The sequence below is a fragment of the Haloparvum alkalitolerans genome (genome assembly GCF_050122995.1).
In the GTDB taxonomy this organism is placed as follows: Archaea; Halobacteriota; Halobacteria; order Halobacteriales; family Haloferacaceae; genus Haloparvum; species Haloparvum alkalitolerans.
This window is the reverse complement of the sequence record NZ_JBNLIA010000005.1, coordinates 1-57671: the sequence shown is the minus strand read 5'-3', so window position 1 is coordinate 57671 and position 57671 is coordinate 1. Positions and strand designations below refer to the sequence as shown.

Sequence of the window (57671 nt, the reverse complement as noted above, 5' to 3'; positions counted from 1 at the left end):
TTTCAATATACACGAAAAAGTTATACGGGCGCTGGGCAATGCCTCTCGTAGACGACCTGTTACCATGCCACGAGAGACCATCTTCGAGGCGGCCGAGTACGAGCGTCGGGTCGCGCGGACGAAGGAGCGACTGCGCGAGGAGGACCTCGACGCGATCGTCGTCGCCGACCCGGCGAACATGAACTACCTGACGGGCTACGACGGCTGGTCCTTCTACGTCCATCAGGCGGTCGTCGTCACGCCCGACCGCGACGAGCCGGTGTGGATCGGGCGCGACATGGACGGCGGCGGGGCGCGCGCGACCACGCACCTCGACGACGACAGCATCCGCGCGTACAGCGACGACCACGTCCACTCCCCGTACGACCTCCACCCGATGGACTACGTGGCGGGCGTCCTCGACGAGTTGGGCGTCGCGGAGGGTCGCGTCGGCCTGGAGATGGACGCCGCCTACTTCACCGCGAAGTCGTACACGCGCCTCCAGGAAAACCTCCCGAACGCCGAGTTCGTCGACGCGACGCTGCTCGTCGGCTGGGTGCGGATCAAGAAGTCCGACCAGGAGATCGCGTACATGCGCGAGGCCGCTCGCATCTCGGAGAACGCGATGCAGGCCGGGCTGGACGTCATCGAGGAGGGCGTCCCGGAGTACGAGGCCGCGGCCGCGATCTACGACCGACTCATCAGGGGGACCGACGACTACGGCGGGGATTACCCCTCCATCGTCCCGCTGATGCCCTCCGGCGACCACACCGGAACCCCGCACCTGACGTGGACCGACCGCGAGTTCGAGGACGGCGACCCGGTTATCATCGAACTCTCCGGCTGTCGTCACCGCTACCACTCGCCGCTGGCCCGGACGACGTTCGTGGGTGACCCGCCGGCGAAACTGGAGGAGACCGCCGACATCGTCGTCGAGGGGCTGGAGGCCGCCCTCGACGCGGCCGAACCCGGCGTCACCTGCGAGGCGGTCGAGCGGGCGTGGCGCGAGACCATCGCGCAGTACGGCCTCGAGAAGGAGGACCGCATCGGCTACTCGATGGGGCTCGGCTACCCGCCGGACTGGGGCGAGCACACCGCCAGCATCCGGCCGGGCGACGAGACCGTCCTCGAGGAGGACATGACGTTCCACATGATCCCCGGCATCTGGACCGACGAGATCGGCATGGAGATCAGCGAGACGTTCCGCGTCACGAGCACGGGCGCGGAGACGCTGGCGGACTTCCCCCGCCGGCTGTTCACGACCTGAGAAACGCGACCGAGCCACACCGACCGACCAAGCCACACCGACCGAGCCACCCATACACAACCCATGAGCACGACACCCACAGTCGACGACCCCGGCACCGAGGAGGAGCCCGACTCGACGCTCGTCACCGCGCGCCGACAGCTCGAACGCGCCGCCGCCCACGTCGACGTCGACCCCGACGTCGTCGAGCGCCTCAAACACCCGACCCGGGTCCAGCAGGTCTCCGTCCCGCTCGAACGCGAGGACGGCTCCGTCGAGGTCTTCACCGGCTACCGCGCCCAGCACGACGACGTGCGCGGCCCGTACAAGGGCGGGCTCCGCTACCATCCCGAGGTCACCGCGGAGGAGTGCGTCGGCCTCTCGATGTGGATGACCTGGAAGTGCGCCGTGATGGACCTCCCCTTCGGCGGCGGGAAGGGTGGGGTCGCGGTCGACCCCAAGTCGCTGACCGACGACGAGACCGAGCGGCTCACGCGCCGGTTCGCGGAGGAGCTGCGCGACGTGGTCGGCCCGACGAAGGACGTGCCCGCGCCGGACATGGGCACCGACGCCCAGACGATGGCGTGGTTCATGGACGCCTACTCGATGCAGCAGGGCGAGACGACCCCCGGCGTCGTCACCGGCAAGCCGCCGATCGTCGGCGGCTCGTACGGCCGCGAGGAGGCCCCCGGCCGCTCGACGGCCATCGCCGCGCGGGAGGCGGTCGACTACGAGGGGCGCGACCTCGCGGAGACGACCGTCGCGGTGCAGGGGTTCGGCTCCGTCGGCGCGAACGCGGCGCGCCTGCTCGACGACTGGGGCGCGACCGTCGTCGCCGTCAGCGACGTGAACGGGGCGGTCTACGACCCTGACGGGCTCGACACGCGCGCGGTCCCGACCCACGAGGAGGAGCCGGAGGCGGTGCTGTCGCACGAGGCGCCCGAGACGCTCTCGAACGGCGAGATCCTCGAACTCGACGTTGACGTTGTGATCCCCGCCGCGGTCGGGAACGTCATCACCGCGGCCAACGCCGACGCGATCGCGGCCGACATCGTCGTGGAGGGAGCCAACGGCCCCACCACGTTCGCGGCCGACGCGATCCTCGAGGAGCGCGGCGTGACCGTGATCCCGGACATCCTCGCGAACGCCGGCGGCGTCACGGTGAGCTACTTCGAGTGGCTCCAGGACATCAACCGACGCACGTGGTCGCTCGAACGCGTCAACGAGGAACTGGAAGAACAGATGCTGGAGGCGTGGGACGCCGTCCGCGCCGAGGTCGAGTCGGCGGACCTGACCTGGCGCGACGCCGCTTACGTGGTCGCGCTCTCGCGTATCGCCGAGGCGAAGGACACGCGCGGGCTCTGGCCGTAGCCCCGATTTTTCACTCGACGGTCGCGGCGGCCAGCTTCTCGACCGGGTGCGGCGGCTCCGCGCCGCCCTCGCGCTCGGCCAGTTGCGCGCGACAGGAGGCGCCCGGCGCGACGACCGCGTCGCCGTCGCTGTCGTCGACCTGATCGAACAGGATCCGACCGATCGCGCGGCTCAGCGAGTAGTGCTCGGCCTCGTAGCCGAACGAGCCCGCCATGCCGCAACAGCCCGAGTCGAGGTCGTCGACCGCGTAGCCGGCGGACCGCAACACCGCGACTGCGTGGCCGTCCTTCTTGGTCGCCTTCTGGTGACAGTGACCGTGATACGTCAGCGTCTCGTCGGTCGCGTCCGTGGCGAGCGCCGCGGTCAGGTCGAACCGGTCGAGGTACTCCATCACCCCGTAGCTGTTCGCCGCGACGCGCTCGGCGTCCCGGCCGTCGAGTAAGTCGAGGTAATCGGACTGGAGCATGACGGCGTCGGAGGGTTCGACGAGGACCACGTCCCAGCCGTCCGCGACCCGCGGCGCCAGCGCCGCGACGTTCGTCCGCGCGCGTTCGCGAGCCGCGTCGAGGAACCCCTTCGAGTGCGCGGGTCGGCCGGTGGCGGTCACGTCGTCGGGGACCGCCACGTGGACGCCCGCGGCCTCCAGCACCTCGACGGCCGCCCGCCCCGCCTCGGGGTGGTTGTAGTTGGTGGCGGTGTCCGGGAACAGCAGGACCTTGCGCGTCGCCTCCTCGACCGGGACCCGCGCTCCGCCCCGCGCCGCGAACCACTCCTCGAAGCTCTCGGCGGCGAAGGCGGGCAGGTCGCGCTCGCGGGCGATACCGACCGTCTTCTCGGCGATCCAGCCGGCGCCCGGGAGCGAGGTCGCCCAGTTCGACACCGGCGCGAGCGCGGAGCCGACGGCGTTCAGCCGGTCGACGTTCGCGAACAGCCGGTCCCGGAGGGACGCGCCGTGTTCCTCGTGGGCGGCGTGTTCGACCTCCGCTTTGAGCTTCGCCATGTCCACCTCGCTCGGACAGTCGCGGGCACAGCCCTTGCAGCCGACACAGAGGTCCATCACCTCCGCGAGGAACTCGGGGTCGGTGCTGTCGGCGTCCAGCTCGCCGTTCATCGCGCCGCGGAGCATGTTCGCGCGGCCGCGGGTGCTGAGCTCCTCCTCCTCGGCCGCGCGGTAGGTCGGACACATCACGCCGCCGGTCGTCCCCTGATCCCCCCGGCAGCCGCCGCAGCCGTGACAGAGTTCGACCATCCCCTGCATGCCGTTGTCCACGTCCCACTCGAGGGCGGGCTCGAAGCCGGCGTCGAACTCGTAGCCCGGCGAGAACCGGAGGTGCTCGGTCATGTCGTGGTCGCCACAGACCGTGCCCGGGTTGAGCAGCCAGTCGGGGTCGAACGCCCGCTTCACGTCGCGGAACAGCTCCCAGACCTCGTCGCCGTACAGTTTTCTGTTCCACTGCGTGCGCGCGCGGCCGTCGCCGTGCTCGCCGGAGACGGAGCCGCCGTACTCCACGACGAGGTCGGTGACGGCGTCCGCCACCGCCTCGAACTGGTTCAGTCCGGCCGGGCTCTTGGTGTCGACGAGCGGCCGCATGTGCATGCAGCCGGGGCCGGCGTGTGCGTAGAAGCTCGCGAACGTGTCGTGCTCCGCGAGCACCTCGCGGAAGTCCGCGACGTAGTCGTCGAGGTGTTCGGTCGGAACGGCCGTGTCCTCGATGAAGGAGATGTGCTTGGCGTCGGAGGTCCGCGACAGCAGGATCGGCGCCGCGCTCTTGCGGAGCTTCCAGAGCTCCTCGCGGTCCTCGGGAGCGTACGCCTCCAGCGCGTCGAAGGCACAGAGCGACTCGTCGGCCAGCAGGTCGCCGATCCGGCTGCGTGCGTCGGCCTCGCTCTCGGCGTAACACTCCACGAGGAGCGCCGTCTCGGTCCCCGCCGGTAGGGTCTCCACGAGGCCGGCGAACTCCTCGGTATCGCGGGCCAACTCGAGCAGCACGTCGTCGATGGCCTCGATCGCCGCGGGGTCGTGTCGGCGGACGATGGCGTCCACGTCGCCCATCGCGTCGATCAGGTCGGTGTACGTCAGCAGCGCCACGCCGGTCGTCTCGGGGACCGGCTCGAGCGACACCGTCGCGGCCGTGACGACGCCGAGCGTCCCCTCGCTGCCGGCGAACAGTCGCGCGAGGTTGACGGTCGCGTCGGGGGCGGGCCGTTCGGTCGTGTCGATGGGCGCGGCGTCGTTCGCCCCGTCGTCAGCGTCCCGTTCCGCACCGTCGAACGCCTCCGGCTGGCCGTACGCCTCCGCGACCAGCCTGTCGAGGTTGTAGCCGGAGACGTTCCGTTTCAGTTGCGGGAAGGCCTCGGCGACCGCCCCGGCCTCCTCGTCCACGACGCGGCGCGCGACCTCGTAGATCCGCGCTCGCAGGTCGCCGTCCGGGTCCGCACCCGCGCGGAGGTCGGCGACCGTCACCTCGCCGAACTGCTCCACGCTCCCGTCCGCGAGCACGGCCTCGACTGACTCGACGTAGGCGTCGGTCTTGCCGTACTGCAGCGAGTGCGCGCCCGTCGAGTTGTTGCCGATCGCCCCCCCGACGGTGCTCCGGTTTCCCGCCGCCGGATCCGGAGCGAACTTCAGCCCGTGGGGCGCGAGGGCGTCGTTGAGGTCCGCAAGGACGGTCCCCGCCCCGACCCGAGCCCGCCGGTCCTCGGCCTCGATCTCCAGCACGTCGCCCATGTGGGCCGTCAGGTCGAGGACGACCGCCTCGTTGACGGCCTGCCCGGCGAGGCTCGTGCCGCCACCGCGGGGGAGTACCGGGATCCCCCGGTCGGCGCAGTAGTCGACGACCGCGGCCACGTCGGCGGTGGAAGACGGGAGGACGACCCCGACCGGCGTCACCTCGTACGCCGAGGCGTCCGTGGCGTAGAGCCGGCGGCTGTGCTCGTCGAAGCGCACCTCGCCGTCGACCCGGTCCGCGAGCGCCGACACGAGCGCCGGCCGGTCCACGCCGCCGCCGACGTAGTCGTAGTCGGCTCGCGGATCAGCGGCGGGGTCGTCGAACGCGTCGTCCCCCTCGGTCTCGGTCGCGGAGTCCTGTGCCGCCATGGCTCACCCGTCCGCGTCGGGGCGCACGACGGCGTTTTCCAGTTCGTCGCCGTCGTCGAGCGCGGCGACGTTGCTCGCCACGATGTCCGCGAGCCGGTCCCAGTGCTTCGGCGTGTGGCCGCCGGTGTGGGGCGTGATCAGGCAGTTCTCCAGCTCCCAGAGGACGTGGTCCGCGGGGAGCGGCTCCGGGTCGGTGACGTCGAGGGCGGCGCCGCGGATCCCCTCCGTCTGGAGCGCCGACACGAGCGCGTCCGTGTCGATAAGTCCGCCGCGGGCCGCGTTGACAACGACCGCGTTCGGCGGGAGCGTCGCCAGCTCCGCCTCGCCGACGATTCCTCGGGTCAGGTCGTTGAGCGGACACGCGAGCACGACGTAGTCGCTGCGCGCGAACGCCTCGTGAACGTCCGCGTCGTCGAACCCGAGCACCTCGTCGGTCGGGCCGCCCTTCTCGGGCGTGTACCGGATCCCGATCGTCTCGACCTCGAAGCCGTCGAGTCGCTGGACGACGGCCTGTCCGATCGACCCCAGTCCGACGACGGTGACCGTGCTGTCGGTGAACTCCCGCGACCCGAAGTGGCGCCACTCGCCGTTCGTCTTCCGCCGCCAGCCCTCGTGGAGGTTCCGCGCGAAGACGAGCATGTTGGCGACCGTCTGCTCGGCGATGCCGGGCGCGTGGATGCCGCCCGCGTTCGTCACCGCGACGCCGTGCTCGGCCAGCGCCTCGGTCGGCACGTGGTCGGTGCCCGCGAACGTGCACGCGAACAGGTCGAGCCGGTCGGCGCCGTCGAGCAGGTCTGGGTCGATGTCGATGCCGGTCACGACTCGCGCCCGGGGGACCAGCTCGCGCTCCTCGGCCGGCGTGCGCGCGTGCGCCACGGCGTGATCGGGCAGTCGCTCGCGGAGCGCGTCCGCGTACGACGCCATCGACAGTCCCTCGGTTCCCTCTCGTAGCACCACGACGTCCGGGTCGGCGTCCGATTGTGTGCTCATGTGGAGTGCTCGCGCCGGTGTGACGCGTTGAACGTGGATCGTCGGGGAGTCTCTTATCCTTTTTGTGTATATCTTGTCAACGACAATTGTGTATAGTTAAGGCCGTGGAGTGAGAGAGTGACTCGCATGACCGAACCGATCCGGGACCGGCTCGTCAGCCTGCGTCGGCGCTTCCACCGTCACCCCGAGCCAGCGTGGCGCGAGTTCCTCACCACCGCGCGGCTCGTGGAGGAGATCCGGGGGATCGGCGTCGACGAGCTGGCGGTCGGTCCGGACGCGTACGACCCCGCCGACCGCATGGCCGTCCCGGACGGGGACCTCGATCCGTGGATCGACCGCGCCCGCGAACGCGGCGTCGACGAGGACCTTCTCGACCGGATGGCCGGCGGCAACACCGGCGTCGTCGCGGAACTCGACCGCGGCGAGGGGCCGGCGATCGGCCTCCGGGTGGACATCGACGGCCTGTTCATCGAGGAGTCGACCGACCTCGACCACGACCCCGTCGACGAGGGGTTCCGCTCGGAGATCGACGGGACGATGCACGCCTGCGGCCACGACGCGCACATGACGTGGGGTCTCGCCGTCCTCGAGGCGATCGCCGAGAGCGACTTCTCGGGCCGGTTCGTCGTCTTCTTCCAGCCGGCCGAGGAGACCGGCGGCGGGGGCCACCCGATGGCGGAGAGCCGGTTCGCGGACGACCTCGACTACCTGCTGGCGGTCCACGTCGGCCTGGACCACCCGACCGGCGAGGTGGTCGCGGGGATCGAGAAGCCGCTGGCGATGTGTCACGTCGACGCGACGATCGAGGGCACCTCGGCGCACGCCGGCAAGGCCCCCAACGAGGGCGACAACGCGATGCAGGCGATGGGGAACGCCATCGTGAACGCCTACGGTATCCCGCGCCACAGCGACGGGATGACGCGCGTGAACGTCGGTCGAGCCGAGTCCGGCACCGCGAGCAACGTCATCGCCGAGCACGCTCACATGGAGATGGAGGCCCGCGGCGAGACGACCGCCGTGATGGAGGACGTGAAGCGCCGCCTCCGGCGCACCGTGCGCTCCGCCGCGACGATGCACGGCTGCCGCGCCACGGTCGACGTGGTGAGCGAGTCGCCGCGCGCCGATAGCGACCCCGAGCTCCAGGCGCTCGTGAGCGAGGTGGCCGACCGTGTCGCCGGGATCGACACCGTCCTCCCGGCGGCGGACTTCGGCGCGAGCGAGGACGCGACGTTCCTGATGGAGCGCGTGCAGAACGAGGGCGGGCTGGCGACGTACCTGATCGTGGGGACGGACCACCCGACGAGCCACCACACGCCCACGTTCGACGTGGACGAACGGAGCCTCCGGCACGGCGTCGACGTGCTGGTGGGGACGATCAGGGACCTCGAGCGGCGACATCCGGTCCCGCACGTCGAGGACGGGATCCACGCACGCGACCCGGTCGACACCGACGACGCGGCCGACGTCGGCGACGCGACCGACGACCACGCATGACCGAGGGACGCGACCGCGCGGGCGACGATGAGGACGCCCGCGGCGAGGCGGGCGATGGTGGCGACGCCCGCGGCGACGCGGGCGGCGAGAGCGACCCCGGGGACGGTCTCCCGGTCACGCTCGCGGACGTGCGGGCCGCCGAGCGGCGCCTCTCCGACGTGGTCCACCGGACGCCGCTCGACACCTCGCGGACGTTCGCCGAGATGAGCGGCGCGGCGTCGCTCGGCCTCAAACTGGAGCCGTTCCAGCGCACCGGCTCGTTCAAGATCCGCGGCGCCTACAACGCGATGGCGCAGCTCTCCCCGGCCGAGCGCGAGGCCGGCGTGGTCGCCGCCAGCGCCGGCAACCACGCGCAGGGCGTGGCGCTCGCGGGCGACCTGCTCGGGGTCGACACGACGATCGTCGTCCCCGAGGTGACGCCGGCGGCGAAGGTCGCGGCGACGAGCGGGTACGGCGCGACGGTGCTCGTGGAGGGGGACATCTACGAGCGCTCCTACGAGTTCGCCGTGGAGCGCGCCGACGAGACCGGCGAGACGTTCGTCCACCCCTTCGACGACGCGGCCGTCATCGCGGGACAGGGAACGATCGGGCTCGAACTGCTCGACCAGTACCCGGAGTTGGACACCGTCTTCGTGGCGATCGGCGGCGGCGGGCTTATCTCCGGGATCGGTACGGCGATGGCGGCGCTCGACCGCGAGGTGCGCGTGGTCGGCGTCCAGCCGGAGGGGGCCGCCCACGCGGGTCCCTCGCTGGAGGCGGGCGAGATCCGCGAGCGCGCCGACGTGGACACCGTGGCGGACGGGATCGCTGACACGCGCATGCTCGAGACGACGTTCCGGGTCGCCCGCGAGGTCGTCGACGAGGTGGTGACCGTCTCGGATCGCGAGATCGCGGCCGCGGTGACGCTTCTGGCCGAGCGGGAGAAGGTGGTCGCCGAGGGGGCGGGGGTCGCCCCGCTCGCGGCCGCGCTCGCGGACCGGGTCCGTCTCGACGGAGCCCACGCCGCCGTGGTCGTCTCGGGCGGGAACGCGGACCTCACTGACCACGCTGACCTCGTGCGCACGGGGCTCCACGAACTCGGCCGGTACGAGACGGTCCGGCTCGCGGTCGACGACTGGCCGACCGCGCTCTCCGCGGTCCTCGCGGCCGCCGAGGACGCCGGCGCCGAGGTGGACGCGCTCGAACGCGCCAGCCCGACCGCCGTCGACGACCCGAACCGGACGCCCGTGCGGGTCGGGCTGGGCGGGAGCGGACCGGCCCACCTCGACGAGGCACTGGCGGCGCTCGAGGCGGTCGAGGGGGTCAGCGTCGTGCGTCGCTCGGCGGAGAACGGATAGCGGACCCGGCACGACTCCGTCCAACTCGGTCGGACGCGGTCGGCGCGACGGACGCGGTCAGGCCACGGCCGTGCTCGCGCCCACCGCGTCGATCGCGTCGAGGAAGAGCCCGATCCCCAACTCGATCTCGCGCTCCGTCGAGTCCAGCGGGGGGAGCAGCCGGACCGTCTTCTTCCCGCAGCCGAGCGTGAGCAGGCCGCGGTCGAGCGCGGCCTCGACGACGGCCGAGCGCCGCTCGGGCGTGTCGAACTCCACCGCGAGCATCAGGCCCTTCCCGCGCACGTCCACGACGTGGTCGGGCGCGTCGTCGCGGAGGAGCTCCGTCGCCTGCCGACCGCGGCGGGTGGCGTTGTCCAGTAGGTCGTGCTCCTCGATCGCCTCCAGCGTGAACGCGCCCATCATCGACCCGAGGACGTCGCCGCCCCCGAAGGTCGAGCCGAGACGGTTCTTCTCGCTCGGGAACACGTCCGAGCGCGAGATCGTCGCGCCGACGCGCAACGCCTTCGCGCTCGCGATCACGTCCGGCTCGATGGCGTAGTGGTCCGAGGCCCAGATCTCCCCGGTCCGGCCGACGCCGGACTGGATCTCGTCGACGACCAGCGGGATGTCGTACTCCTCGGTGACGGCCGCGACCTCGTCCATGAACGCCTCGCTCGGGAACCGGTAGCCGCCGACGCCCTGGATCGGTTCGAGCGTGAGGAACGCGACCTCGTCGGGGTCGACGTGGCCGCCCTCGGGCGCGAGCATATTCCGGAGCCGGGAGCCGCCGCCGGCGAAGAACCCGCAGTCACAGGTCCCCGCGTCGCACCCGCGGTCGGCACAGAAGGGGACGGTCTCGACGCCGCTGATCTCGGGGTAGTGGCGCGTGTAGACGTCCTTCGACTTCGTCACCGAGAGGGTCCCGAGCGTGCGGCCGTGGAAGCTCCCGTCGAACGCGACGCCGTACTTCGCGGGCGCGCGGTGGTCGTGGGTGATCTTCATCGCGTTCTCCATCGCCTCCGCGCCGGAGTTCGAGAGGAACACCGTGTCCATCCCGTAGTGGCTCGTCGCCTCGACCAGCCGCTCCATGAGGTGGCTGGAACCGGGGACCTCCGACTCCTCGGGGGTCGCTCCGGCGCCGAAGTACATGTCCTGACCCGCGATCTTCATCGGCTCGACGAGGTCGAACGCCCGAAGCTTCGAGAGCACCTTCTCGTTGTTGTAGCCGAGCGGGGCGGCGCCGATGTGGCAGGTAAAATCGAGGAGGACGTTGCCGTCGACGTCGGTGACGAAGGGGCCGTCGGCCTCGCGGGTCACGTCCCAGACGAACTCGTGGGAGTACTCGCTGGGGGCGGCGTGCTGCTGGTGGAAGTCGACCCAGCGCTGCGCGTTCGGCCCCGGAAGCGCGTCCGCGTCGGGCTCCGCCGTGTCCCTATCCATACACAGTTTATGTGTATGTCTTACATTAAAACTTGTTATGGCACGCCCGCGAGGCGGGACGCGTGGTGTGATTGGCGACCGTGACCTCCTCCTCGGGGACGTACTGCCGTGGCGGCCGCGACCGGGACGCCCGGTGCCGACCGCGACCAGCACGTCCGGTGCCGGCCGCGCGACCGGTGGTGCGGTGTCAGTCGTCGTCGACTTCGGGCGATCCGGCGGAGCCGGACTGCGACTCCACCTTCTCGGCCGACCCGAACAGCACGGTCTCGTCCTGCAGGAGCACCTGGTCGTAGTGCTTGCTGAAGTCCCGTATCAGCGCCAGCATGGCGAGGAAGCAGACGAACGCGAACGGCGTTCCGGTGATGATCGCCGCTTGCTGGAGCGTGTTCGCGCTGCCGGTGCCGCCGAGGATCATCAGGATGGCCGCGGTCATGCCGAGCACGACGCCCCAGAAGATCCGGTTGACGTTCGACGGCTTGGCCTTCCCGCCGGTCGTCATCATCGAGACGGCCAGCGTCGAGGAGTCGGCGGACGTGACGAAGAACGTCGTCACGAGGATCATGAACAGGTAGATCAACACCGACCCGATCGGGACCGTCAGCGACGCGCCGCCGAGGCTCAGGGTGAAGTTCAGCGCCTCGAAGAGGATGAAGCCGGAGACCTCGGGCCCGGCCTCGCCGGCCAGCACCGCGCCGAAGTCGGCGATGCCGTTGTGCTGCGCCCACACGGCGGTGCCGCCGACGAACGTGAACCACGGGATGGTGGCGGCGGAGGTCGCCACGATCCCGGTGAACGCGACCTCGCGGACGGTCCGGCCCTTCGAGATGCGGGCGATGAACAGGCCCGCGAACGGCGACCACGAGAGCGCCCACGCCCAGTAGAAGACGGTCCAGGCGTTCATCCACCCCGTCGCGCTCGCGTCACCGCCGCCCATCGGTCCGGCGCCGGTGAAGAGGCTCATGGAGACGAACTCGCTGATCATGCCGCCGAACGCCTGCGTACCCAGCAGCACGAGGAACAGCGTCGGTCCCACGATGAACGTCGCGAACATGAGCACGACGAACAGGACCATGTTGAAGTTCGAGAGCCGGCGGATCCCCTTGTCGACTCCCAGCACCATCGAGGTCGTGAACAGCAGCGTCATCATGGTGACGACGAGGAGGATCCCCCAGTCCCCCATGCTGATCCCCCACTGGTAGTCGAGGCCGGTGACGAACTGGCTGCCGATGAAGCCGAGCGAGGTGGCGACGCCGCCGATGGTCGCGAAGACGGCGAGGATGTCGACGACCTTCGCGAACGGCCCGTCGAGGTTCTCCGCCCCGATCAGCGGCGTGAGCGCGGAGGAGACCCGAAGCGGGACGTTCTCGTAGTTGTACGCGAAGTAGCCGATGGCGATGCCCATGATCGTGAACACCGCCAGCTGCGGGAGCGCCCAGTGGAACAGCGTCTGCTGGACGGCGACGGTCATCGCCTCCGCCGATCCGCCCTCCACGCCGCTGAACAGCGGCGAGGGGTTGTTGTAGTAGAACAGCGCCTCCGTCGGCCCCCAGAAGACGACGCCCGCGGCGAAGCCCGCGGAGTACAGCATCGCGAAGAACGACAGGAAGCTGTACTCCGGCGACTCGTCGCCGAGCTTGATGCCGCCCCACGGCCCCACGATCAGGAACAGCAGGAACAGCACGATCAGGAAGACGATCAGCAGCATCGCCCAGTTGAACGCGCCGAGCAGCTGGTTGTTCAGCGAGGTGATCCCGTTCTCGACCGTGCTCGGGCTGACGAAGAACGCCCCGATAACCCCGAGCGTCAGCAGCGCGCCGAACGCGAACACGACGGGGTCGATCTCCTCGCGGAACTCGTCGAACAGTCCGGAGTCGGCGTCGCTCATCCGGTCTCACCCCCGCGAGCGAGGTCGCGGCCGGTCGAAGCACCCTGTCTCCACCTATCGCGTACCATGCTACGAGATGGCATGGGGATTCGATCGAAACTATACACAATAAGTGTTTCTCACTCCGCGCTTTTCTATACAGATTATGTATATTCGACGCACATAGTCATTTTCTGCTGATAGGAACACGTTCGATCTTCTATGAGAGTAAAAATGACTGATCGTTGATCAGATGGCGGAAACGAACACGACTCGTCCACTCGCTTCCGAACGCCCCGGTTCGAGTATCGGTTACTCGCGGCCGCGTTGGCGGACTGGCGGCGGCGGCTCCGGCGTTGCGGCCGGCACGCGTAACCGATTTTCGATGATCGACGTCGCCCGCCGCACTCGCCGTCAGTTCGTGAGTTCCTCGATCGTTGCCTCGTGGGAGGAGGCGCTCTCCGTGAGCTGTTCGGCGAACTCGTCGACGTGCTCTTTGATCTCCTCGCCGACGTCCTCCGGAGAGAAGGAGTCGGACATCGTCAGCAGGCGGACGAACGCCCGGAGCTCCTCGTCGGTGAGCTCCGCGAACTCCTCGTCTTCCAGTTTCGAGACGACCTCGTCCACGTCGATCTGGCCGACCGGCTCGACGTTGAACTCCACGTTGACCATCCGGTAGTTCGACCCCGCGAGCCGCTGTTCGGCCTTGCCGACGCCCTCCGAGAGCATGTCCTTGAACGGCGTGTGGTAGCCCATCGTCCCGAGGTGGAGGAACGCGAGCATGTCGGTGATCCCCTGCGTGTACGCCTCCCGGTCCTCGTCGTCGGGGTCGAAGACGGTGTTCAGGTCGCGCTCCTCCATGCACTCGAACAGGATGCTGAAATCGAGGATGGCGTTCCGGACTCGGCGCCGGATCCGGTTGCGCTTCTGTTTCCGCGAGTGGTCCGTGTAGTCCGTCTTCCGTCCGAGCAGAAAGTCGCGGTCGGAGGGCGTGAGGATCCCGCGCGGCCGGTCCGCGTCAGCCGCCGCCTCGAGCGACTCCGGCACGTCGTCCTTGCTCATGGCTGCACTACCGGGTGCAAACGGATTAACAGTACTGGTCCGCGGGGTCGGTGGGCGCCGCAGCCGTCCGATTCCGGCGCCCGCGGGCGTCCGTGCGAGGCCGACTACGGGCGTCTGCGCGAGAGTTCGACGGCGGTCTCCGCCAGCAGCGTCGCGCCGATGTCCAGGCTCGCCTCGTCGATGTCGAAGGTGGGCGTGTGATGGCTCGTCGGGTGGTCGGTCCCGACGAGAATGTAGGAGGCGAGGCCGCCGTTGTCCTGGACGCGCTGCATCAGATACGTCCCGTCCTCGCTGACGCCGAACTCCTCGGTCGGGATCACGCGGTCGACGCCCGCGACCTCCCACGCGACGTTCCCGACGAGGTCCCGGAGCGCGGGGTGGCTGTCGACGCGCGGCGACTCGCTGATCATCCGGGGCGTCACGTCGCAGTCGTGCATCTCGGCGGCCGCGTAGAGCACCCGCTCCAACTCGGTCCGCGTGTACTCCATCAGCGCCGTCGTCTCGCCGCGGACCTCGGCCTCCAGCGTCACCTCCTCGGCGATGACGTTGCTCGCGGATCCCCCCTCGATGCGGCCGACGTTCACGCGCGTCGACCCGTCGCGGTGGCGGGGGATCGCGTAGGCGTTCTGGATCGCCGCCGAGGCGGCCTGCATCGCGTTCGCCCCCTCGTTCGGCGCCTTGCCCGCGTGGGCGCTCGCGCCCTCGAACGTCGCAGTGAGGTGTGCCATCGCCAGCGGCTTCTCGATCCCCGCCACCACCTCGCCGGTGGGGTGGTCCAGGCCGATGTGGAGCGCCAGCAGGTAGTCCACGTCGTCGAGGTGCCCGCTCTCGGCCATCGCCTTCCCGCCACCGGAGATCTCCTCGGCGGGCTGGAAGAGGACCTTGAACGTTCCCTCGAACGCGCTCGCCTCGATCGCCTCCAGCGCTCCGAGCGCCATCGCGATGTGCGCATCGTGTCCGCAGGCGTGCATGTACCCCTCGTGCTCGGAGCGGAACCCCTCCGCGGTCGGTCGGTGGGTCGCCGCGTCCGACTCGTGCATCGAGATCCCGTCGAGGTCGACGCGGACCGCGACGCAGGGGCCCTCGCCCCGCGAGAGCGTCGCCACGACGCCGGTGTGGCCGCCGGCCGTCCGGTCGAGGATGTCCTCGCGGACGCCCGCCCGGCGCGCCCGGTCGAGCCACGGCTCGATGTCGGCCTCGTCGGGGACGGCCATCCGATCGTCGGTCGCCAGCGCCTCGCGACCGACCGCGATCTCGTCGACGCCGATCCGCTCCAGCTCCTCGACGACGCGGGCGGTCGTCCGGAACTCGCGCCAGCCGGGCTCGGGGTGACGGTGGAACGCGCGCCGGAGATCGCTCAGTCTGGCCTGCACGTCGTGGGACATTCGTCCCGTCTCAAAGCGGTCGGGGTACTTAACGGTAGCCACGGGACGGCGGACGGAGCGGGGGGGCCGTTCCCCGGCGGGCGCTCAGTCCTCGCTCAGGACCCCCTCCGCGACCGCCATGTCGTCCACGTCGGGGTCGTCCGCGGACTCCCGGAGGACGAACCGCTTGCGGACCAGGTCCGCGGCGTAGATGGCGGTCCCGAGGATGAGCAGCGTGTCGCCCGGGAGCCGCGCCCAGAACAGGTTCTGGACCATCGGCCGCGAGTAGAACGCCACGCTCCGGGCGACCGCGTAGCTCTCGGTGAAGGCGGCCTCCAGCTGGATGAAGCCGACCGGGAGCACCGAGACGAACACCATCAGCGCCAGCCCGGCGTTCCAACACCAGAAGGCCGCGCGGAGCCACGTGCCGTCCCAGCGCTCGGGATCGATGGCGATCTGCAGCATGTACGTCACCATCCCGAGCGCGAGGAAACCGAACGCGCCGAACATCGCCGCGTGGGCGTGCCCGACCGTGAGGTAGGTGCCGTGCTCGTAGTAGTTGATGATGGGGAGGTTGATGAAGAACCCGAGCACGCCGGCGCCGACGAAGTTCCAGACGCCGGAGGCGACGATGAACAGGAACGGGAGCCGGTAGGGGAACTCGCCGTCCGTCGTCATCGCGTCGTACTGCCCGAGCGCCTCGTAGAGGATGAAGACGAGCGGGATCAGCTCCAGCGTCGAGAAGACGCTCCCGATCGGGATCCACGCGTCGGGCATCCCGATCCACCAGTAGTGGTGGGAGACGCCGATGACGCCGGTCCCCATCACCAGGAGCGCCTGCAGCATCACCGCCTTCTCGGCGCTGCGCCGGGAGAGCAGGTTCATCGAGACGAGCGTCAGCCCGATGATGGCGACGATGAAGAACTCGAAGGCGCCCTCGACCCACATGTGGACCACCCACCAGCGCCAGAACTCCGTGACGGCGATGTTGGTCTCGGGGGTGAACATGAACCCGGCAGTGAACAGCAGCGCGATGGAGCTACCGGCGTAGAGGATCATGTGCGCGAGCCCGTACGGCGGCTCGCGGTCGAGCAGCGGCTTCAGGCCGCGGATCGCGAGCACCGCCCACGTGAGGAACCCGGCCAGCAGGCCGGCCTGCCAGAGCTTGCCGACCTCGAGGTACTCCAGCCCCTCGTTGCCGAGGACCCACCAGAGGTCGCCGAAGTAGCCGTTCGCGCCGAGCCAGATGCCGCCGAGGCCGCCGACCGTCACCACGACGACCGCGGCGAGCAGCCCGTTGACGAACGTCGCCTGCCGCTTCGGCTCGTGGCCGGTCAACAGCGCGGGGAGGAACAGCCCCGCGCCGAGCCACGTCGCGGCGATCCAGAGGATCCCCAGGTCGATGTGCCACGTCTTCGCGATGGCGAACGGGAGGATCTGGAGGATGTGGACGCCGAACACCTCCTCGACCCCGAAGAAGCCGGCCCGCTCGACGTAGAAGTGCGCCAGCAGCCCTCCCAACAGCACCTGCGCGAGGAACAGCCCCGCGGCGACCGGCACGAACCGCAGGGCGGCGCGCTGGCTGGGGAACACGCTCACGTCGCCCGGCGCGGGCACGGAGATGCCCTCGACCTCCGGTTCGGGGAGGCGGACGGAGCGGTAGAGCCAGATCCCGAAGCCGGCGCCCGCGACCAGCAACACCATCGCGATCACGCTCCACGTCATCGCGGCGCCGGTCGCGTCGTTGCCCGCGCCGGGGGCGTAGGGCCAGTCGTTCGTGTACGAGTGGTCGCTCCCCGGGCGGTCGGCGTGGGAGAACCACGCGGTCCACATCGCGAAGTCAGCGAACCGCTCGGCGTCGGCCTCCGAGTCGATCATCCCCGCGGGGACGCCGCGGTCGTGTGCGCCCTCGTGGTAGCGCTCGACGTACTCCTCGCGGACCTGCTGGTGCGCGTACAGCTCGGCCGCGGAGTAGGCGATGACGCCGCCGTCCGCGGTGCCGCTCGCGGCGGTCGTCCCGCTCCGGTCGTCGAGGTCGTTTCTGACCACCTCGGCGATCGCCGCCTGCTCGCTGTCGTCCAGCGCGGCGTAGTCGCTCCCGTGCCGCTCCTGCGCGTAGTAGTCGCGCATATGCTGGACCTTCAACTCCAGCGCGTCGGCGGTGTAGTCCTCGCCGTAGTAGGCCCCGTTGCCGAGGATGGAGCCGTGGTTCATCAGCCCATTCCGCTGGAAGGTGCGCTTGCCGTCCCTGATCTCCTCGCCCGTCACGATCACCTCGCCGTCGGGTCCGACGACCTCCTCGGGTATCGGGGGGGCTTCCTGGTACGCGAACCAGGCGCCGCCGCCCATCACCGCGAGATTGAGGACGAACACCACGGCGATGATCTTCGCGATCGTCTTCCGTTCCAGGCGCATACGGGACTATCTCCGAACGCCCGCCCTTAGGGTTCACCCGCGAGTTCTCACGCACCGCCAACGGGTGCCGAACATATTCGGCAACGGAGACACGGGGGGCGAGCACCGACGAATATGTGAGATGACTGCCACGGAACACTCCGCCGACGCGACCGCGGTGACCGACGAGACGCACGACAACTCCTGGTCGGCGAACCTCGAGGGGCCAGAACACGCCGGCGACCCCGACCGAGTGGTCGAGGAGGCGCTCGACGCGATAGCGCACACGGCGCCCGGCAATCACGTCAACCTCGTCACCCACGGCGACAACGGCCACCCCGAGACGTACCTCTACGACGCGCTCGCGGCGGCGGACGGCGACGTCGCGGACCTGGAGTGGGAGTACGTGGAGCGGTGCGGCTGCGGCGGTCACGTCTCCCGCGTCCACGTCGAGTGAGGGCGACTACTCCGAGGCCCCGTCCTCGGCGCGGTCGGGTGGGGCCTCGATCCCGTCGAACAGGGCGTGTACCCGGTCCGCGACCTCCTCGCGGATCTCGCGGACCTCCTCGAGGGGCCGCTCTCCGGGGTCCGGTAGCGCCCAGTCCCGGTCGTCGACGCCCGGGAGGTCGAGCGTCGAACAGCCCATCGTGACGACCACGTCCGCGTCGGCGAGTTCGGCCTCCGAGACGGCGCGCGGCTCGCGGTCGGAGAGGTCGACGCCGACCTCCCGCATCGCCTCGACCACGACCGGGTGGACGCGATCGGCGGGGTCGGTGCCGCCCGTGACGACGTCGACGCTTTCCTCGAGGCCGCGCGCCGCGCGCTCGCGCTCCGCGAAGGCGCTCGCCATCTGGCTCCGACCGGCGTTGCGGACGCAGACGAACGCGAGCACGACCGGGCGGGCCGGGTCCGCTCGCAGCGGGACCGCGTCGGGCGCGTCGTCGGTGGTCATGGCCTCCTCTGTGAGCCGTCAGAACAAGAGGTCTGCTATGAGCTCTCTCGACCGGCCCGGAGATCGGTCCGGGACTATTGAGCGCTCGGGAGCCCACCCGACCCGTCCGGACCCCTCTTATAACGGCTTATGCCCGCCGCGGTGCTTGTGCGCCCCATGACGGAGACCGCCGACGCGCCGACCGACGCGTCCGGGACCGGGGACGGGATCGCGGCCGCGAGCGATGCGCTCCGCGTCGAACGCCGCAAGATCGTCGACGAACGGGAGGCGTTCGCGGCGTTCCGGGACCGGCTCGAACGCATCGCCGCCGAGGCGGTGCCCGCCCGCGGCCCGCCGCTCCGCTCCCGCGTGGATCCCGCGGGACGAGGTCTCCGCGCCGTGAAGGCCGCCTACGAGGAGACGGTGATGAGCGTCCCGCACTTCGCCGCCGACTACGACGAGACGTACGAGGCGAGCGTCGAGGCCGAGTTCGGCGCCGACCTCGCGCTGATCCTCACCGGCCAGTCCGCCTTCGACGACCGGTCCAGGCGGACTCTGATCGACCGCACGGAGACGGCCATCGAGGAACGATCGGTGTTCCTCGACACGCTCGACGCGGAGGCGGAGTCACTCGAGCACGGCGCGTCCGTGGTCGCGGCCCTCCGCGAGGCGGTCGCGGACCTGACCGACGGCCGGCACGCGGACCGCGACTTCGGCGCACTCGACGCTCGCCGCGCGCAGGTGCCGGTACTGCGTCGGAAGTGCGACGCGCTCGCCGCCCGGCGGCAGGCCGACCTCCGGGAGCAGCGGCGGCGGATGCGCCTCCCCTCCTCGTTCCCGAACGTTCCGGCGTACCTCTACGCCGGGCTCGACGACCGATACCCGGTCCTCGCCGCCGTCGGGGAGCTCGGTTCCCGGCTCGACGAGGCCAGACGTGACCTCGAGCGGGCGCTGGCGCGCTCCGACTGAGGCGCGCGGCCCCGATTCGGTCGCGTCCGCCGCTCCGCGGGTCGGTGGCGGCTTCGGGACGCGCTTGTCGAAGCCGATGGACTCAACAGCGCGCCCCTCGTAGCTATCGTCGTGCTTACGGAGCAGTTCGTCGCCGCCGTTCGCGACCCCTTCGCGGTCATGAACGCGGTCGGGCTCGTGGCGTTCGCGTTCGTCGGCGCCTCGAAGGCCGTCCGCGAGGAGTACGACCTGCTCGGGATCGCGATCGTCGGCCTGGCGATGGCGTTCGCCGGCGGGACGACCCGCGACCTGCTGGTCAACCGCGTCCCGCTCGTCCTCCAGTCGCCGGTCGAGATCGGACTGGCGCTGGTCGGCGTCGCGCTCGCCATCGGGCTGCCGCTCCTGCTCGACGCGCCCGACTCGCACCCGGTGACGCTGCTCGCGGACGCGATCGGGCTCGCCGCGTTCGCGACTGCCGGGGCGATCGTCGCCACGGACGCCGGTGTCTCCGCGTTCGGCGTGGTCGCTATCGCGACGATCAACGCCGTCGGGGGCGGCGCGACCGCGGACGTGCTACTGGATCGCCCGCCGTTCATCCTCTTCGAGGACTTCTACGCGACCCCCGCGGTGCTCGGCGGCGTCACCTACTGGGCGACCGCCGCCGTCGGCGCGGCCGGACTCGCAGCTGCGGCCTGCGCGGCCGTCACGGTCGGCCTCCGGTTGGCCGCGGTCGCGTACGGCTGGCGACTCCCCACGGTCGCCGATGTCGCCGTCCGCGGCGGGGAGTGAGGTGACGCACACGCGGCCGCGGAGGCGCCCGCGCGGCGCCGGCACTCACTGAACGTTTAACACCCGCCTCCCCCATCGTGTCGGCATGCGGATCTGTACGCCCGACGTGTTGATCGGGGTTGGCGGCGGCGGTACGCGGATCGTCCACCGGCTCCTGCGGCGGGACGACGTTCTGGAGCAGGTGCTCACGGACGACGGCTCGGACGGGCTCTCCGCCGCGATCATCGACACGGAAACCGACGGTGACTGGCACCGCGAAGCGGCCGCGCGAACCAGGGAGGGCTTCGAGGCCGTCCGCTCGCGCGTCGACGGGCAGCCCGACGGTCTCTCCCTTCACGGTCCGGTGTTCCTCCCCGAAGCGCTCGGCGGCGAGGTCCCGGCCCGGTTGACCAACAAACCCTTCGTCCGCGACCTCTGCGAGGCCGAGGGCCTCGACAGCTGGTGGCTCGACGACCGCACCGAGCCGCTGCAGACGCTCGACGATGCGGGGATCGGCGGCGGAACGTACCGGTTCCGGTCGCTCGCGAAGGCGCTCTATCACGCGGCGTCGTTCTCCGGCGGTTCGATCGCTCCGCCGACGACGGCCGACGACGACGTCGCGCTCGTTGCGTCGCTGGGCGGCGGCACCGGATCCGGGACCGTCCTCGATCTCGCCGCGGACCTCGAGGGCCGGCGGACCGACCTCTACGCGGTGTTGCCGCATCCGTCCGAGTCTACGGCGACACTCGCGAACGCGCACGCGGCGCTCTCGGAACTCGAACACGCGTTCCTCGCAGGGGAGAGCCCCTTCGACACGGTGACGCTGCTCCCCTTCCCGGCCGACGCCGATCCGGCGGCGTTCGAGGCGAACGCCGTCCGAGCGTTCCTCGCCCATCAGGGCGCCCTGCGGAACGGGGGCGGGTCCGGGCTCTCTCTCGACCTCTCGGGCGGCCCGACGGCGTATGCACCGTTCACCGTCGCGACCACGCGCACCGTTCAATACCCGATCTCCGCGCACGAGGAGACGCGCGAGGCCGTCGCCGAGTTCGTTGACCGGAAGCGGGACGCGCTCCAGGCGGAAGCCGAACGCTACGATGTCGTCGAGTCTTCCCTCCGCGAGCGGTTTCCGGACACAGCGGAACGCGTCCTCACGGACACGGCCGCGCGCGGCGGTCCGATCGACGAGGCGGCCGCACGCTCCCTCCGAAGCCGTCTCGTAGACGACCTGGTCGGAACGACGCTCGAGGACCCGGTCTTCGAACGACTCGGCTTCGACGCCTCGATCGAGGCGATCCGAACCGAGGCCGCCGAAGTCATCGAGGACGGCGGCCGCGACGACGGCGCTGACGCCGTTCGCGACTTCGTTGCGTCCGCTCCCGGTACGCTCGCGTCGATCGTCGAGCATTACGCCGACCACGTCGCGGAGGCCGGCGGGCTCGCGGAGGACCTCTTCGATGCCATCGCGGCCGAGTTCCGAACCGTCGAACGGCGTCGCGACCTTCTTGCCGCGATCGAGGCGATCAACGTCGAGGAGACGGGGTTCGATGCCGACGACGTCGCCCTCGTGCGTCGGAGTCTCCGCCGCCTCCTCGATCTCGATCGCGGCTATCCCCCCACCGACATCAGCGAACTCGAGAAGCGGAGTATGGCGGCTCACGAGACTGTGAATGAGCTCGACGACGTCCTCGCGGACGCCGAGTCGTTCCGCGAGGCGGTTCGCGAGGACCTCCGCGGGGAGCTCCAGTCGTGGGCGCACGACGTGTCCAGGTCCGTCGAGCGGCTGACCGCGATCGGTGAACGCGCCGAGGCGGTCCGGAACGGCATCCACGACCTCGTGGACGCGGTCGAGCGCGCCGTCAGCGAGGTCGAGGCGGCGACGACCGTCGAAGCCGTCGAGGAGATCGACCTCCGGCTTCCGGAGGCCGATGCCGTGAACGCCGGGCTCAACGAGATCGGGGTCGACCCGATCGACATCGCCTCGATCCGCGACGCCTTCGACCACGTCAAGGGAGCGAAGCGGGACGCTCTCGAGTCACGGGGGCTTCTCAGTGGCATACTTGGGCCCGACTGGACGGAGCGGTACGAGGCGCACGTCCGCCAGGCCGACGAGTGGTTCGAGATTTCCCCCCATCCCGAGGCGTTCTCCTGTTCGTTCGAGGCGTCCCGCCTCAGGGAACGTGCCGACGCGATCGACGACCTGCGGGCGGCGACGGTCGGTGATGTCGTCGAGGCGTTCGCCGACCGCTTCCTCGGGCGCGAGCCGCTCGCCTTCGACCGAGAACTCGGCGACGCACACGTCCGTCTCCCGGACGAGGAGGCGCTCGACGGCGTTCTCGATCGCCTCGACACCGCCCTCGACACGCTCGCTCGCGGACGGAGCGACGCCGGCGACCGCCCGCTCGAGGGGATGTTTGGGGGCTCTCCGGCGACTTCCAGCCGCCGCGGAGCGACGCGGAGGCCGCGCTCGTCGCCGCCTACCTCGACCCGATAGCGGACGCTCGCGAGGCGGCCGCCGAACGTCGCGACCGGGCGTCGCGCCTCGCTGACCGTCTCGACGCGCTCCGGGACTGCTGGGCGGACGTGCCGCCCTTCGACTCCGAGAACCCGTACGCGGTGGACACGGACGGCGACCCCTTCCCGCCGACGGACGACGGCGACCCGTACGTCACCCACTTGGACGCCTCGCCGGACGAGATAGTCGGCGTCACCGACATCGCCGAGACCGACCTCGTGGAGTCGGACGAGGACCTCCTCGCCCACAGCTTCGCGGCCGAACTCGACCGGGCGTTCGACGACGGGCTCGTGCCGGTGGACCCGATCGATCCGGCCCAGGCGCCGCATCACCCGTCGTTCCGAGCCGTGTATCACTCACGTGCGTACGACCCAAGAAGCGGCTCATTCAGCACACAGTACGACCAGGTCCGGGACGCGGTCGCTGCCCGGACGGGCTGTTCAGCCCGCAACTACCGCGCGGAACGTCACGACATCGGCGGCCCGGACGAGGTGTCGCTGTCGCTGTTCATCGCGGGGGTTCCGCTCGACCGCCTCACCGTGCTCGCCGACTACGCGGATGCATACGCCCGTCGCCGCGACACGGTCGAGGAGCCGCGGGCCCAGCACGCCGTCGGCTTGGGTGCCGACTGGACCACCTGGCCGGCGCTCGGGGATCGGGTCCGCGAGGCGGCCGCCGCCGACCTCCACGACGCCGTCGGCGGCTCCGTCTTCCGGGAGACGATTCGCGACCGCGACGCGCTGGACGAAGCGGTTCAGCGCGTCGCCGACGGCGCCGACCCGCTCGACGTCTTCGGCGACGCGTTCGAGGTCCTCGCGGCCGAGAGCACCGTCGAGTGACCGCAGTTCCGCGGCCGCGCTCAGCGCCCCGCGAACCCATCCCCGCGAACATCCCATCCGAAATCGGGGTTGACGAGCGTCCACAAACGTCCGGAAAATCCTCCGTTCAACGCGATCAATGGCTTAATAGCCCATTTAGGAACGGACGAACGTCGTCTCTCAAGCGTATTTCTGGACAAACAGTCGGACAAACACTTATCGCCCGTCGTTCCATGGGCATAGTCGAGACCGATGCTTCGCTTCGTCCGTCAAGCCGGGAGAAAAGTGGATGAACGTTCATGTTCTACCGGGAGCGGCACGTGACCGATCTGGTCCCGACCACCTGCATGCGCTGTGCGGTCGGCTGCGGACACGTCCAGCGCGCGGTCGAGCGGGGGATGGGGCTGGACGTGGTCCGCGGTGACGCCACCCATCCCGTCAACGAGGGCCTCGCCTGCGGCCGCGGCGTCGGCGAGACCGCCGACCCGGACGGACAGTGGCTCACGCGTCCGCTGGTCCGCCGCGGCGGCGAGCTCGTACCGACGACGTGGGACGTGGCGCTCGACGCCGCCGTCTCCGGGATCCGCGCGGCGACCGCGGACGACCCCGACGGCCTCGCCGTGCTCGGGAGCGGACAGCAGACCAACGAGGCCGCCTACGCGCTCGGCAAACTCGCCCGGGGCGGCGTCGGCACGCGCCACTACGACGCCAACACGACGCTGTGTATGTCGAGTGCGGTCGCCGCCTACGTCGACGCGTTCGGGAGCGACGCGCCGCCACCGACCTACGACGACATCCCCGCGGCGGACCGGCACGTCGTCTGGGGCGCGAACCCCGCGGTCGCCCACCCGGTCATGTTCCGGTGGATCGCCGACGCGGCCGACGAGGACGGACGGGAACTCGTCGTTGTCGACCCCGTCGAGACGAAGACCGCGGGACGCGCGGATAGGCACGTCCAGCCCGACCCCGGCGGCGACCACGCGCTGGCGCGGGCGGTGCTCGCGCGACTCGTCGAGGCCAACGGCGTCGACCGCGCGTTCGTCGAGGCGCACACGAGGGGGTTCGACGACCTCGTCGCGGCCCTGCCCGACGCGGCGTCCGCCGCCGCGGAGGCCGGCGTTCCCCTCGCGGCCGTCGACGCGCTCGCGGCGACGCTGGCGCACGACACCCTGATCTACTGGGGGATGGGGATCAACCAGAGCGTCCGCGGCACCGCCACGGCAGGCGCGCTGATCGACCTCTGTCTGGCGAGCGGCAACCTCGGCCGAGGGAGCGGCCCCTTCTCGCTCACGGGCCAGGCGAACTCGATGGGGACGCGGATCTGCTCCTCGAAGGGGTCGTGGCCGGGTCGCCGCCCGTTCGCGGACCCCGACGAGCGCCGGACCGTCGCGGAACACTGGGACGTTCCCGTCTCCCGGTTCCCGGACGACACCGGGCCCGGACCGGTCGAGATGCTCGACGCGGTCGGCCGCGAGGGCGGCCCGGACGCGGTGTGGACGGTCGCGACGAACCCCGCGGTCGGGTTCCCCGACGCGACGGCGGTCCGCGCCGCGCTCGAGGACGCGTTCGTGGTCGCACAGGACGCCTTCCGGACGGAGACCGTCGAGCACGCGGACGTGGTGCTACCGGCGTCGACGTGGGGCGAAAGCGAGGGGACGACGACGAACATGGAGCGTCGGATCTCCCGCGTCCGCGCCGCGACGGAGACGCCCGCCGGCGTCCGGTCTGATTGCGAAATCATCGTCGCGCTCGCGGAGCGGCTGGCGCCCGGCCTGTTCGCCGACACCGGCGCCGACCCCGAGGCGCTCTTCGAGGAGTTCGCCGCGCTGACCGCGGGGACGACGACGGACTGCTCCGGCATCGGCTATCCCCGGCTCGACGCCGAGGGCGCCGTGCGCTGGCCGGCTCCGGACACCGACGCGGAGGGGGGCTACCGCTACCTCGTGGAGGATGATGCGGCTGTCCCCGACACCGACGCCGACCCCGGCACGGATGCCGATACGTGGTCGTTCCCCACACCATCCGGGCGCGCAGCCTTCTCGACGCGGTCGGCGGCCGACCTGCCCGACCCGCCGGACGAGGAGTACCCCCTCACGCTCACGACCGGCCGCGAGGCGGACGGCTACAACTCCGGCGTGCGGTCGCGGGGCGGCGACGGCGACGATCTCGTGACCGCTCGGACCGCGCCCGAGACGCTCGCGGAGGTGGGGATCGCAGACGAGGCTGAGGAGGACCGGGACGAGGACGCTTCCGGAACGCCCCGAACCGCCGTGCTCGCGTCCGAGCGCGGCCGAGTCGAGGTCGCGGTCGAGCCCGACCCCGCGGTGCCGGCCGGACTGGTCTGGCTCCCCATCCACCACCCGGCGACGAACGAGGTGACCACGCCCGCGGTCGATCCCGTCTCCGCCGAGCCGAACTTCAAGCAGTGCGCGGTCCGGCTCTCCCCCGCTTCGGACGCCGCCGAGTCCCCGACCCGAACGCCCGAGGGCACCCCGAGCGATGACTGAGCGGGACGGCGACAGGAGGGTGGCGGCCCGCCCTTCGCCGCCAAAGCCCGACACCGGGATCGCCGGTGTCGTGCTCGCTGGCGGGCGATCGAGGCGGTTCCCGCCCGGCGACAAGGCGCTGGCGACGCTCGACGGCCGTCCGCTGGTCGCCCACGCCGTCGACGCGCTGCTGCCCGCGGTCGACGAGGTCGTCGTCAACTGCCGCGCGGACCAGCGCGCGGCGCTCGCCGACGCGCTCGACCCCCTCCTGACCAGGTTCGCCGTCGACGACCGCGAGGACGCCGGCCCCGTCGCCGGCCTCGCGGCGGCGCTTTCCGCCACCGAGGCCCGGTACGCGGCGGTGCTCCCCTGCGACCGGCCCGCGGTCGGGACCGCTCTGCTGGCCCGCCTGCTGTCGGCCGTCCGCGGCGAGTCGGGCGCGGTCCCCCGCTTCGACGGGCGGCGACAGCCGTTCCCGCTCGTCGTTCACGTTCGGGTCGGCCGGTCGACCTCCCGGCGCATGCTCGACGCCGGCGCGAGCCTCGCGTCGCTGCTGGCGGAGCTCGACCCGGTCGAGGTGCCGGAGACCGAGGTCCGCGCGCTGGCCCCGGCCACGGCCTTCACCGACGTCGACGATCCCGCGGATCTCCGGCGCCTGGAGGCGCTGTCCGCCGCCGACGCGCCCGCTCGCGGCCGTCGCTGACCCCTCGACCGGTCGGAGCCGCGGCCCGGGATCCCCATCGGCCGGCGCCGCGAACGGCGGTCGGCGTTTCACTCCGGGCCCGCTCCGATACCTCGATCCGCCCTTTCCGCTGAGACGTCAGCTCCCGCCTTCCGCCGGGACGTCATCCACCGCCTTCTGTCGATACGCCGCCCTCGACTTCCGTCGTTCCTCGCGCGCGCAGGCGACACCGGTGTCGACGCTCCTCCGCGACGCTGCCCGAGAAAACGATCCCCAAGACGACAGTTTCTTCGCCCGTTCGATCAGAAAACACGGTCGAAAATCGACCGAATAACGACCTTATACGCCGCGGAAGTCATTATAAACGGATCAGCCGCCCACTTCGACGCGAGGAATTTTGAATATCTCAACGCTTAGCTTTAACAGTTCTCGTCGGCAGCCTTTAGACAGAAATCAGATGCAGATTGAACAACTTTCGAGTATAGAAGTACATGATCGTTCAGATAGCGGGCGGGAATATCCGGAGGACGGCTGACCGTGGCGGGCGACACCGAGGCGGTCAAGGCCGACTGCTACGGCGACGAGGTCCGCGAGCACATCGAGCGGTTCGCGGCGGCCGGCTACGACGCCATCCCGGACGACGAGCGCGAGGCGTGGTTCTCCCGGTTCAAGTTCTGGGGGCTGTTCCATCAGCGCTCGGGTCAGGAGGGATACTTCATGATGCGGCTGACGAACTGCGGCGGCGTGCTGGAGCCCGGGCAGTTGCGGGCCATCGGCGAGGTCGCGCGCGACTACGCGGAGGGGCCGGCCGCGAACCCGGTCTTCGGCAACGGCTTCGTCGACCTCACGACGCGGCAGTCGGTCCAGATCCACTGGCTGAAACTGGAGGACGTGCCGGAGATCTGGGAGAAACTGGAGTCGGTCGGCGTCTCCTCGCGGTCCGCGGGCGGCGACACGATGCGGAACATCTCCGGCTGTCCGGTCGCCGGCAAGGACGCCGACGAATACGTCGAGACCCGGCCGCTGCTCGACGAGATCCAGGCGGAGATCCGCGACGACGAGGCGCTCGCGAACCTCCCCCGGAAGTTCAACATCTCGATGACGGGCTGTCGGCAGGGCTGCGCGCAGGACTCGATCAACGACGTGGCGCTGGAGCCGGCCCGCAAGCTGGTCGACGGCGAGGAGCGCCGCGGGTTCAACGTCCGCGCCGGCGGGGGGCTCGGCAGCCGCGAACCGCGCCGCGCGCGCCCCCTGGACGTGTTCGTGACGCCGGACCGCGCGGTCGAGACGGTCCGCGCGTTCGTCGAGCTGTACATGGAGGCGGGGAACCGCGAGAACCGCAACAGGAACCGGGCCCGCTTCTTCGTGGACGAGCACGGGCCCGAGGCGGTCCGGGAGATGCTCGTCGAGCGCCTCGACTTCTCTCCGGCCCACGCCGGGACGGACCTCCGCGGCGAGTACACGTACAACGCCGGTCGGCCGAGCGAGCGCGGCGACCACGACCACGTCGGCGTCCACGACCAGGACCCCGACCACAGCTACGTCGGGCTGACCGTCCCCATCGGTCGGTTGACCGCGGGGGAGGCCATCGAACTGGCGGACCTCGCGGACGCGTACGGCAGCGGCGAGGTCCGGCTCACGCGCCGACAGAACCCCCTGATCGTCGACGTGCCGGACGAGGCGGTCGACGACCTGCTCGAGGAGCCCCTGCTGGAGACGCACCGCCCCGAACCGGAGACGTTCACGCGGGGGGCGATGGCGTGTACCGGCACGGAGTTCTGCTCCATCGCGCTCGCGGAGACGAAGACCCGGATGGCGGCGATGGTCCGGTGGCTCAACGCGAACGTCGACCTCCCGGACGACGTGGACCAACTGAAGATCCACATGTCCGGCTGTACCGCGGACTGCGGGCAGGCGATGACCGCGGACATCGGGATGCAGGGCATGCGCGCGCGGAAGGACGGCGAGATGGTCGAGGCGATGGACGTCGGCGTCGGCGGCGGCGTCGGCGCGGAGCCCGCCTTCATCGAGTGGGTCCACCAGCGCGTGCCGGCCGACGAGGTGCCGGGACTCGTCGCGGACCTCGTCGCCGCGTTCGCGGCCCTGCGCGAGGAGGGCCAGACCTTCCGCGAGTGGGTGGAGGCGACCGGCCACGAGTCCATCATCGAGCTGGCGGAGCCGCACGAGACGAGCTACGAGGACCCCTGTCTGTACGACGCCAAGCAGTCGTGGTACCCCTTCTCCGACGCGGAGGGCGCGGACGCCGCGACCGACGCCACGGCGGTGAGCGATGACTGACCCGACCGCACGCGAGGCGAATCCCCCCACCGGGGACGGGCTGGACCCGACCGTCGAGCACGCCTCGATGGACGCCGCGCCGGAACTGTTCGCGGGCGGTCCTCGTGCGGCCACCGGGCGGAACGGCGGGCACTCGGCCCCGACGGAGAGAGACGGCTGAGCGTGGACCGTCGCCTGCTGGACGTGACGGCGCGGACCACGTTCGACTTCCTCGACGCGCGGCTGCGGACCGCGACCCGGGAGACCGACGCGGTCGCCGTCCTCGACGTGACCCGCCACCGGGAATCGCCCGACGAGGTGGCGCTCCAACTGGAGGTCGACGCCGCCGACCTGGCCGCGACCGACGGCCTGTCGGCGCACGTCGACGAGGCTTGCCTCACCCCCGCGGAGGCGCGCACGCTCGCGGGGGAACTCGCGGACGCCGCGGACGCCGCCGAGGCCGGCACGGACCCGGGCGGCGGACGGGTGTAGCGCGGCCCCAGTCGCCGGCGCTCCGACGGTCGGGGACCTTACTCGTCGTCCGCGCCGTTCGCGTCGGCCGCCTCCTCGCTTCCCACCGCGTCGGCGTCCTCCACCAGCAGCCCGTTCCTGATGCCGCGCACGATGGGCTCGAGCTCCTCCGGGTCGGCGTCGAGGTCGACCCCGAGCGAGAGCGCGTGCTCGCCCACGCCGGGCTCGGCGGCGTTCGACTCGCCCGCCTCGGCCGCGGCGGTCGCCGCAACGTCGGCGGTCCCGCCTTCGCCGCCCTCATCCTCGCCGCTCTCGCCATCCTCGCCGTCCTCGCCGCCCTCAGCCTCGCCGTCCTCGCCGCCCTCAGCCTCGCCGCCCTCGCCGTCGCTCCCGGTCTCCGCGCCGCCCCCGCTCTCGCCGTCGGGTTCGGCCTCGTTCTCCGAGGGCGTGGTGGCGTCGCTCCCGCCCCCGCCGCCGGCTTCCGCCGCCTCGGCGGCGTCGCGAGCGGCCTCGGCCGCCTCCCGCGCGGCCTCCGCGGCCTCCTCTGCGGCCGCGGTCGCCGCCTCGACCGTCTCTGCGAGCGCCTCGGCCGGTTCGTCCTCGGTCGCCTCCTCCGCGGCGACGCCCCCGCCGGTCGCGCCCTCCTCGTCGGATCCCTCGCTCCCAGTCTTGTCGGCTCCATCGCCCGCACCCTCGGCGGCCGCGAGCGCCTCCGCGGCGTCGAGCGCGTCGGCGATGGAGTCCTCGACCGCTGCCGCGAGGTCCTCCGGATCCGCTCCCGTCTCCGCCGCGACCGACTCGATCACCGACCGGGTCGTCTCGGAGGCGGCTGCCTCCAACTCCGACTCCTCCGCGCCTTCGACGGCCGACAACAGCGCCGTCCCGAGCGCGCGCTCCGCTTCGGCGACCGCGTCGGCGTCGGCCTCCGACTCCTCCTCCGGCCCATCCGCGACCTCCGCTTCCTGCTCATCCGCGACCTCCGTCTCCGGCCCGGCCTCGGCCCGCGCGGCACCGGAGACGGTCGGGGCACCGGCTTCGTCGGTCTCGCCCTCCCGTTCGACTGCCTGCTCGACGAGGTCGCGGGCCGCGCGCGCCTCCTCGACTGTTTCTTCCGCCCGGCGGACGGCGTCCTCCGCCTCCGCGATGACCGAGGCCGTCTCCGCGGCGCTCGGGGCGGTCTCTGCGGCGGCCTCGCCCATCGCCTCATCCCGCCTCGTCACGGCCGAACGCCGCTCGCAGGTCGGCGGTTCCGCCGGTTCCGGCCGTTCCACAGATCCCCCGCCCGTTTCGGGCTCTTCGTCCTCCGTGCTCGTCTCGGATCCCTCCGCGTCGGCCTCGCCCGGGAGCCGATACCGCCCCTCCTCGTCGCGGTCGAGCAGTCCGGCCCACTCGTAGAGGTCCAGCAGGGTGGACAGCCCCGTCTCGACGCGGCGCTTCTCCGGGTCGACGCCCGCGACCGTCGCCAGCAGGGGCACCAGGTCCCCCTCGACGGTGGGGTTGCCCCGAACGATGGCCCGGAGTTCCTCGGTCACGGGCCACTCGCGGAGGAGGTCGGCGGCGTGCTCCCGCGCGTACCCCTCGTCGTCGATGGCCAGCGCGCCCGCCAACTGCTCCCCCTCGTCGGTGAGGCGGTGTTTCTGTCCCGATTCGGTCGGGTCGAGCACTCCGAGGTCCTCCAGGAACCGCGTCTGCCGCCCGGCGGCGTCCGAGTAGCCAGTCGCGTCCGCGACGTCGGCGGTATAGCGAGGCTCCGCGGCCGCGCCCACCTCGGACCACCCGGCGAGGATCTCCCGCAGCGCGTCGAGGCCCACACCCTTCGGAACGGCGTGTGCGTCCGCCATGGCTCGTCGGCCGATTGCCCGCCGAGTCCAAAAAATGACCCGGCCGATTCCGGCGTCGGAGGTGCCGTAATCCTCTGTGTCGGACCTCGGTGACCGCTCGGATCAAAGCGGCGCGAAGTCGTCCGGAACCTCGGCGCCGTCGCGGAGGCGCCGCAGGTAGTAGCGCACCCCCGGCGCGTGGGCGGCGCCGACGATCAGGTGCACCTCGGTCGCCGCCTCGTTGTGGTAGACGGCGTAGTCGGCCATGCGCTCGTTGCGCGCGTGCGAGACGAGTTCGAGCTCGGGGTCGTGGCCGCGGAGCCACTCGCGCTCGAGCGGCTGGGGGAGAAACGCACGCTCGTAGTAGCGCATCAGCGCGCCGAGTCGCTCGGGGTCCTCGGCGGCCGCGTTGCTCAGTCGGAAGGCCTCGTAGCTCTCGCCGGTCGCGGCCGCGGCGTGGTCCGTCAGGAACCCGGCGGCCACGTCGCCGAGCGCGCGCTCGAAGCGGTCGCCGTACACCGCGCCCCCGGACTCGACCAGCGAGAAGACCGCCTCCCGGAACCGGTCCGCGGCCGCGGTGAGGTCCTCCAGCACCGCGTCGACGCCGGTCTCCGACAGCGCGTCGAGGTGCGTCTCGACGTCGCGGTCGGCACACTCCCGCAGCGCCCACCGGTAGTCGTCCATCTCGCAGACCGCGGGGAAGTCCTCGAAGTAGAGCGGCCGGATCCCCTGCTCGCAGTAGACGGTCGCGCCCCGGTCGCGGAAGCGCTCCACGTGCCCGCGGAGAGCGTCGCGCTCGGCGTCGGTTCCCGCGTGCGTGACGCCGTGGACGTGGAAGGCGTGGCCGTCGACGGTCACGCGCCAGCCGGGCAGCCCGTCGTCCGCGGGCCGCGCCGCCTGCCGGCGTCGCACCGCCTCGGCCCATACGGGCTTCGCCTCGAAGTACGCCTCGTGGGGCGTGGCGACGCCGAGTCCGTCGGCCAACTCGGCCAGCGAGGTCGCCTCGCGGATCGCCGCGACGCGCGGGTCCGCCGGGTCCGAGACCATGGTGGACGTTCACACGCATTGGTGGTGTATCTGTCGCGGTCGCGCACCGGTTCCACACCGCCGTCGACGGTCGACGGCGACCCCCGGAGTCGACAGAAGGTATTTGTCCGCGTGCCAGAAACGACCGGGAGCGACGATGTCCCCGACCAGACGCGCCCTCCTCGGTAGCGCCGCCTCGCTCGCGGCCGCGGTCGCCGGCTGCGGCGGTCGCGGCGGCGCCGACACGACTCCCGCCGACCGGGCCTCTTCCGGTTCCGTCTCGGACCCAGAGGTGGTCACGGCCCGCAACCCGACCCCGGACGAGCCGGTCCTTCTGGACCCGACGGGCGGCGACGCCGCGGGCGACGCGGCCGGAACCCCGTCACCCCTCCGGCGCGAACTCGTCACCGATCCCGACCGCGCCGCGGCGCTCGTCGTCGCCGACGGCGTCCCGGAGGCGGACGCCGCGGCCGTGCGGTCGTTCGTCGACGCGACGGAGTTCTCGACCGAGACGCTGTTCGCCGCTCCCTCCCGGATCCGTTCCTGTTACCGGCTCCGGATCCGGTCCGTCTCGTGGGAGCCAGGGCACGCCGAGTACTCCTACTGCCGCGAGCTCCGGCCGCCGGAGGCCGCCTGCGAGGACGGGGAGCGCGACCGGCTGTTGGTCCTGATCCGGATCCCCGCGGCGCTCGAGGACGAGCTGAACGGCTCCGGCGCCAGCGGGCGAACGCCGTGCCGGGCCGTGGACACGGACTATGACACCATTACCACGACGCCGGAGGGGGAGGTGCCGTGAGCGACCGCGGACTCACCAGACGCGAGGCCCTGCGGACCGGGGGTGCAGCGACGCTCGGGGTCGCGCTGGCGGGCTGTGGTCGCACCCGGCAGTCCTACTGGGACGATCCGCCCTCCTTCGACGCGGCGGGGCTCGCCGACGTCACCGACGCGGCCGTCCCCACCCGCCCGGACCCGATGCCGATGCGGCTCCCCGAGGAGCGCGTCGCGGCGCTCTCCGACCGCGTCGGGGCGCTGCTGTCGCCGATCCCGGACCCGCTCACGTCCGAGATCGTCCCGAACGGCACGATCAGGGCGGCCATCGTAGACGCGCGGGAGGCGGCCCGCGACGCGCGGCGCCGAATGGGGGATCTGCGGGGAGACGCGCCGACGCTCTCCGTCGTCGAGGCCGGCGTCGACGCCTGCGCGCAGGCGGCGCGGGCGGCGGGCTGTTGGGCGGCGATCCACGCGGACAGGGACCCCGACGAGGTGACCCTGACGCGGTCGACGGCGCTCGGGCGGATGGACGACCTCGGCAACGCGCTCCCGGACGCCGCGAGCGGCCCGCAGGCGGGCGTCGTCGCCTACGCGCCGCCCGAGCGGTGGGCCGGCGTCACGCGCCGGCGTCGGCTCGTGACGCCTGGGGCTCCGTCCGCGGCGGCGAATCCCCTACGTGCCGGACGGGCGACCTGCGACCTGGAGCGGACGCGAGCACAGGCCGCCGTCGGGGACGACCTCCGCGAGCGCTACGTCGCGTCGCTGTCGGACCCCGTGGCCGTCGCGGAGCCGATGCGGGCGGCCCTCTCGGCGCTCGCGCCGCGCGTCGAGGACCGGTTCCGGGCGATGCACGAGGGGGACACCGAACGCCCGAGGTCGTACCCGGACGTCGACGCCTACCTCTCCCGGGACGTGCCTCGGGACCATCCCGGTCGCGGACTGCTCGTGGACGCTTTCGGGGACTTCTTCGACTTCGCCCGGTTCGCGCCGGTCGCGTGGCCGGCGTTCGACCCGCCGCACCCGGCGTGGACGCTGCGGGCCACCCACCGGTCGCTCGCGACGCTGTCCGCGTTCGACGCGATCCGCGCACGGATCGACGACGGCGACGACCTGTTCCCGGCGGACGCCGCGGCGGTCGCCGACGCCCGCGAGGCGGCGCTGTCCGCGGTGCGTGCGCTGGTCGAGTCCGAGGCTTCCCTCGACCGCTGGACGGCGTGGCGCCTGACGCCGGCGTTCTCGTCGCCCGACGAGACGTTCGCGTCCGGTCCGGATCCGGACCGGCGCGCCGTCGCGGAGGCGTTCGGCGAGTACGTCCGGATCGAGGCGGTCGCCCGGGCCACGCCCGACGCGACCGCGAGCGTCGTCGACGCGCTCGGGGACTGAGCCGGGTCCGTCCGGTCGCCCGACCCCGAGACTTATGAGTCACGGAGCGGTCGACCGACTATGGACGAGAAGCGATTCGTGGTCACCCTCTTCGGCATGGCGGTCGGCCTCGCCGTCGGCTACATGGCCTACCGGTTCGTGGCCGCCCTGACGGTCGCCACGTTCCTTTACTACTCGACGAGGCGGTTCCACCGCGGGTTGCGCCGGCTTCGGCTGCCGATCCGAGTGCGCGCGATGTTGACGCTGTCGCTCGTGTCGGTGCCGCTGCTTCTGGTGTTGACCTATACGGTCGTGCTGATGGTCCTGGAGCTGCGGCGGTTCATCGACCAGTACTCGCTCATCGCGACTTCCGGGGCGAGCGTGGCGTGGATCGAGAACGTGGGTGAGCTGCCGGAACCGACGTTCGAGGGGATCGTGCAGGCGTATCAGGCCGGGCGGTTCGATCAGGTGATCCAGTTTCTCGCGGAGAACGCGACCCTGTTGACGGAGCTAGTGACGGGGTTCTTCCTCAACCTGCTCGTGATCGTCGTCATCACCTACTACCTGCTCGTCGACGGGGGGCGGATCCGGTCGTGGCTGCTGAAGTTCGACGACGACGCCGTCGTGCGGGAGTACCTCGAGGCTGCCGACCACGAACTGGAGGCGGTGCTGTTCGGCAACCTGCTCAACGTCATCGCCATCGCGCTCATCGCGGTCGCCTCCTACATGGGGTACAACGCGCTGGTGCCGGAGGCGGTGCAGGTTCCGTATCCCGTCCTCGCCGGCGTGTTGACCGGCGTCGCCAGCCTGATTCCCGTCGTCGGAATGAAGGTTGTCTACGTGCCGCTGGCAGCCGCGACCGCCGTGCCCGCTCTCCTCGAGGGCAACACGGAGCTTTTGGCCTACGTCGTCGGCTTCCTCGTTGTCGCGGTCGTCGTCGTCGACACGATCCCCGACCTGGTCCTGCGCCCGTACCTCAGCGGTGAGACGACACACGTCGGCCTGCTGATGTTGGCGTACATCCTCGGTCCGGTCGTGTTCGGCTTCTACGGGCTGTTCCTCGCGCCGATCCTGCTGGTGCTCGCGATCACGTTCGCGCAGACCGCGCTGTTGCGACTGCTCGGCGAGCAGCCGGCCATCGAGCGACTCGACGAGGCGCAGCGCCAGCTGGACGAGTTCGTGTCGACGGACCAGTCGGCCGACTGATCGCCGGCCTCGAGCGCTCTGACGCGGACGGCTCGGGAAACGCCTCGTCACCGCCGGCCTCGGTCAGAACGGACGGATCGGCGCCGACGGTCAGGCTCCGCCCGGACCGCCCACACCGTCCTCGCGCAGGTCGAGTTCCGTCTCGAACACCGACCGGACGGCCGCAACCGTCCGGTCGTCGTGACTCGCGGGATCGAAGTGGTAGTGCGCGCGCGCGTCGCTCGCCGCCACGACCTCGGTCAGCCGGTTCAGGAACCGGCGCGCCGACTCCGCGTCGACGTGCGCGAGCAGGTCGGTGACGGAGTCCAGACAGACGACGGCCTCCGCGTCGGACCCCTCCCAGGCGGTCAACTGGTCTTCCAGCTCCAGCCCGAGCCCGACGAGGTCGGTCGGTTCGCCGATCGTTCGAACGGACGGGACGCCGGGCGGGCCGGCGTCGGGATCGCTGCCGCTCGCGGCGGCGCGCGTGAGGTCGCCGACGCTTATGACGGCGCTGTCGGCCACGTTCCCGGCCGTCTCGCCGACGACTTGCGCATGCCAGCGCGAGGGTGCGGTCCCGTACGTCACGCCGAGCACGTGCCGCGGCCGGTCCCGTGAGTTCCCCAGCAGGCGGCTGCAGGCGGCGGACTTTCGGTCCCCCTCTCGGGGAGCGGTGAGGAGCACGTTCGAGGGGGTCGGCGGCGCGTCGGTCCGCGTCTGACTGTCTCGGGACATCGGTCGTCACTGTACCCAGACGTTTCCAGTTTGTTAAACCTTACAACGGGTCTGACGCCCGTCAGACGCCCGCTTCCGTTCGATCTTCCGGCATCCGGGGATTGAAGCACTCCGGGGAACGGGATGTGGGCATGTCGTCGACCGCCTACGAGGAACTCCGGGATCGATACGCCGGCGCGGCCGCACTGGAGAGCGCCCGCGGCGTGCTCTACTGGGACCAGCAGACGAAGATGCCGAGCGGCGGGACTCCCGCCCGATCGAAACAGCTCTCCGCGCTCTCGTCCGCGCACCACGAGCGACTGACGGACGAGCGCGTCGGGGCGCTCCTCGCCGACCTCGCGGAGGAGGACCTCTCGGACGAGGAGGCCGCGGTCGTCCGCGAGATCCGCCGCGAGTACGAGCGCGCCGCCGAGGTTCCCCGCGACCTCGTGGAGCGGCTGACGACCGCGCAGTCCGACGCACAGGAGACGTGGCAGGACGCGAAGGCGAACGACGACTTCGACGCCTTCGCGCCCACGCTGGAGGAGCTTCGAGAACTCCACGTCGAGCGGGCCGGGCACGTCGACCCCGACGCGGCGCCGTACACGGTGATGCACGAGGACGCGCTGCCGTACATCGACCTCGACACCGTCGAGTCGGTGTTCGCTGATCTCCGCGAGGCGCTCGTCCCCCTCATCGAGCGTATCGAAGCCGAGGGCTGCGAGCTTGCGAACCCCTTCGCCGAGGGGGAGTACCCCGAGGACGACCAGATGGAGCTCTCCGAGCGCGTGCTCGACGCGGTGGGCTATCCCGAGGACCGCGGCCGGCTCGACCTCTCGCCGCACCCGTTCACGTCCGGGAACCAGTTCGACTGCCGCGTGACGACCCGGTTCAAGGACGACCCCGTCAAGGGGTTCATGGCGACGCTCCACGAGTACGGTCACGGCCAGTACAACCTCGGGCTCCCGCAGGAGGAGTTCGGCTCGCCGCTCGGGATGGCGCTCGGCTCCGGCGTCCACGAGTCGCAGTCGCGCTTCTGGGAGAACCACGTCGGCCGCACGAAGGCGTTCTGGGAGGGCTACCTGCCGGAGGTACAGGACGTCTTCCCGCACCTCGGCGACGCCACGCCGCAGGAGGCCTACGAGGGCGTCAACCGCATCTACCCGGACAACACCATCCGCGTCGAGGCGGACGAACTCACCTATCACATGCACATCATCCTTCGGTTCGAGACCGGCCGCGAGTTCGTCCGCGGGGAGATCGACGCCGACGAGATCCCCGCGGTCTGGAACGACCGGATGGACGAGTACCTCGGCGTCGTCCCCGAGACGGACGCGGCCGGCTGTCTGCAGGACATCCACTGGTCGAGCCGCTTCGCGGCGTTCCAGGGGTACACGATCGGCAGCGTGCTCGCCGCGCAACTCGACGCCGCGATGCGCGAGGACCTCGACGACGTCGACGGGAAGATCCGCCGCGGCGAGTTCGCGCCCCTGCGCGAGTGGATGACGGAGAACGTCCACCGGCACGGCCGCCGCTACCCCAGCGACGAGCTGATCGAGCGCGCGACCGGCGAGCCGCTCACGGCCGACTACTTCGTCGACTACGTGGAGGAGAAGTTCGAGGCGCTGTACGACCTGTGAGGTGACGGGAGTCGCCGAGCGAGCCCCCAGACTGTTCCGATTCCCTCAGTTGTTTCGTGCGACCGCGACGCCGACCGCGACGAGGAGCGCCGCGACCGCGACGCCGACACCGAACCCGGGGGCGTCGTCACCGGAGGTTCCCGGCTCCGTCCCCGTCGGCGACGCGGTCGTCTTCGGAGCGCCGTCCGTCACCGCCGTCGTCTCTCCTTCCGCCTCCAGGCGCTGGCTCGCCAGCCGCTCGCCGTCGTGGCTGACGACAACCTCCTCCGCGTCCGCGCCGGGCGTGATCGAGACTGAGAAGCCGGCGACGCCCGAGGGCGGGAGCGCCACGTCGGCCTCGGCGGTCGCGCCCCCCGCGGCGACGGTGACCGTCTCCCACGGCGGGAGCGTGGTGTCCCCGCGGACGAACACCTCCTCGCCGTCGGCGGCGCGCTCGACGGTCACGTTCGACGCCGTGCCCGGGCCGGCGTGGAACGTGGCGTTGCCCGCGCCCGCGCAGGCGTCCCACTGTTCGGCCGCCTCGCAGTCGAGTCCGAGTCGGACGTCGTAGAGGCTCGCGCTGTCGCGCAGGAGGTCGTCCTCGTGTTGGCCGAACGCGGCCGGGTCCGAGAGGTCGACGGCGATCACGTAGGTCCCGTTCGCCGGGCTCGCGAGCACGCGGCCGGTCGCGTTCGCGTCGAACGGCGTGACGTGGTTCACCGGGAGCGAGGGACCGATCGAGACGGGGTCCTGGTCGATCCGCAGCGCCGCGGAGCGGTTGGCGCCGTCGCCGTCCCCGCTCCCGGCCCTGCCGAGGCGGGCGCCGAGACGCTCGCGGACCGTCTCACCGTCGCCGTACCTGGCCGCCGCGTCCAGCCCGTCCGCCTCGACGACGACCACGAGCGCCTCGTCGTAGGCCACCCACGGCCCCTCGGCGTCGGCGATGCGATCCTCGGCCGGCGCGGACTGGGCCACGAGGGTTCCGTTCTCCCGTGCGGTCGCGAACTCCTCGAGCGCGCCGTCACCGAGGGCGCTCGGGCCCGCGGCCCACTCGGCGGGCGCCCGGTAGACGGAGACGTCCTCGACCCGCGGCTCGCCGACCGTCAGCCGCGCCGGCCACGACCCCGGAGTCCGGAGTTCGTAGGCGCCGGCGTCGAGCGAGGCGTCCCCGTGGAGAGTCACGTCGGCCTCGGTCGCGCCGACGCCGGCGAAGGCGTCCGTGCCGTTCTCGTAGGTGTCGATCCGGAACCGCGCGTCCTCTCCCTCCGCCGCCGCGCGGAGGTGAAGCGTCGCGATCGGTTCCTCGGCGGCGTCGCCGTCGACAACGGGGTGGATCGTCACGTTGCGGCGGTCGCTGTCGGTGGGGGTCTGGACCGCGACCTCGGTCACGTCGCCGGCGGCGAGACGGTACTCGTCCTGGTCGAAGAGGACGCCGTTTCCGGAGCCGGCGCCCGCCGCGGCCCCGGCCGCGGCCGCGCACACGAGCAGGGCGGCGACGAACGCGGTGAGCACGCTGGCGCGAACGCTTCGCTGGTCGACGGGAGTGGAGGGCTTCATACGTCAGATCTGGCGACCCATCGATCAAAAAAGTACGGTCGCGGTTCGGGTGGTCGCGGTCCCGGCGGCTGTGGTCCGGGCGGCCGCGCTCCCGGGGGTGCGGCGCTACTCCTCGGACGCGTCCGCCTTCCGCTCCTTCACCGACTTGATGAACGAGTCCGCCGAGACGCGCTTCTCGCCGATGGCCGCGCCAATGAGGCCGCCGACCGCGCCGCCGCTGCTCGCGAAGTTTTTGTTGATCAGTCCGCCGACGAACGCGCCGACCGCGGCGCCGATGGCTGCGTGGCGAGCACGTCCGAGCGCGAGTTCCAACTTGGATCCCATATGTCGCTTATCGGGCGACAGGATGATAAATCCATCCCCCGACGGCGGATCGCAGTGGCCGCTTCAGATAACGTCGTCCGGGTCGTGGACCTCGCGCATTCGCCGCGCTTCGGCCGCGTACTGCTCCTGCAGGTCGGGGTCGTCGACCGCTCCGAGGTCCCTCTCGCCCACCTCCACGGCTGCGGTCGTGTCGCGCACGTCCGAGAAGGAGGTGAGCGCGCGCTCCTTCCGGTAGTAGCGGTCGCCCTCCGGCGTGGCGTAGGTGAGGATGATGAGGTTCTGTTCGTCGTCGGAGTAGGTCCGCTCGACTAACCAGACGCGGACGCCGTCGTCGGCCATGCCGTGGGTTCGAGCGGTCGACGGAAATGGCTGCCGGCGGCTCCCGCGGTCGGTGCGGCCGCCGGGCGAGAGCACGGTCCGAGCCGGATATTCTGTATCGCGATATGCAGTTTATTCGTTTTTGCTCCCGACCGTCCGCGATTCTACTTATTTCGTTTGTCTCTGCAAGACAAGGCAACAAGCAGAAAGATTATTTATCTGGTACGTGACGCAGCACCCGTGAATTCGGTCGACTCAGATCGCGGTGACCGCGGCGCATGGGCGCTTCCCCGGGGTGATCGCGGTGGCTGACGCCTACGCGTGGAGCCGGAAGTCGCTCGACGAGCTGGTGGCGTTCTACGAGCGGGAGATCGGCGACGCGATGGTCAGCGAGGGGCTGGACCCGACCGCGGACCGGCCCTCCTACGAGTGGCTCGCCGACCGCGGCTACTCGGGCATCGCGTACGCGCTCCGCGAGCAGCACGACCTCACCCTCTCGGAGTTCCTCACGGAGTGCGTGGGCGTCGACCCCCCGGAGTCGGACGGCTACGACTGGGGGATCGGCGACGACGCGACCGTCGACCGCCTCGAGCAGTACCTCGACTCGCGGTCGCGGCGGCACAACCTCGCGGACGCGACGATCCGGTCGCGGCGGTCGCGGCTCGCGCGCTACGCCCGGGAGTACGAGCGCCTCCACGGGGACGCGCGGTTGGTCGAGCGCGCAGGGGCGATGGAGAACCAGCCGGCGGAGATCGACCGTGCCATCGCGGTCTTCGACGCGCTCTCCCGCGACCTGGAGAGCCCCGACTCGAAGTTCGCGCACCTCACCGACGTGAACGACTGGTACCTCTGGCTCCAGAACCGGACGCTCGCCGCGTTCAACCCAATGGTCAACGTCCGCAACGAGTTCTCGAAGGGGTGGCGCGCGGAGCGCGAGGAGCGCTCCGGGACGAAGCCGGCCCTCTCGGCGGCGCAGGTCCGGCGGCTCCACCGCGCCGCGGAGTCCGACGCGGAGCGGTTCATGGTCGTCGCACTGGGCGCGTGGGGGCTCCGGCGGAGCGAGGTCGCGTCGCTGCACGTCTCCGCGATGGATCCCGAGCCCGACCCGCCCCGGCTGACGTTCGCGGAGCGCAAGAACGGGCCGGGCACCGTGCAGGTGCTGTTCGGGACCGAGGCGTACGCCGACCGCGTCGCGGCGCTCGAGGAGGGCGAGGGCGGCGACCGGGAGTGGAACGGCTACCTGTTCCCCTCCACGAGTTCCGCGTCCGGCCACATCGCGCCCGGGACCGTGAACAACCGCTTCGACCGGCTCGCGGAGCGCGCGGGCGTGACGCTCGATGGAGAGCGTCCGACGCCCCACGCCTGCCGGCGGTTCTGGTACAACGCCTACCTCCGGGCGTCGCGGGCGGCGCTCGAACAGGCGTCCGTCGTCGGCGCCGAGCAGGGGAGTTCCTCGGCACAGGTCGTCCTGGAGAACTACATCGACGAGGAGCAGGCGCTGGCGATGCGCCGCGAGCACATGCGAGCGACGCTCGCGGAGGCGTTCGACGCGGACGGCGGATAGCCGCGGCGTTCGGCGCCGAGCGGCGCCTCGGGCGGAACGCGGTCGGCCTCACCCCTCGAGGAGTTCGCGCGCGTCGGCGATCGTCCGCAGATGAGTCCCGGGGGAGCAGGCGTCGAGCAGGTCCGTGAGCGCCTCCAGCGAGACCGGGCAGAACTCGAGCACGTCGCTGCTGACGTTGACGCGCCGGTCGTCATAGGACACGAACGGGTAGGCGTCCGTGTCGTTGTTGTGGATGTGACCGTGGATCACCCAGCCGTCCCAGTCGTCCGGTACGTCCGCGGGCCGGTGCGTGCAGTGGAACCGGTAGTCGTCCTGTTCCAGCGTGCACGACTCTAACACCGGGAACGGCGCCGCCTCGGCGTCGAGGCCGATGTCGTGGTTCCCGCGGACGAGCAGGTCGCCGCCCAGTCGTTCGAAGTAGTCGACCGTCTCGGCGCCGTCCCGCATGTCCATCGCCACGTCGCCGAGGTGGACGAGGAGGGCGTCGTCCTCGACCGTCTCGTAGTGCCGGTTCAGCAGCTCCCCATCCATCTGGCCGACGCTGGTGAACGGGCGGTCGCAGTACTCAATGATGTTCGCGTGACCGAAGTGGTGGTCGGAGATGACGTATCTGGTCATGAGCGGATCACCGGCCGTCGAGCAGTCTGGACCCGGTCTCGTCGGGGAGGTCGCTCTCCTCGATGCGGTCGACGACCCGGTCCACGTCGTAGCCGGTGCGGTGGAGGTCCACGGACCGGTCCTCGGGATGGAGGACGGCGTAGGCGGCGCCGGCGGTGCCGTCGCGGGGCTGCCCGACGCTACCCGGATTGACGATCAGGCGGTCGTCGACCGTCGCCTCGTGCTGGACGTGGGTGTGTCCGATCACGACGCCCGCGCGGTCGTCGAGGTAGCGCCTGAGGGTCGGGAACTCGCCCGGATGGACGTACTTGTCCTGGTGTTCGGGATGGTCGTGGACGAGGAGGTACTCCTCGGCGAGCGTCGCCGTCCGCGGCAGGGCCGCGAGCCACTCCCGCTGTGCCGCGGACAGCTCCGCCTTCGCCAGCTCCAGGCCCGCTTCGGCCATCCGGTTGGCCCGGTAGCGGTGCGGCGTCTCCACGTTCCTGTCGTGGTTGCCCTGCACCACCGCGTCGCAGACCTCGCGGACGCGCTCGACGCACTCGGCGGGCCAGGGGTTGTACCCCACCACGTCGCCGGCACAGACCACGGCGTCGACCGGCGGCATGTCCGCCAGGACCGCTTCCAGCGCCGGCAGGTTCGCGTGCACGTCCGAGATCAGGCCGATCGGCATGGTCCCCGCTTCGTCTCTCGGACCAAAAGCCCTCGCGTCGTGTGGGAACGAGAAACACCCTTAGCGGTGTCCCCTCGCGTTCGCCGTCGGGCGGGTCCTCGGTCGGGTCGCTTCACTCTCCGGTCGCGGCGAGCGCGTGCGCGAGAAGGGTCCCGCCGTTCACGGCGTCGGTCGTCAGGTCGGCCGCGAGACGGTCGGCGATCCGTCCGACCGCCGCTCGCCCGAGGTACGTCTCCCCGACGAGCGCCGCGACCGCGTCCGCGGCGTCGCGCCGGACGCGCACGTCGGCATCGCGCACGGCCGCGAGGAGGTGTGCGACCGCCTCGTCGGGCGGGATCCGGTCGCGCTCTCCCAACGCGGCGATGAGGGCGACCCCGCGCCGCCGAACCGTCGGGGAACCGTCCGCGAGCGCGTCCGTCCCGGCCGCAAGGGCGTCTCTGGTCGCGTCCGGCTCCGTCACGGACGGCGCCAGCTCCGCGAGCGCGGTCAGCCCCGTTTCGCGTCGGTCGGTGGCGTCTGCGTCCGCTGCGAGCGACCGGACCACGGCCGTCGGGTGGGCGTCGTCGTCCGCGTCCGCGAGCGCGTCGGCGACCGCGGACCGCGGTTCCGAGTCCGCGCGCCGGAGGAACGCCGCGGTCGCGGCGGAGTCGGGGAGGGGGGACTCCCCGTCGCCCGGGTCGGCCAGCGCGGACGCCATCGCGTCGGAGAACGCCTCGAGCGCCCCGTAGCCGGCGGCGGAAAGCGCCGCCCGGCGAAGCGCGGTCCCGTCGACGGCCGGCGCCCGACCGAGTTCTCCCGCCCCGGGCGGGTCCGGTCCGGTCTCGGCGGTCCGGTCCAGCGTCCCCTCCACGACGGTCGCGAAGGCCCCGATCGCCGACCGGTCCGACGCGGCCAGCCGCTCGGCGGTGCGGCAGAGCCAGAACGCGGCCGCCTCCGATCCCAGCGTCAGCGTCCCCTCGTCGCCGCGCTCCGTCCTGTCGATCGCCGTCCGAAGCGCCTCAGCCGCGCCGGTCCGAGCCGTCGCCGGCGCGGTCGCGGCGAGACGGTGGAGGCGCCTCCCGACGGCGTGTGCGAGCCGGTCCCGATCCGTCTCGACGAGCGTCTCGGCGAGTCCGCCCGCCGCGTGTGCCGGTCTGCTGTCGTCCCGGCCGCCGCCGGCGTCGACCCCGACCGCGAGCGTCTGCCGGGCGGCGCCATCACCGAGGCGGTCGAGGACCACCGGCTTCGCCGACTCGGGAAGCTTCCCCGCTGCGGCCGCGCGGCCGACCGCCGCGGCCGCCCCTCGACGAACGCCGCGTTCCGCCGCGGTCAGCTGACCGCACACGTCGGTGAGGAGTTGCTCCGCGGACGCGCTGCCGCGTCCCAAGAGGTCGGCCGCCCCGTCGCAGGCGGCGCATCGCTCGAGTCGGCCTCCCGCGAGCAGCGACGAGACGCGCCCCGTCAGCGCGTCACCGTCGACGCGACCGGACCCGCACCACCGACAGGCGACCCGGACCGCCGCCGATCGGACGGTCGGGTCGGCGTCGCCGACTGCCTCGACCAGCGACGCGCCGGTTTCCGCGTCGGGCGCGGCCGCCGCGAACACGCGGTCGGCGGCGCGAACGGCGGTCCGTCGCACCGCCGGGTCGTCCGACGCGAGCCCGGATCGGACGACGCGGCGCCACGCGGTGGCGCGGTCACCGCGGTTGCCGCGGACGCTCCCCGTGTCCGGTTCGGCCGCTGTCCGGGCGGCGGCCAACCCGACCGCGACGAGCGCCGCGACGTCCGGCTCGCCATCCGCCGCGGGCTTGTCGTCGGCGGCGGGCTCGTCCGCCGCCCCGTCGGTTCGGTCGCTTTCGACCGCCCGCACGCCCGGAACCGGATGGAGGTCCCACGGCGTCACCGGCTCGTGACCGGTGCGGCTGTCGTGAGGCGCCGGCTCGGCGACGGACGCGGCGACGCCGGTCGCGAGCGGGAACGAGGCGCGCAGGACGGGGGCGACTCGCGGCCACCAGTCGGTCGCCGAAAGCGGCTCGAACAGCTCCGAGGACGGCACCTCGTCGAGTTCCCGCGGAAGCCGAGTCAGCGCTCTCGTCACCGGGAGGACGAACTCGTCGCTGGCCGCGATCAGCCGGGCGTACTCGGGGACGTCGGCGGGGTCGGGAGCGGCGAGAAGCGCCGGTACGAACGGGGCCACCGCGGCGGGGGAACTCGCGGCGATCCGCGCGACGGCCGCGGTCGCGGCGGTCGAGTCGTCCCGTTCGATCAGCGAGTGGAGACGTTCGCGGGCGAACGCCGTCGTGCGCTCGTCCGCGCTCCCTACCGCGCCGGCGACCGCGACGGTCCCCGCCGTCCACGCCTGCACGGTTGTCGGCGTCGCCGGGTCTTCCAGGAGGTCCAGGAGGGATGCCACGTGGACGCGGTCGAGCACGTCGCCGTTCGCGGAGTCCGGCGGCGACTCGGTCCGCTCGGCGACCGCGGCGAACAGCGCTCTCGCGGTCCCGGCGGATCTCTCCCGCCCCGTTCTCTCGACCAGATCGGCGGTGATCGCTGTCAGGGCTTCGGGGGACTCGTCCGCGACCGTCGCGAGCGCGCCGTCGACGCCGTCGCTTTCGTGCTCGTCGAGGGCGTCGCGAACGATGTCCTGCATGCCGTCGTCGTCGCTCGAGGAGCTCTCGTCGCCGGCCGTGCTCTCCGCGTCCGTCTCCGCCGCGTCCGGGCGTCGACGGCAGACGCTCGAGAGGGCCGCTTCGACGACCGTCGGCGCCCCGTCAGCCAGCCCCGCGAGCGCCGGGAGACTCGCGTCGAGGTCGCCCGGTCCCTCGGTCGCGTGGGCGGCGATCGACCGGGCGATCCGCGGGACGAGGTCAGGTGCTCCGTCCGCGACCGCGGCAAGGCCCTCCAGAGCCCGCTCGCGCACGTCGCCGTCCCCGTCCGCGAGGAACGATTCGAGCGTCCTCGCGAGGGACGCGGGGTCGTCGGATTCGCGCGCCGCGGCCGAAACGGCGATCTCGACCGCCCGCAGTCGGACGGACCAGTCGTCGTGTGCGCGACAGGCGTCCGCGAGGGGCGCGACCCAGTCGGTCCCGAGCACGTCGACCGCGTGCGCGGTCGCGTCCGGCGGGTCGTCGGTCGAGCGCTCCGACGCGTATCCCGCGTCGTAGAACCGCTCGACGACCAGTAGCTCGGCGAGACGTCGGTCCTCGGCGCCCGCGTTCCCCGCATTTCGGGAGGCACCGAGCGCGGCACAGACCCCTCGGCGCGCCGCGCGCCGCACGTCGGGATCGGCGTCCGCGAGGAGCACGCGCAACCGGTCGACTGCGGCGTCGTCGACCCGACCGGTCCGCTCGACGACCGTCGCCGTCGCCCGTGCGGCGTTGGTCCGCGTGAGCCAGTCGTCCGCGTTCGTGACCGCGTCGAGTCGCCGGTGATGGTCAGCCACCGCCTCCGGCGTGGCGCGAGCGAGACACTCCGTCGCACCGGCGGCCGCGGACCGCACTTCGGAGTGCCCGTCGCGAAGCCGACGGGTGACCGGGTCGACCAGCGCGTCGGTCCCGGCGGCGAGCGGTCTGCCGAGCGGCTCCCCGTGGTAGCGAGGGACGCCGCCGAGCCTGCCGAGGGCGCGCACGGCCGCTTCCCGAACGCGCGGGGCGTCGTGGTCGAGCTGCGCCCGGATGCGGTCGACCGCAGGCACGTGGTCGGGGAGAGCGGCGCCGACGTGGCCGAGGTCGTCGAGGGCCGTCGCGACGAGTCGGGGGTTCGCCTCGTCGAGCGCCCAGGTCCGCCCCGCGACGAACGGTCTGAGCGCGGCCGGCTCCGCCGTCGCCGTCGCGACGAGCGCCCACATCGACTCGATCGCGACCGCGTTCTCGGCAGCCGCGTCACAGCCGGCGACGAGCGCCGGAACCGCGGCTTTCGCGGCGCCGGGCGCCTGCCCGCCGACGGCGCCGACGACGGACGCCGCGAGGGCCCGGCCGCCCGTGTCTCGAAACCCGTCGCTCCCGTCGTCGTTCGGTCGGACGTGTCGCGTCTCGGCCCGGAGTCGGTCGACGTTCGCCAGCCGGCGCCCGAGCGCGAGGACGACCGGCTCCATCGACGCCGGCGCCGCACGGCCAGCCGCCCATACCCCGCAGAGCTCCGCCGACGAGACGCCCCGTCCCGTTCGCAACCGGTCCGCGATAGCGTCGGCGACCGCGTCCCCGCACGCCGGGTCGCGCTCGGCCGCCACCGCGAGGAGCTCGATCGCCGCTTCACGCACGGTCCGCACCGGCGAGGACACGTACTCGCTGGCGGCGGCCACGGCGTCGTTCGGGTCGACCCGCCCCGCCGCGAGGTCGTCGTGAAGCCGCCGAAGGGCCGCGAACGCCACGGCTCACCCGCCCCCGCGAGCGAAGAACGACCGGGCGAGCCGGCGGAGCGTCCGGCCGAGGTCGTCGGGCGACGCGTGGACCAGCCGGTCGAAGAACGCGGGGTCGCCGTCCCGCCCCCCGGAGAGATAGACGCCGTACACCGGGAACGAACACCGCTCGAGGGCGTCGGCGTACGCGTCCTCGTCGTCCGGGTGCCCGTCGGTGACCACGACCACGAACGGGACCGCCCCCGCGCCGTGCGCGATGCGGTGACGGGCGAGCGTCAGGAGCGCCGCGAGCGGCGTGCCGCCGTCGGCGCGACCGGTCAGCAGGCGGTCGACGTGGTCGCCGGGATCACCCCCGAACGGCAGTTCCAGACACGGCTTCCCGCGCCAGACGGAGAGCACCGAGACGTCCACGCCGACGTCGTACAGCGCCGCGGCGAGCTGTGCGACCGCGTTCTCCGCGGTCCGCATCGGCCCCTCCCGCCTCGCTCGCTCCCGGCCCGGTTCCCCCCGCATCGACCCCGACCGGTCGAGCAGCAACAGACAGGAGTAGTCCTTCTCCCGACCGGGGAGCCGCTTCGAGAACACGCGCGACTGCCCTCGGTAGGCGTCGACGAGCCGCCCCGTATCGAGTCGACCGACCCGGTGACCCGCATCGGTCCGCGGGCGACGCTCGCGGCGGAGCTGCGTGCGCAGGTCCGCGGCGAGCCCGCGTGCCCCGGCCGTCGCGGCCGCCCAGCGCTCGCGGTCGCCGCCGTTCACCGCCGGGTCGACGACGACCACCTCGTCGACCGACGCGTCCGGGTCGCGGACCACCGACAGCAGCCGCTCCGCCTCCCGCCGCAGGGGGGATCCCGACCGCCGGGCCCCCCGGCCGGACGTCGCGGACCGCCGGCGCACCAGCCGCTCTATCGCGCCGGTCGTCACCTCGCCGGGGACGGGCTCCGAAGCGGCACCGCTCACGCCGGGTTCTGCCCCCGTCTCGCTCGTTCTCGCGACGCGGCGCGCGGCGGTCTCCCCGTCCGGCAGGCGGTCCGCGTTGCGGGCGGGCCACCGCGCCGCTGCCCGTGCGTCCCGCGGGCGCACGGGTGCGGTCTGGATCCGGGTCCGCTGGAGCGGCGGCAGCGGGGCGAGGGCGTCACGCACCTCGCGGAAGCACTCGGAGGCCCTGTCGACGCGGCGAGTGGCGTTCGGCTCCGAGAGCATGTCCGCGCAGTAATCGTCGAGAACCGGGGCGAGCGTCGCCAACACGTCGTCGCGCCCGTTACGGACGACGCGCGAGGGGTCGTCCGGGTCCCGGAGCGCGGCGTATCGCCCACTGTCACCGAACCCGCGGTCGAGCAGCCCGACGGTCACCGCCTCGAAGAGGGTGTACGACCGGACCGGATCGTGCGAGTCGCTCGTCTCGCCGTCCGCGAACAGCCGCACGAACCGGGCGTGTCTATCGTCGGCCCGAGCGGCGAGCGCCGCGTTCAGCGCCAGCAGGTCCGCGCGGACGTTGAACTCGGCCGCCATCTGCGTCTCGACGACGGCGTCCTCCGCGGCGTTGTAGACGGCCCGGAACAGCTCCCGCCAGCGCTCGTCGACCTCGTCCAGTCGGTCGCCGAAGCGCTCGAAGTCCGAATAGTGGACGTGGCCGAGCTCGTGGAACAGGAGCGCGATCTGCATCCGGCGGTCCCAGACGGGGGCCGGAAGCGCGTCGCCGACCTGTTCGTACCGCGTCGTCGGGATGTCGATCTCGTAGCTCCCCGCCTCGTCACCCGGGCGAGCGGCGGCGACCTGCGGGTCGAGCCGGACGGACACGTCGACGCGTCGGGGCGAGCAGATCCCCGCGAGCCGTTCGAGCTCGCGGCGCCGGCGGTCGGACGTGCGCTCGGCCGTCGCGAGCGCGGCCAGGTCGGACGACGGCGTCTCGGGCGTGAGGCGCATCGCCGGATCAGAGCCGCTTGTCGACCAGCGTGCGGACGAGCGTCTCGTCGTACTCGTCGACGCGGGCGACCAGTTCGCTTCGGGCGGCGTCCCGGAGGGACATGAAGTCGTCCTCCATGAAGCGGGCGATCCGGACGACCTCCCGCGTCGTGATCGGCGTCGACAGCTCGCCGTCGACGTACGCCTCGCGGAGCCGGCCGGCGAACGAGACGAGGCGCTCGACCGCGTCCTCGCGTGACCGGTCGAGGTCGGTGCGCTGGAACACCAGATCCACCTCGACCGCGGTCGGCAGGTACTCGAGCTTGACGTGTCTGAACCGGTCCTCGAACGCCTGGTTCAGCTCGTAGGTCCCCTGATAGCCCGGGTTGGCGGTCGCGACCACGCGGAACTGCTCGTGGGGCGCGACGGTCTCGCCGGTCTGCGGGACGGTCAGCGTGCGGGTCTCGGGCGCCTCCATCACCGCGTTCAGCGCCGCGACGGTGTTCGCGTCCGCGGCGTTTATCTCGTCGAGGAGGAGCACGCCCCCCTCGCGGGCCGCCCGCGTCAGGGGCCCGTCGACCCAGCGGGTCACCGTCTCGCCGCCGTCGGCACTCACGAGCTGGAGGTTGCCGAGGAGGTCCTCGCGGAACGTCGTCTCCGAGAGCGTCACCCGGTACAGCGGCCGGTTTGTCCGCGAGCAGACGTACTTCGCGAGGTAGCTCTTGCCGACGCCCGGCGGCCCCTTCAACAGGACGTTCATGCCCAGCGCCAGCGCCCGCGTGACCACCTCCACGTCGGTCCGACCGCCGGCCGCGTCGCGGTGGTAGTACTCGTCCGGCCCCACGTCGGGAACCCGGTCGTGGCCCACGTCGGCTAGCACCGGGAGTTCGCCGAACCGCTCGTCCGTCGGCTCGCCGACCGGCGTCGGGTCGGGACCGACCGCCGCGTCGCTCCGGGTCATCAGTTGCCGCCCGTCCGCCGCTTCCCTGCGTCCGGGACTGCCGACGCGATCACACCCATTCGGCTTCCGCTTTTTCAGTCAAATATATATACTTTCTCCACCCTCGACTCCAGCACCGTCCCGCTCCGTCCAGCACCGTCCCGCTCCATACAGAACCGTCCAGCACCGTCCCGGCGCGGCCGGACAGCGGTCAGAAGTCGTGAGTCGCCGCGGAGAGGAACCACGACCCGACGAGCGCGAACGGACCGACGACCCAGAGGATGACCGCGACCGGCGGCATCACGAAGAAGACCGGAATCCCCACGAGCAGCGCGGCGACTCCGACGATCCGCGCACGCCGCCGTGGGTCGTTGCCACACGCCGGGCACGCGGTCGCGCCGTCCGGGAGGGGGTCACCGCAGTGTGCACAGGAATCGCTCATGGTCGCGGGTTCTTCCTCCCGGGGCTTCAAGGATATGCTTCCGGCCTCACGGCCAACCATTCCCCCCGATCCCACGCGCCGAGAACCGCCCCAATCACTACGGTCCACGACGAGTAACCCCCTCATAAGCATGAGCGTACGCACACGAATCGCCGCACGGCCGAGACCCGGCCCGGATCGGGTGCGGAGGCGGGCGTGAGCGCCGTCGCCTCCGCGCTCGCCCCGGTCCTCGGAAGCGTCGCGGCGGTCGTCGACCCGGCCCTCGCCAGCCGGGTGCAGTTCGCGTGGTCGATCTCCGTCCACATCGTGTTCGCGGCGCTGTCGGTCGGGCTCGCGCCCTACATCGTCTACTTCACGTACAAGGAGGTCCGCACGGGCGAGGAGCGGTTCGCGCGCCTCCGCGGCTTCTGGACGAAGGTGTTCGCGCTCGGGTTCGTACTCGGGACGGTGACGGGGATCCCCCTGAGCTTCCAGTTCGGGACGAACTTCGCGGCGTTCTCGACGTTCGCAGGCGAGGTGATCGGCGGCCCGCTGGCGTTCGAGACGTTCATGGCGTTCTTCCTGGAGGCGGTGTTCCTCGGCATCCTGCTGTTCGGCCGCGACCGCGTGAGCGACCGGCTCTACGTCGGCTCCTCGGTGCTGGTGATGGCCGGCGCGTGGGCCTCCGCCTTCTGGATCCTCGTCGTCAACGCGTGGATGCAGACCCCGCGCGGGTACGAACTCGTCGAGCGCGGCGGCGAGACGCTCGTCCGACTGACGGACCCGGTCGCGGCGTTCACGACGCCCCGGCTCCCGTGGCTGTACGTCCACATGACCAACGCCGCGGTCGTCTCCGTCTCGCTTCTGATCGCGGGCGTGGCGGCGTACTTCGTCTGGGCCAACGAGGAGAGCGAGCCGTGGGCGCACGCGCTCCGAGTCTCGGTCGCCGTGCTCGCGGTCGCGGGCGTCTTTCAGGTGATCCACGGCGACGCCTACACCCGCCACGTCGTCCAGACGCAGCCGATGAAGTTCGCGGCGATGGAGGCCGCCTACCAGACCAAACAGGGCGCGCCGCTGCACCTGATCGCGTTCCCGCGGAACCTCGGTGACATCCTCGACCCTCGTGCCGAGAACCTCGTCTCCGTCTCCATCCCCTACATGGCGTCGATGCTGGCGTCGATGGGCGACCCGAACGCGGTCGTCTACGGGCTGGAGGAGTTCGACGTGGAGAGCCCGCCGGTCGCGGTCGTCTTCTGGTCGTTCCGCACGATGGTGACGCTCGGCTTCTGGTTCATCCTGCTCGGGGTGTGGGGCGTCTATCGCCTGCGGAAGGGGCGGCTCGCGACCCGGAGCCGTCACCTCCAGCTCCTGTGGCTGTCGACGCCGCTCGGGTTCGTCGCCATCGTCGTCGGCTGGTACGTGACCGAAGTGGGACGCCAGCCGTGGACGATTCAGGACCTCCTCAAGACCGACGCGGCCGTCTCGCCGAGCGTGACGGGGATCGAAGCCGCGCTGTCGCTCGGCGGATTCATCACGCTGTACCTGCTGTTGCTCGCCGGCTTCCTCGCGGGCTGCAAGTGGCTCGTCGACGAGGAGCTCGAGCGCATCGACGAGGCGACCGCCGGGGCCGTCTCGGAGCCCGACGTGACACCGGACCCGACCGAGCCCGTTCCCGACTCGGGAGGTGACGGCCCGTGATCCCGATCGACGGCTACCTCGTCCCCGCGCTGCCGGAGGTGTGGTTCGGGACGCTGCTGTTCGCGTTCGCGATGTACGTCTTCCTCGACGGCTTCGACTTCGGGCTGGGAATGGTGTACGCGACCCGGGACGACGAGGCGGAGCGCGAACAGCTGCTGGCGGCGTTCGGTCCCGTCTGGGACGCCAACGAGGTGTGGCTGGTCGCGTTCGGAACGCTGCTCGTCGCCGCGTTCCCCGCGGTGTACGCCGCGCTGTTGAGCGGCCACTACCTCGCCGTCTTCGGGCTCCTGTTCGCGCTCCTGGCCCGGGGCGTCGCCGGCGAGTTCCGGGAGCTGAACGACGACCCCGAGTGGCGTCGGATCTGCGACCGCCTGTTCGTCGTCGGCAGCGTCGCCGCGCCCTTCTGTCTCGGGCTGATCGCCGGCGGGTGGGTCTTCGGCTCAGGGATTGCCGGGCTCCCGAGTCTGGTGACGGGGCTCGCGCTCGTTGGCCTCTCGTTCGTCGCCGGCACCGCCTACGCGGCGCTGAAGACGCGCGGCGACCTTCGGGCGGACGCGCTCGCGCTCGGTCGGCCCGCGACGGCGGCGTACCTCGGGACGCTCCTCGCGCTCGTCGCGACGCTGGTCGCGCTGGACCCCCTCGGCGCGGGCGGACGCCTGTTCGCTCCCGCCCCGCTCGCCGCGGCCGCGGCGACGGTCGCGCTTCCGGTCGTCGGACTGGCGCTGGCCGCGCGGAACCGAGTTCGGGCGTGGCTGTGGAGCGTCGGGCTCGGTGCCGGGTCGCTGGTTCTGCTGGTCGGGACCCTGCTGTATCCGCACGCGTACCCCGCGACCGGGCTGACCGTTCGGGACGCGGTCGCGGCACCGGTCACGCTCAACCTGCTCACGCTCGTGGCGGGGCCGTTCCTGTTCGTCGTGCTCGGCTACTTCGTCGTCCTGTACACGGTCTTCTCGGGGCCCGTCGAGGAGAGCGAGGCGGGCTACGGCGGGTGAACCGGGACCTGCCGGTCGTTCCCGCCCTCCGACTGTCCGACGGACGCCCATGGGGTCCGTGAGCGTCCACAGATTCCGGCAGCGTCCGCGGGTCCGGTGGGTTTTTGCCCGACCGCGGCCGCGATAGGGCAATGACCGACGACTCGGACGACCCACTGGTGCCGATCGTCTGTGACGACTGCGGGACGCGGTCCCGGATCCCCCTCTCGGACGTGGCGGACGCGGTCGCGCGGCACAACGAGACGCGCCACGACGGCGAGGAGGTCGCGGCCGTCGACCCCGCGCTCGCCGACCGCATCGCCGACATGGCGGCCGCGGACCTGGGCCTGCTCGACGGGGAGTGACCGTGCGGGGCCCTTCGCTCGTCGACGTGATCCCGCACTACGCCGTGATGCTGCTCGCCGTGTTCCTCGCGGTCGGCGCCGCGGAGTACGTCGCCGGCGACCTCTCGCTGTGGGTCGAGCTGGCGATCATCACCGCCGTCGTGTTCACGTATCGCCCCGTGGCCCGGCTGCTCGGCCTCGCGCCCGATGGCTGGTGAGGCCGCGGCCGGGCGGCGGCCGGGCCGCGTCGGCCGCATTCGGACCTCGCCCCGCGCCCGGAACCGAACCTGTTAATAGGGTGATGTGTGTCTCGCACACCCATGGTGTGTACCGTCTGCAACGGCGGGGATGGTGAGCGGGCGACCGTCGCGTTCGTCGACTCGGACGCCGACGTGGCGGTGACGCTGTGTCCGACGTGTCGCGAGTCGTTCGCGTCAACGGACGTCTGCCGGGTGCTGTCGGCGGCCGAGGCCCCCTCGACGCCCTGAAGCCTGTCGGATTCGGGGCTGGGCCGAGCTCCGGCCTGGCCTGGACGTGGGCCGAGCGCCGGCCGGACCCGGGCGGGATCGAACAGGGTCGTGCGAGGTGGGAACAAACAGTACTGATTTATATTGGCATCCGTGTGTGTGAGATATGCCCGAGTGTCAGAATTGCGGATCCTTCGTCACGACGCAGTACGTGCGGGTGTTCACGCCCGACGAGGTCGACGAGCCGCGCGTCTGCCCGAACTGTCCGGACCGGCTACGAGACGGCGCGGAGGTCCGCGAGGCGCGGTCGAAGCGTCGCTCCGAGTGACCTCGGCCACCGGACCGGCCCCGACTCCCCTCCCCTCCTTCCTCCGGTCCGACCGCGGCCCGCGAACCGGCCACCCCATCCGTGGCCGGCATGCCTAAGGGTCGGCCGCCGGAACGATCGGGCATGACGAACGTACTCGTCGTCGGCGGCGGCCCGGCCGGACTGAGCGCGGGACTGTTCGCGGCCAAGAACGGACTCGACGTGACGCTGTTCGACACCGACGGCACGTGGATGCACAAGGCGCACCTGTTCAACTACCTCGGGATCGGCTCGGTCGGCGGCTCGGAGTTCCTCGCGACCGCCCGCCAGCAGGCCGACGACTTCGGCGTCGACCGCAAGCAGGGCGAGGAGGTCACGGGCGTCGCGACGGCCGACGGCGGGTTCGCGGTCGAGACCGATGCGGGCGAGTACGAGGCCGACTACCTGATCCTCGCGACCGGCGCGAACCGCGACCTCGCGGAGGAACTGGGCTGTGCGTTCACCGACGAGGACGTCGTCGACGTGGACGTGACGATGGAGACGAGCGTCGCGGACGCGTACGCGACCGGCGCGATGGTACGTGCGGAGGAGTGGCAGGCGGTCATCTCCGCGGGCGACGGCGCCTCGGCCGCGCTGAACGTGCTCTCCAAGGAGAAGGGCGAGCACTACCACGACTTCGACGTGCCCGCCGACGCCGAGCGCGTCTTCGGCGACGTGGCCGACGAGTAGGCTCTCGGCGCCGACCCCGAACAGGAATTTTCTGACACGAGTGACGTGCGTTCGCGGGCACTCCGAGGGCGCTCTGAGGGCGCTTCGAAGAGCGATAAGCCGCCGTCGGATCCGGCCCGGATTGCCGGGACGGGAACGAGTTCGCGGGAACCGATAACTAGTTTTTTGTAAGTACGACTCTTCGTTCCGGACACGAGAAGATCATCGATGTCCCCGGATAAATTCGACACCACTGGAGCGGCGAACTGTCCCGCGATCGAGGGCGGCTATCGTGCGGAGGCGGATCGATAATGCAGAAGAACGAGGACTGGTGGCCGGAGCTGCTGGATCTCGACGGCCTCGACCGGAACGCCCGCGACGCGGGCCCCTACGACGAGGAGTTCGACTACGCCGAGGAGTTCGAGACGCTCGACTTCGACGAGGTGAAAGCCGACGTCGAGGCGGTCCTGACCGACTCCAAGGACTGGTGGCCGGCCGACTACGGCACCTACGGTCCGCTGTTCATCCGGATGGCGTGGCACAGCGCCGGCACGTACCGCACCGTCGACGGCCGCGGCGGCGCGGCCGGCGGCCACCAGCGCTTCCCGCCGCTGAGTAGCTGGCCCGACAACGTCAACCTCGACAAGGCCCGCCGCCTGCTGTGGCCCGTCAAGCAGAAGTACGGCCGCAAGCTCTCGTGGGCGGACCTGATCGTCCTCGCGGGCAACGTCGCGCTGGAGTCGATGGGCTTCGAGACGTTCGGCTTCGCCGGCGGTCGCGAGGACGACTGGGAGCCGGACGAGAGCGTCGACTGGGGTCCCGAAGACCAGATGGAGGAGATGTCCGCCGAGCGCTTCGACGAGGAGGGCGACCTCAAGGAGCCGCTCGGCAACACCGTGATGGGCCTCATCTACGTGAACCCGGAGGGCCCCGACGGCGAGCCGGACACGGAGGCCTCCGCGAAGAACATCCGCCAGGCGTTCAGCCGCATGGCGATGAACGACGAGGAGACGGTCGCGCTCATCGCCGGCGGCCACACCTTCGGGAAGGTCCACGGCGCGGACGACCCCGAGGAGCACATCGGCCCCGAGCCCGAGGCGGCCCCCATCGACCTGCAGGGGCTCGGCTGGGAGAACGACTTCGGCGAGGGCAAGGGTCCCGACACCATCACCAGCGGCATCGAGGGCCCGTGGAACACCACGCCCACGATGTGGGACACCTCCTACATCGACAACCTGCTGGACCACAAGTGGTGGCCCGAGAAGGGTCCCGGCGGCGCCTGGCAGTGGACCACCCAGAGCGGCGAACTCGACGACGCCGCGCCCGGCGTCGACGATCCGTCGGACCGCGAGGACGTGATGATGCTGACGACGGACGTCGCGCTGAAGCGTGACCCCGACTTCCGCGAGGTCTTAGAGCGGTTCCAGGAGAACCCCGACGAGTTCCAGGAGGCGTTCGCGAAGGCGTGGTACAAGCTCATCCACCGCGACATGGGCCCGCCGGAGCGGTTCCTCGGTCCCGAGGTTCCCGACGAGGAGATGCTGTGGCAGGACCCGCTCCCGGACGCGGACTACGACCTCATCGACGACGCGGACGCGGCCGCGCTGAAGGAGGAGCTCCTCGACTCGGAGCTGTCCCGTTCACAGCTGGTCAAGACCGCGTGGGCGGCGGCGTTCACCTACCGCGACAGCGACAAGCGCGGCGGCGCGAACGGCGCCCGCCTCCGGCTCGACCCCCAGCGCAGCTGGGAGGTCAACGAGCCGGAGCGGCTCGCGGACGCGCTGGAGACCTACGAGGACGTGCAGGCGTCGTTCAACGAGGCGCAGGCGGACGACACGCGCGTCTCGCTGGCCGACCTCATCGTGCTCGGCGGCAACGCAGCGATCGAGCAGGCCGCGGCCGACGCCGGCTACGACGTGACGGTCCCGTTCGAGCCGGGGCGTACGGACGCCTCGCAGGAGCAGACCGACGTGGAGTCGTTCGAGGCGCTCAAGCCGAAGGCCGACGGCTTCCGCAACTACCTCGGCGACGGCTACGACGAGGCCGCCGAGGAGGTGCTCGTCGACAAGGCGGAACTGCTGAACCTGACGCCGCCCGAGATGACGGCGCTCGTCGGCGGCATGCGCGCGCTCGGCGCGACCTACCGCGACACCGACCGCGGCGTCCTCACCGATAGCCCGGGCACGCTGACGAACGACTTCTTCGTCAACCTGCTCGACATGGGCACGGAGTGGGAGCCCGTCTCCGAAACCGAGACCGTGTTCGAGGGCTACGACCGCGACACCGGCGAGCAGCAGTGGGAGGCGACCCGCTTCGACCTCATCTTCGGCTCCAACGCCCGCCTCCGCGCGCTCGCGGAGGCCTACGGCGCCGACGACGCCGAGGAAGAGTTCGTCCACGACTTCGTGGATGTCTGGCACAAGGTCATGCAGAACGACCGCTTCGACCTCGAGTAGCGCTCGATCGGCGTGGTTCCGACTTTTTGCGATCTCCGTCGGTTCGGTGTTGACGGATTG

General features: G+C 71.5%; 47 protein-coding genes. 27 read left to right on the top strand and 20 right to left on the bottom strand.

What is annotated here, in order from left to right:
- The first annotated feature begins 64 nt into the window (after positions 1-64).
- Positions 65-1246, top strand: coding sequence for a M24 family metallopeptidase (locus ACQE3L_RS07490; protein ID WP_426963154.1), 1182 nt, complete (start codon positions 65-67; stop codon positions 1244-1246).
- 63 nt (positions 1247-1309) lie between these two features.
- The gene (gene gdhB / locus ACQE3L_RS07485; RefSeq protein ID WP_426963153.1) at positions 1310-2596 is read left to right on the top strand and encodes a glutamate dehydrogenase GdhB; all 1287 of its coding nucleotides are present in this window, start codon (positions 1310-1312) and stop codon (positions 2594-2596) included.
- A 10-nt stretch (positions 2597-2606) separates the two neighbouring features.
- Here gdhB and ACQE3L_RS07480 read toward each other — a convergent pair whose 3' ends face one another.
- Positions 2607-5693 (bottom strand): FAD-binding and (Fe-S)-binding domain-containing protein, encoded by a 3087-nt coding sequence (locus tag ACQE3L_RS07480; RefSeq protein ID WP_426963152.1) that lies wholly within the window; start codon positions 5691-5693, stop codon positions 2607-2609.
- A gap of 3 nt (positions 5694-5696) precedes the next feature.
- A complete protein-coding gene (locus ACQE3L_RS07475) occupies positions 5697-6683 on the bottom strand; it encodes a D-2-hydroxyacid dehydrogenase (RefSeq protein ID WP_426963151.1) in 987 nt (328 codons plus the stop codon).
- Between the two features lie 126 nt (positions 6684-6809).
- Here ACQE3L_RS07475 and ACQE3L_RS07470 point away from each other — a divergent pair, with 126 nt between their 5' ends.
- On the top strand, positions 6810-8177 hold the full coding sequence (locus tag ACQE3L_RS07470) for an amidohydrolase (RefSeq protein ID WP_426963150.1): 1368 nt from the start codon (positions 6810-6812) through the stop codon (positions 8175-8177).
- Positions 8174-9514, top strand: coding sequence for a threonine ammonia-lyase (ilvA, locus tag ACQE3L_RS07465; RefSeq protein WP_426963149.1), 1341 nt, complete (start codon positions 8174-8176; stop codon positions 9512-9514). The genes ACQE3L_RS07470 and ilvA overlap by 4 nt, the downstream gene beginning before the upstream one ends.
- Positions 9515-9571: 57 nt before the next feature.
- On the opposite strand, the gene ACQE3L_RS07460 is transcribed toward ilvA, so the two are convergent.
- The 5 genes from ACQE3L_RS07460 to ACQE3L_RS07440 all read right to left on the bottom strand — a co-directional run bounded on the left by ACQE3L_RS07460 (position 9572) and on the right by ACQE3L_RS07440 (position 17638).
- The gene (locus ACQE3L_RS07460) at positions 9572-10933 is read right to left on the bottom strand and encodes an aminotransferase class III-fold pyridoxal phosphate-dependent enzyme (RefSeq protein WP_426963148.1); all 1362 of its coding nucleotides are present in this window, start codon (positions 10931-10933) and stop codon (positions 9572-9574) included.
- Between the two features lie 187 nt (positions 10934-11120).
- Positions 11121-12818 (bottom strand): BCCT family transporter, encoded by a 1698-nt coding sequence (locus ACQE3L_RS07455; RefSeq protein ID WP_426963147.1) that lies wholly within the window; start codon positions 12816-12818, stop codon positions 11121-11123.
- A 393-nt stretch (positions 12819-13211) separates the two neighbouring features.
- Positions 13212-13859, bottom strand: a complete 648-nt coding sequence (locus ACQE3L_RS07450; RefSeq protein ID WP_426963146.1) for a DUF8102 family protein — start codon at positions 13857-13859, stop codon at positions 13212-13214.
- Positions 13860-13963: 104 nt separating this feature from the next.
- Complete coding sequence (locus tag ACQE3L_RS07445; RefSeq protein ID WP_426963145.1) at positions 13964-15244, bottom strand: amidohydrolase; 1281 nt, start codon at positions 15242-15244, stop codon at positions 13964-13966.
- Between the two features lie 84 nt (positions 15245-15328).
- Complete coding sequence (locus ACQE3L_RS07440) at positions 15329-17638, bottom strand: nitric-oxide reductase large subunit (RefSeq protein WP_426963144.1); 2310 nt, start codon at positions 17636-17638, stop codon at positions 15329-15331.
- A 121-nt stretch (positions 17639-17759) separates the two neighbouring features.
- Between ACQE3L_RS07440 and ACQE3L_RS07435 the strand changes: the two genes are divergently transcribed.
- Positions 17760-18074: a CGCGG family putative rSAM-modified RiPP protein gene (locus ACQE3L_RS07435; RefSeq protein ID WP_426963143.1), complete on the top strand. Its 315-nt coding sequence runs from the start codon at positions 17760-17762 to the stop codon at positions 18072-18074.
- A 6-nt stretch (positions 18075-18080) separates the two neighbouring features.
- Here the strand turns inward: ACQE3L_RS07435 and ACQE3L_RS07430 are convergent, their stop codons facing one another.
- Positions 18081-18569: an arsenate-mycothiol transferase ArsC gene (locus ACQE3L_RS07430; RefSeq protein ID WP_426963142.1), complete on the bottom strand. Its 489-nt coding sequence runs from the start codon at positions 18567-18569 to the stop codon at positions 18081-18083.
- Positions 18570-18725: 156 nt separating this feature from the next.
- Here ACQE3L_RS07430 and ACQE3L_RS07425 point away from each other — a divergent pair, with 156 nt between their 5' ends.
- The 9 genes from ACQE3L_RS07425 to ACQE3L_RS07385 all read left to right on the top strand — a co-directional run bounded on the left by ACQE3L_RS07425 (position 18726) and on the right by ACQE3L_RS07385 (position 29531).
- Positions 18726-19517: a DUF7260 family protein gene (locus tag ACQE3L_RS07425; RefSeq protein WP_426963140.1), complete on the top strand. Its 792-nt coding sequence runs from the start codon at positions 18726-18728 to the stop codon at positions 19515-19517.
- 159 nt (positions 19518-19676) lie between these two features.
- Entirely contained in the window at positions 19677-20285 is a 609-nt protein-coding gene (locus tag ACQE3L_RS07420) for a trimeric intracellular cation channel family protein (protein ID WP_426963348.1), read from the top strand.
- An 85-nt stretch (positions 20286-20370) separates the two neighbouring features.
- Complete coding sequence (locus tag ACQE3L_RS07415; protein WP_426963139.1) at positions 20371-22755, top strand: hypothetical protein; 2385 nt, start codon at positions 20371-20373, stop codon at positions 22753-22755.
- Between the two features lie 89 nt (positions 22756-22844).
- Positions 22845-23615: a hypothetical protein gene (locus tag ACQE3L_RS07410; RefSeq protein WP_426963138.1), complete on the top strand. Its 771-nt coding sequence runs from the start codon at positions 22845-22847 to the stop codon at positions 23613-23615.
- A 278-nt stretch (positions 23616-23893) separates the two neighbouring features.
- Positions 23894-26101 carry an assimilatory nitrate reductase NasA gene (nasA, locus tag ACQE3L_RS07405; protein WP_426963137.1) on the top strand — a complete coding sequence of 736 codons (2208 nt, stop codon included), beginning with the start codon at positions 23894-23896 and terminating at the stop codon, positions 26099-26101.
- A complete protein-coding gene (mobA, locus tag ACQE3L_RS07400) occupies positions 26094-26783 on the top strand; it encodes a molybdenum cofactor guanylyltransferase (RefSeq protein ID WP_426963136.1) in 690 nt (229 codons plus the stop codon). The genes nasA and mobA overlap by 8 nt, the downstream gene beginning before the upstream one ends.
- 516 nt (positions 26784-27299) lie before the next feature.
- On the top strand, positions 27300-29060 hold the full coding sequence (locus tag ACQE3L_RS07395; protein ID WP_426963135.1) for a nitrite/sulfite reductase: 1761 nt from the start codon (positions 27300-27302) through the stop codon (positions 29058-29060).
- Positions 29053-29220 (top strand): hypothetical protein, encoded by a 168-nt coding sequence (locus ACQE3L_RS07390; protein WP_426963134.1) that lies wholly within the window; start codon positions 29053-29055, stop codon positions 29218-29220. Before ACQE3L_RS07395 ends, ACQE3L_RS07390 begins: the two co-directional genes overlap by 8 nt.
- A 2-nt stretch (positions 29221-29222) precedes the next feature.
- Positions 29223-29531, top strand: a complete 309-nt coding sequence (locus ACQE3L_RS07385) for a DUF6360 family protein (protein WP_426963133.1) — start codon at positions 29223-29225, stop codon at positions 29529-29531.
- A 38-nt stretch (positions 29532-29569) separates the two neighbouring features.
- Here ACQE3L_RS07385 and ACQE3L_RS07380 read toward each other — a convergent pair whose 3' ends face one another.
- Together ACQE3L_RS07380 and ACQE3L_RS07375 are read right to left on the bottom strand one after the other, a co-directional pair.
- The gene (locus tag ACQE3L_RS07380) at positions 29570-31351 is read right to left on the bottom strand and encodes a hypothetical protein (RefSeq protein WP_426963132.1); all 1782 of its coding nucleotides are present in this window, start codon (positions 31349-31351) and stop codon (positions 29570-29572) included.
- Between the two features lie 102 nt (positions 31352-31453).
- Positions 31454-32377, bottom strand: a complete 924-nt coding sequence (locus ACQE3L_RS07375) for a hypothetical protein (protein ID WP_426963131.1) — start codon at positions 32375-32377, stop codon at positions 31454-31456.
- 136 nt (positions 32378-32513) lie between these two features.
- Here ACQE3L_RS07375 and ACQE3L_RS07370 point away from each other — a divergent pair, with 136 nt between their 5' ends.
- From ACQE3L_RS07370 to ACQE3L_RS07360, 3 genes are read left to right on the top strand one after another with little or no spacing between them, the layout of a single operon-like run.
- Positions 32514-33152: a hypothetical protein gene (locus ACQE3L_RS07370; protein WP_426963130.1), complete on the top strand. Its 639-nt coding sequence runs from the start codon at positions 32514-32516 to the stop codon at positions 33150-33152.
- On the top strand, positions 33149-34510 hold the full coding sequence (locus ACQE3L_RS07365) for a hypothetical protein (RefSeq protein WP_426963129.1): 1362 nt from the start codon (positions 33149-33151) through the stop codon (positions 34508-34510). The genes ACQE3L_RS07370 and ACQE3L_RS07365 overlap by 4 nt, the downstream gene beginning before the upstream one ends.
- 60 nt (positions 34511-34570) lie before the next feature.
- Positions 34571-35695: an AI-2E family transporter gene (locus ACQE3L_RS07360; protein ID WP_426963128.1), complete on the top strand. Its 1125-nt coding sequence runs from the start codon at positions 34571-34573 to the stop codon at positions 35693-35695.
- A 90-nt stretch (positions 35696-35785) separates the two neighbouring features.
- Here the strand turns inward: ACQE3L_RS07360 and ACQE3L_RS07355 are convergent, their stop codons facing one another.
- Positions 35786-36409, bottom strand: a complete 624-nt coding sequence (locus ACQE3L_RS07355) for a DUF7504 family protein (protein ID WP_426963127.1) — start codon at positions 36407-36409, stop codon at positions 35786-35788.
- A gap of 131 nt (positions 36410-36540) precedes the next feature.
- Here ACQE3L_RS07355 and ACQE3L_RS07350 point away from each other — a divergent pair, with 131 nt between their 5' ends.
- A complete protein-coding gene (locus ACQE3L_RS07350) occupies positions 36541-38028 on the top strand; it encodes a carboxypeptidase M32 (RefSeq protein WP_426963126.1) in 1488 nt (495 codons plus the stop codon).
- A 45-nt stretch (positions 38029-38073) separates the two neighbouring features.
- On the opposite strand, the gene ACQE3L_RS07345 is transcribed toward ACQE3L_RS07350, so the two are convergent.
- The 3 genes from ACQE3L_RS07345 to ACQE3L_RS07335 all read right to left on the bottom strand — a co-directional run bounded on the left by ACQE3L_RS07345 (position 38074) and on the right by ACQE3L_RS07335 (position 40227).
- Positions 38074-39564, bottom strand: a complete 1491-nt coding sequence (locus ACQE3L_RS07345) for a PGF-CTERM sorting domain-containing protein (RefSeq protein WP_426963125.1) — start codon at positions 39562-39564, stop codon at positions 38074-38076.
- A 105-nt stretch (positions 39565-39669) separates the two neighbouring features.
- The gene (locus tag ACQE3L_RS07340) at positions 39670-39888 is read right to left on the bottom strand and encodes a glycine zipper domain-containing protein (RefSeq protein WP_426963124.1); all 219 of its coding nucleotides are present in this window, start codon (positions 39886-39888) and stop codon (positions 39670-39672) included.
- A 63-nt stretch (positions 39889-39951) separates the two neighbouring features.
- Positions 39952-40227, bottom strand: a complete 276-nt coding sequence (locus tag ACQE3L_RS07335; RefSeq protein WP_426963123.1) for a DUF7967 family protein — start codon at positions 40225-40227, stop codon at positions 39952-39954.
- A gap of 283 nt (positions 40228-40510) precedes the next feature.
- Here ACQE3L_RS07335 and ACQE3L_RS07330 point away from each other — a divergent pair, with 283 nt between their 5' ends.
- Positions 40511-41770, top strand: a complete 1260-nt coding sequence (locus ACQE3L_RS07330) for a tyrosine-type recombinase/integrase (protein ID WP_426963122.1) — start codon at positions 40511-40513, stop codon at positions 41768-41770.
- 48 nt (positions 41771-41818) lie between these two features.
- On the opposite strand, the gene ACQE3L_RS07325 is transcribed toward ACQE3L_RS07330, so the two are convergent.
- The 6 genes from ACQE3L_RS07325 to ACQE3L_RS07300 all read right to left on the bottom strand — a co-directional run bounded on the left by ACQE3L_RS07325 (position 41819) and on the right by ACQE3L_RS07300 (position 50681).
- On the bottom strand, positions 41819-42388 hold the full coding sequence (locus ACQE3L_RS07325) for a metallophosphoesterase family protein (RefSeq protein ID WP_426963121.1): 570 nt from the start codon (positions 42386-42388) through the stop codon (positions 41819-41821).
- 7 nt (positions 42389-42395) lie between these two features.
- Entirely contained in the window at positions 42396-43058 is a 663-nt protein-coding gene (locus ACQE3L_RS07320; protein WP_426963120.1) for a metallophosphoesterase family protein, read from the bottom strand.
- Positions 43059-43170: 112 nt separating this feature from the next.
- Complete coding sequence (locus tag ACQE3L_RS07315) at positions 43171-47406, bottom strand: hypothetical protein (protein WP_426963119.1); 4236 nt, start codon at positions 47404-47406, stop codon at positions 43171-43173.
- Positions 47407-47409: 3 nt separating this feature from the next.
- Positions 47410-49320 carry a VWA domain-containing protein gene (locus tag ACQE3L_RS07310; RefSeq protein WP_426963118.1) on the bottom strand — a complete coding sequence of 637 codons (1911 nt, stop codon included), beginning with the start codon at positions 49318-49320 and terminating at the stop codon, positions 47410-47412.
- 7 nt (positions 49321-49327) lie between these two features.
- A complete protein-coding gene (locus ACQE3L_RS07305; RefSeq protein WP_426963117.1) occupies positions 49328-50260 on the bottom strand; it encodes an AAA family ATPase in 933 nt (310 codons plus the stop codon).
- A gap of 190 nt (positions 50261-50450) precedes the next feature.
- On the bottom strand, positions 50451-50681 hold the full coding sequence (locus ACQE3L_RS07300; RefSeq protein WP_058366954.1) for a zinc ribbon domain-containing protein: 231 nt from the start codon (positions 50679-50681) through the stop codon (positions 50451-50453).
- A 195-nt stretch (positions 50682-50876) separates the two neighbouring features.
- On the opposite strand from ACQE3L_RS07300, the gene ACQE3L_RS07295 reads away from it, so the two are divergent.
- The 8 genes from ACQE3L_RS07295 to katG all read left to right on the top strand — a co-directional run bounded on the left by ACQE3L_RS07295 (position 50877) and on the right by katG (position 57611).
- A complete protein-coding gene (locus ACQE3L_RS07295) occupies positions 50877-52358 on the top strand; it encodes a cytochrome ubiquinol oxidase subunit I (protein ID WP_426963116.1) in 1482 nt (493 codons plus the stop codon).
- Positions 52355-53350 carry a cytochrome d ubiquinol oxidase subunit II gene (locus ACQE3L_RS07290; RefSeq protein WP_426963115.1) on the top strand — a complete coding sequence of 332 codons (996 nt, stop codon included), beginning with the start codon at positions 52355-52357 and terminating at the stop codon, positions 53348-53350. The genes ACQE3L_RS07295 and ACQE3L_RS07290 overlap by 4 nt, the downstream gene beginning before the upstream one ends.
- A 131-nt stretch (positions 53351-53481) precedes the next feature.
- Positions 53482-53694 (top strand): DUF8149 family protein, encoded by a 213-nt coding sequence (locus ACQE3L_RS07285; RefSeq protein ID WP_426963114.1) that lies wholly within the window; start codon positions 53482-53484, stop codon positions 53692-53694.
- Positions 53695-53696: 2 nt separating this feature from the next.
- Positions 53697-53891 carry a hypothetical protein gene (locus tag ACQE3L_RS07280; protein ID WP_426963113.1) on the top strand — a complete coding sequence of 65 codons (195 nt, stop codon included), beginning with the start codon at positions 53697-53699 and terminating at the stop codon, positions 53889-53891.
- A gap of 102 nt (positions 53892-53993) precedes the next feature.
- The gene (locus ACQE3L_RS07275) at positions 53994-54161 is read left to right on the top strand and encodes a hypothetical protein (protein ID WP_426963112.1); all 168 of its coding nucleotides are present in this window, start codon (positions 53994-53996) and stop codon (positions 54159-54161) included.
- Positions 54162-54306: 145 nt separating this feature from the next.
- Positions 54307-54468: a DUF7563 family protein gene (locus tag ACQE3L_RS07270; protein ID WP_176696656.1), complete on the top strand. Its 162-nt coding sequence runs from the start codon at positions 54307-54309 to the stop codon at positions 54466-54468.
- 123 nt (positions 54469-54591) lie between these two features.
- On the top strand, positions 54592-55176 hold the full coding sequence (locus tag ACQE3L_RS07265; RefSeq protein WP_426963111.1) for an NAD(P)/FAD-dependent oxidoreductase: 585 nt from the start codon (positions 54592-54594) through the stop codon (positions 55174-55176).
- A gap of 290 nt (positions 55177-55466) precedes the next feature.
- Positions 55467-57611 (top strand): catalase/peroxidase HPI, encoded by a 2145-nt coding sequence (gene katG / locus ACQE3L_RS07260; protein ID WP_426963110.1) that lies wholly within the window; start codon positions 55467-55469, stop codon positions 57609-57611.
- Positions 57612-57671: the final 60 nt, after the last annotated feature.

Bases quoted from the DNA above. Each gene is read 5' to 3' on its own strand.
- ACQE3L_RS07490 (WP_426963154.1), top strand. From the start codon at position 65: ATGCCACGAGAGACCATCTTCGAGGCGGCCGAGTACGAGCGTCGGGTC.
- gdhB (WP_426963153.1), top strand. From the start codon at position 1,310: ATGAGCACGACACCCACAGTCGACGACCCCGGCACCGAGGAGGAGCCC.
- ACQE3L_RS07480 (WP_426963152.1), bottom strand. From the start codon at position 5,693: ATGGCGGCACAGGACTCCGCGACCGAGACCGAGGGGGACGACGCGTTC.
- ACQE3L_RS07475 (WP_426963151.1), bottom strand. From the start codon at position 6,683: ATGAGCACACAATCGGACGCCGACCCGGACGTCGTGGTGCTACGAGAG.
- ACQE3L_RS07470 (WP_426963150.1), top strand. From the start codon at position 6,810: ATGACCGAACCGATCCGGGACCGGCTCGTCAGCCTGCGTCGGCGCTTC.
- ilvA (WP_426963149.1), top strand. From the start codon at position 8,174: ATGACCGAGGGACGCGACCGCGCGGGCGACGATGAGGACGCCCGCGGC.
- ACQE3L_RS07460 (WP_426963148.1), bottom strand. From the start codon at position 10,933: ATGGATAGGGACACGGCGGAGCCCGACGCGGACGCGCTTCCGGGGCCG.
- ACQE3L_RS07455 (WP_426963147.1), bottom strand. From the start codon at position 12,818: ATGAGCGACGCCGACTCCGGACTGTTCGACGAGTTCCGCGAGGAGATC.
- ACQE3L_RS07450 (WP_426963146.1), bottom strand. From the start codon at position 13,859: ATGAGCAAGGACGACGTGCCGGAGTCGCTCGAGGCGGCGGCTGACGCG.
- ACQE3L_RS07445 (WP_426963145.1), bottom strand. From the start codon at position 15,244: ATGTCCCACGACGTGCAGGCCAGACTGAGCGATCTCCGGCGCGCGTTC.
- ACQE3L_RS07440 (WP_426963144.1), bottom strand. From the start codon at position 17,638: ATGCGCCTGGAACGGAAGACGATCGCGAAGATCATCGCCGTGGTGTTC.
- ACQE3L_RS07435 (WP_426963143.1), top strand. From the start codon at position 17,760: ATGACTGCCACGGAACACTCCGCCGACGCGACCGCGGTGACCGACGAG.
- ACQE3L_RS07430 (WP_426963142.1), bottom strand. From the start codon at position 18,569: ATGACCACCGACGACGCGCCCGACGCGGTCCCGCTGCGAGCGGACCCG.
- ACQE3L_RS07425 (WP_426963140.1), top strand. From the start codon at position 18,726: ATGACGGAGACCGCCGACGCGCCGACCGACGCGTCCGGGACCGGGGAC.
- ACQE3L_RS07420 (WP_426963348.1), top strand. From the start codon at position 19,677: ATGAACGCGGTCGGGCTCGTGGCGTTCGCGTTCGTCGGCGCCTCGAAG.
- ACQE3L_RS07415 (WP_426963139.1), top strand. From the start codon at position 20,371: ATGCGGATCTGTACGCCCGACGTGTTGATCGGGGTTGGCGGCGGCGGT.
- nasA (WP_426963137.1), top strand. From the start codon at position 23,894: ATGTTCTACCGGGAGCGGCACGTGACCGATCTGGTCCCGACCACCTGC.
- mobA (WP_426963136.1), top strand. From the start codon at position 26,094: ATGACTGAGCGGGACGGCGACAGGAGGGTGGCGGCCCGCCCTTCGCCG.
- ACQE3L_RS07390 (WP_426963134.1), top strand. From the start codon at position 29,053: ATGACTGACCCGACCGCACGCGAGGCGAATCCCCCCACCGGGGACGGG.
- ACQE3L_RS07380 (WP_426963132.1), bottom strand. From the start codon at position 31,351: ATGGCGGACGCACACGCCGTTCCGAAGGGTGTGGGCCTCGACGCGCTG.
- ACQE3L_RS07375 (WP_426963131.1), bottom strand. From the start codon at position 32,377: ATGGTCTCGGACCCGGCGGACCCGCGCGTCGCGGCGATCCGCGAGGCG.
- ACQE3L_RS07370 (WP_426963130.1), top strand. From the start codon at position 32,514: ATGTCCCCGACCAGACGCGCCCTCCTCGGTAGCGCCGCCTCGCTCGCG.
- ACQE3L_RS07360 (WP_426963128.1), top strand. From the start codon at position 34,571: ATGGACGAGAAGCGATTCGTGGTCACCCTCTTCGGCATGGCGGTCGGC.
- ACQE3L_RS07355 (WP_426963127.1), bottom strand. From the start codon at position 36,409: ATGTCCCGAGACAGTCAGACGCGGACCGACGCGCCGCCGACCCCCTCG.
- ACQE3L_RS07350 (WP_426963126.1), top strand. From the start codon at position 36,541: ATGTCGTCGACCGCCTACGAGGAACTCCGGGATCGATACGCCGGCGCG.
- ACQE3L_RS07345 (WP_426963125.1), bottom strand. From the start codon at position 39,564: ATGAAGCCCTCCACTCCCGTCGACCAGCGAAGCGTTCGCGCCAGCGTG.
- ACQE3L_RS07340 (WP_426963124.1), bottom strand. From the start codon at position 39,888: ATGGGATCCAAGTTGGAACTCGCGCTCGGACGTGCTCGCCACGCAGCC.
- ACQE3L_RS07335 (WP_426963123.1), bottom strand. From the start codon at position 40,227: ATGGCCGACGACGGCGTCCGCGTCTGGTTAGTCGAGCGGACCTACTCC.
- ACQE3L_RS07325 (WP_426963121.1), bottom strand. From the start codon at position 42,388: ATGACCAGATACGTCATCTCCGACCACCACTTCGGTCACGCGAACATC.
- ACQE3L_RS07320 (WP_426963120.1), bottom strand. From the start codon at position 43,058: ATGCCGATCGGCCTGATCTCGGACGTGCACGCGAACCTGCCGGCGCTG.
- ACQE3L_RS07310 (WP_426963118.1), bottom strand. From the start codon at position 49,320: ATGCGCCTCACGCCCGAGACGCCGTCGTCCGACCTGGCCGCGCTCGCG.
- ACQE3L_RS07305 (WP_426963117.1), bottom strand. From the start codon at position 50,260: ATGACCCGGAGCGACGCGGCGGTCGGTCCCGACCCGACGCCGGTCGGC.
- ACQE3L_RS07300 (WP_058366954.1), bottom strand. From the start codon at position 50,681: ATGAGCGATTCCTGTGCACACTGCGGTGACCCCCTCCCGGACGGCGCG.
- ACQE3L_RS07285 (WP_426963114.1), top strand. From the start codon at position 53,482: ATGACCGACGACTCGGACGACCCACTGGTGCCGATCGTCTGTGACGAC.
- ACQE3L_RS07275 (WP_426963112.1), top strand. From the start codon at position 53,994: ATGGTGTGTACCGTCTGCAACGGCGGGGATGGTGAGCGGGCGACCGTC.
- ACQE3L_RS07270 (WP_176696656.1), top strand. From the start codon at position 54,307: ATGCCCGAGTGTCAGAATTGCGGATCCTTCGTCACGACGCAGTACGTG.
- ACQE3L_RS07265 (WP_426963111.1), top strand. From the start codon at position 54,592: ATGACGAACGTACTCGTCGTCGGCGGCGGCCCGGCCGGACTGAGCGCG.
- katG (WP_426963110.1), top strand. From the start codon at position 55,467: ATGCAGAAGAACGAGGACTGGTGGCCGGAGCTGCTGGATCTCGACGGC.